The sequence below is a fragment of the Bacillus sp. B1-b2 genome (assembly GCF_009183415.1).
Classification (GTDB): Bacteria; Bacillota; Bacilli; order Bacillales; family Cytobacillaceae; genus Niallia.
Genome location: NZ_WEHU01000036.1, coordinates 1 through 41,707, shown reverse-complemented (window position 1 = coordinate 41,707; position 41,707 = coordinate 1). Strand labels below are relative to the sequence as shown.

General features: G+C 35.9%; 42 protein-coding genes and 3 pseudogenes. 16 read left to right on the top strand and 29 right to left on the bottom strand.

The features are described 5' to 3' along the window. Positions 1-136 precede the first annotated feature (136 nt). Positions 137-601: a hypothetical protein gene (locus F9279_RS22145; protein ID WP_109768765.1), complete on the bottom strand. Its 465-nt coding sequence runs from the start codon at positions 599-601 to the stop codon at positions 137-139. A 280-nt stretch (positions 602-881) separates the two neighbouring features. Further along, positions 882-1,457, bottom strand: coding sequence for a recombinase family protein (locus F9279_RS22140; protein WP_026677826.1), 576 nt, complete (start codon positions 1,455-1,457; stop codon positions 882-884). A 318-nt stretch (positions 1,458-1,775) separates the two neighbouring features. Between F9279_RS22140 and F9279_RS25830 the strand changes: the two genes are divergently transcribed. Further along, positions 1,776-2,600, top strand: coding sequence for a hypothetical protein (locus F9279_RS25830; protein WP_201781405.1), 825 nt, complete (start codon positions 1,776-1,778; stop codon positions 2,598-2,600). After that, positions 2,600-3,538 (top strand): multicopper oxidase family protein, encoded by a 939-nt coding sequence (locus F9279_RS25825; RefSeq protein ID WP_051640978.1) that lies wholly within the window; start codon positions 2,600-2,602, stop codon positions 3,536-3,538. The genes F9279_RS25830 and F9279_RS25825 overlap by 1 nt, the downstream gene beginning before the upstream one ends. Before the next feature lie 227 nt (positions 3,539-3,765). Here F9279_RS25825 and F9279_RS22130 read toward each other — a convergent pair whose 3' ends face one another. After that, on the bottom strand, positions 3,766-4,296 hold the full coding sequence (locus F9279_RS22130) for a DUF6944 family repetitive protein (RefSeq protein ID WP_031538325.1): 531 nt from the start codon (positions 4,294-4,296) through the stop codon (positions 3,766-3,768). Positions 4,297-4,594: 298 nt separating this feature from the next. Next, entirely contained in the window at positions 4,595-5,200 is a 606-nt protein-coding gene (locus F9279_RS22125; RefSeq protein ID WP_031538326.1) for a recombinase family protein, read from the bottom strand. Positions 5,201-5,373: 173 nt separating this feature from the next. Here F9279_RS22125 and F9279_RS22120 point away from each other — a divergent pair, with 173 nt between their 5' ends. Together F9279_RS22120 and F9279_RS22115 are read left to right on the top strand one after the other, a co-directional pair. After that, positions 5,374-5,688, top strand: a complete 315-nt coding sequence (locus tag F9279_RS22120; protein WP_031538327.1) for a helix-turn-helix domain-containing protein — start codon at positions 5,374-5,376, stop codon at positions 5,686-5,688. 183 nt (positions 5,689-5,871) lie between these two features. After that, complete coding sequence (locus tag F9279_RS22115) at positions 5,872-6,156, top strand: hypothetical protein (RefSeq protein WP_031538328.1); 285 nt, start codon at positions 5,872-5,874, stop codon at positions 6,154-6,156. A 137-nt stretch (positions 6,157-6,293) separates the two neighbouring features. Here the strand turns inward: F9279_RS22115 and F9279_RS22110 are convergent, their stop codons facing one another. From F9279_RS22110 to F9279_RS22080, 8 genes are all read right to left on the bottom strand, one after another. Beyond that, entirely contained in the window at positions 6,294-9,242 is a 2,949-nt protein-coding gene (locus tag F9279_RS22110) for a Tn3 family transposase (protein ID WP_031538329.1), read from the bottom strand. Positions 9,243-9,312: 70 nt separating this feature from the next. Next, positions 9,313-9,897: a recombinase family protein gene (locus F9279_RS22105; protein WP_031538330.1), complete on the bottom strand. Its 585-nt coding sequence runs from the start codon at positions 9,895-9,897 to the stop codon at positions 9,313-9,315. Between the two features lie 204 nt (positions 9,898-10,101). After that, positions 10,102-11,439 (bottom strand): glucose-6-phosphate isomerase, encoded by a 1,338-nt coding sequence (locus F9279_RS22100; protein ID WP_031538331.1) that lies wholly within the window; start codon positions 11,437-11,439, stop codon positions 10,102-10,104. Between the two features lie 240 nt (positions 11,440-11,679). Beyond that, entirely contained in the window at positions 11,680-12,171 is a 492-nt protein-coding gene (locus F9279_RS22095; RefSeq protein ID WP_031538332.1) for a hypothetical protein, read from the bottom strand. A 346-nt stretch (positions 12,172-12,517) separates the two neighbouring features. Next, a complete protein-coding gene (gnd, locus tag F9279_RS22090) occupies positions 12,518-13,411 on the bottom strand; it encodes a phosphogluconate dehydrogenase (NAD(+)-dependent, decarboxylating) (protein ID WP_031538333.1) in 894 nt (297 codons plus the stop codon). A 198-nt stretch (positions 13,412-13,609) separates the two neighbouring features. Further along, positions 13,610-15,082 (bottom strand): glucose-6-phosphate dehydrogenase, encoded by a 1,473-nt coding sequence (gene zwf, locus F9279_RS22085; RefSeq protein WP_031538334.1) that lies wholly within the window; start codon positions 15,080-15,082, stop codon positions 13,610-13,612. A 96-nt stretch (positions 15,083-15,178) separates the two neighbouring features. Beyond that, positions 15,179-15,343 (bottom strand): hypothetical protein, encoded by a 165-nt coding sequence (locus tag F9279_RS25390; RefSeq protein ID WP_155986760.1) that lies wholly within the window; start codon positions 15,341-15,343, stop codon positions 15,179-15,181. Between the two features lie 474 nt (positions 15,344-15,817). Continuing rightward, a complete protein-coding gene (locus F9279_RS22080) occupies positions 15,818-16,183 on the bottom strand; it encodes a winged helix-turn-helix transcriptional regulator (protein WP_031538335.1) in 366 nt (121 codons plus the stop codon). 203 nt (positions 16,184-16,386) lie between these two features. Between F9279_RS22080 and hxlA the strand changes: the two genes are divergently transcribed. The 5 genes and pseudogenes from hxlA to F9279_RS22055 all read left to right on the top strand — a co-directional run bounded on the left by hxlA (position 16,387) and on the right by F9279_RS22055 (position 23,030). Then, positions 16,387-17,019, top strand: coding sequence for a 3-hexulose-6-phosphate synthase (hxlA, locus tag F9279_RS22075; RefSeq protein WP_031538336.1), 633 nt, complete (start codon positions 16,387-16,389; stop codon positions 17,017-17,019). Positions 17,020-17,027: 8 nt separating this feature from the next. Further along, positions 17,028-17,585 carry a 6-phospho-3-hexuloisomerase gene (hxlB, locus tag F9279_RS22070; protein WP_031538337.1) on the top strand — a complete coding sequence of 186 codons (558 nt, stop codon included), beginning with the start codon at positions 17,028-17,030 and terminating at the stop codon, positions 17,583-17,585. 358 nt (positions 17,586-17,943) lie between these two features. Further along, positions 17,944-18,930, top strand: a complete 987-nt coding sequence (locus F9279_RS22065; RefSeq protein WP_031538338.1) for a Gfo/Idh/MocA family protein — start codon at positions 17,944-17,946, stop codon at positions 18,928-18,930. An 856-nt stretch (positions 18,931-19,786) separates the two neighbouring features. Continuing rightward, a pseudogene (locus tag F9279_RS22060) lies at positions 19,787-22,235 on the top strand (Tn3 family transposase); the annotation flags it as partial. Positions 22,236-22,589: 354 nt separating this feature from the next. Further along, positions 22,590-23,030, top strand: a complete 441-nt coding sequence (locus F9279_RS22055) for an Hsp20/alpha crystallin family protein (protein WP_031538339.1) — start codon at positions 22,590-22,592, stop codon at positions 23,028-23,030. Positions 23,031-23,186: 156 nt separating this feature from the next. Here F9279_RS22055 and F9279_RS22045 read toward each other — a convergent pair whose 3' ends face one another. Together F9279_RS22045 and F9279_RS22040 are read right to left on the bottom strand one after the other, a co-directional pair. Next, the gene (locus tag F9279_RS22045; RefSeq protein ID WP_226793823.1) at positions 23,187-24,983 is read right to left on the bottom strand and encodes an IS1182 family transposase; all 1,797 of its coding nucleotides are present in this window, start codon (positions 24,981-24,983) and stop codon (positions 23,187-23,189) included. Positions 24,984-25,239: 256 nt separating this feature from the next. Continuing rightward, positions 25,240-25,386, bottom strand: coding sequence for a hypothetical protein (locus F9279_RS22040; protein WP_371474231.1), 147 nt, complete (start codon positions 25,384-25,386; stop codon positions 25,240-25,242). Between the two features lie 94 nt (positions 25,387-25,480). Between F9279_RS22040 and F9279_RS22035 the strand changes: the two are divergent. After that, positions 25,481-25,615: pseudogene (locus F9279_RS22035) on the top strand (transposase domain-containing protein); the annotation flags it as partial. Here F9279_RS22035 and F9279_RS25820 read toward each other — a convergent pair. Beyond that, a complete protein-coding gene (locus F9279_RS25820) occupies positions 25,572-25,904 on the bottom strand; it encodes a DnaB-like helicase N-terminal domain-containing protein (protein WP_031538341.1) in 333 nt (110 codons plus the stop codon). The pseudogene F9279_RS22035 and the gene F9279_RS25820 sit on opposite strands and share 44 nt — an antisense overlap. A gap of 738 nt (positions 25,905-26,642) precedes the next feature. On the opposite strand from F9279_RS25820, the gene F9279_RS22025 reads away from it, so the two are divergent. The 4 genes and pseudogenes from F9279_RS22025 to F9279_RS25815 all read left to right on the top strand — a co-directional run bounded on the left by F9279_RS22025 (position 26,643) and on the right by F9279_RS25815 (position 28,635). Beyond that, the gene (locus tag F9279_RS22025) at positions 26,643-26,852 is read left to right on the top strand and encodes a YuzF family protein (RefSeq protein WP_031538343.1); all 210 of its coding nucleotides are present in this window, start codon (positions 26,643-26,645) and stop codon (positions 26,850-26,852) included. Between the two features lie 24 nt (positions 26,853-26,876). Further along, on the top strand, positions 26,877-27,767 hold the full coding sequence (locus F9279_RS22020; RefSeq protein ID WP_031538344.1) for a manganese catalase family protein: 891 nt from the start codon (positions 26,877-26,879) through the stop codon (positions 27,765-27,767). Positions 27,768-27,785: 18 nt separating this feature from the next. After that, positions 27,786-28,043 (top strand): annotated as a pseudogene (locus tag F9279_RS22015) (cell wall hydrolase); the annotation flags it as partial. Positions 28,044-28,083: 40 nt separating this feature from the next. Then, the gene (locus F9279_RS25815; RefSeq protein ID WP_081836660.1) at positions 28,084-28,635 is read left to right on the top strand and encodes a DUF3888 domain-containing protein; all 552 of its coding nucleotides are present in this window, start codon (positions 28,084-28,086) and stop codon (positions 28,633-28,635) included. 253 nt (positions 28,636-28,888) lie between these two features. Here F9279_RS25815 and F9279_RS22005 read toward each other — a convergent pair whose 3' ends face one another. The 10 genes from F9279_RS22005 to F9279_RS21960 all read right to left on the bottom strand — a co-directional run bounded on the left by F9279_RS22005 (position 28,889) and on the right by F9279_RS21960 (position 34,905). Further along, on the bottom strand, positions 28,889-29,143 hold the full coding sequence (locus F9279_RS22005; RefSeq protein ID WP_223254541.1) for a YetF domain-containing protein: 255 nt from the start codon (positions 29,141-29,143) through the stop codon (positions 28,889-28,891). 113 nt (positions 29,144-29,256) lie between these two features. Continuing rightward, on the bottom strand, positions 29,257-29,694 hold the full coding sequence (locus F9279_RS22000) for a hypothetical protein (RefSeq protein ID WP_031538346.1): 438 nt from the start codon (positions 29,692-29,694) through the stop codon (positions 29,257-29,259). 381 nt (positions 29,695-30,075) lie between these two features. Continuing rightward, positions 30,076-30,576, bottom strand: a complete 501-nt coding sequence (locus tag F9279_RS21995; protein WP_319020785.1) for a YitT family protein — start codon at positions 30,574-30,576, stop codon at positions 30,076-30,078. A 623-nt stretch (positions 30,577-31,199) separates the two neighbouring features. Further along, on the bottom strand, positions 31,200-32,060 hold the full coding sequence (locus tag F9279_RS21990; protein ID WP_031538347.1) for a DUF421 domain-containing protein: 861 nt from the start codon (positions 32,058-32,060) through the stop codon (positions 31,200-31,202). A gap of 28 nt (positions 32,061-32,088) precedes the next feature. Next, positions 32,089-32,295 (bottom strand): DUF1657 domain-containing protein, encoded by a 207-nt coding sequence (locus F9279_RS21985; RefSeq protein WP_031538348.1) that lies wholly within the window; start codon positions 32,293-32,295, stop codon positions 32,089-32,091. A gap of 11 nt (positions 32,296-32,306) precedes the next feature. Continuing rightward, positions 32,307-32,657, bottom strand: coding sequence for a stage V sporulation protein AE (gene spoVAE, locus F9279_RS21980; RefSeq protein ID WP_031538349.1), 351 nt, complete (start codon positions 32,655-32,657; stop codon positions 32,307-32,309). A gap of 1 nt (position 32,658) precedes the next feature. Next, positions 32,659-33,672, bottom strand: a complete 1,014-nt coding sequence (gene spoVAD / locus F9279_RS21975; protein ID WP_031538350.1) for a stage V sporulation protein AD — start codon at positions 33,670-33,672, stop codon at positions 32,659-32,661. Continuing rightward, positions 33,672-34,151 (bottom strand): stage V sporulation protein AC, encoded by a 480-nt coding sequence (gene spoVAC / locus F9279_RS21970; RefSeq protein ID WP_017695333.1) that lies wholly within the window; start codon positions 34,149-34,151, stop codon positions 33,672-33,674. The genes spoVAD and spoVAC overlap by 1 nt, the downstream gene beginning before the upstream one ends. Before the next feature lie 17 nt (positions 34,152-34,168). After that, positions 34,169-34,624, bottom strand: a complete 456-nt coding sequence (locus F9279_RS21965) for a YhcN/YlaJ family sporulation lipoprotein (protein WP_031538351.1) — start codon at positions 34,622-34,624, stop codon at positions 34,169-34,171. A gap of 74 nt (positions 34,625-34,698) precedes the next feature. After that, positions 34,699-34,905, bottom strand: a complete 207-nt coding sequence (locus F9279_RS21960) for a DUF1657 domain-containing protein (RefSeq protein ID WP_017695330.1) — start codon at positions 34,903-34,905, stop codon at positions 34,699-34,701. Between the two features lie 287 nt (positions 34,906-35,192). Between F9279_RS21960 and F9279_RS25385 the strand changes: the two genes are divergently transcribed. Both F9279_RS25385 and F9279_RS21955 read left to right on the top strand, forming a co-directional pair. Then, positions 35,193-35,366 (top strand): hypothetical protein, encoded by a 174-nt coding sequence (locus tag F9279_RS25385; protein WP_162837599.1) that lies wholly within the window; start codon positions 35,193-35,195, stop codon positions 35,364-35,366. 141 nt (positions 35,367-35,507) lie between these two features. Next, entirely contained in the window at positions 35,508-38,504 is a 2,997-nt protein-coding gene (locus F9279_RS21955; protein WP_031538352.1) for a Tn3 family transposase, read from the top strand. A 178-nt stretch (positions 38,505-38,682) separates the two neighbouring features. Here the strand turns inward: F9279_RS21955 and F9279_RS21950 are convergent, their stop codons facing one another. From F9279_RS21950 to F9279_RS21940, 4 genes are all read right to left on the bottom strand, one after another. After that, positions 38,683-39,144: a DUF421 domain-containing protein gene (locus F9279_RS21950; protein WP_226793820.1), complete on the bottom strand. Its 462-nt coding sequence runs from the start codon at positions 39,142-39,144 to the stop codon at positions 38,683-38,685. A gap of 29 nt (positions 39,145-39,173) precedes the next feature. Next, positions 39,174-40,754 (bottom strand): recombinase family protein, encoded by a 1,581-nt coding sequence (locus F9279_RS21945; protein WP_031540295.1) that lies wholly within the window; start codon positions 40,752-40,754, stop codon positions 39,174-39,176. Between the two features lie 250 nt (positions 40,755-41,004). Then, the gene (locus F9279_RS25380) at positions 41,005-41,151 is read right to left on the bottom strand and encodes a hypothetical protein (protein WP_155986800.1); all 147 of its coding nucleotides are present in this window, start codon (positions 41,149-41,151) and stop codon (positions 41,005-41,007) included. 114 nt (positions 41,152-41,265) lie between these two features. Continuing rightward, entirely contained in the window at positions 41,266-41,577 is a 312-nt protein-coding gene (locus F9279_RS21940) for a hypothetical protein (RefSeq protein ID WP_031540297.1), read from the bottom strand. Positions 41,578-41,707: the final 130 nt, after the last annotated feature.

The window sequence follows — 41,707 nt, the reverse complement described above, 5'->3', positions numbered from 1 at the left end:
AATTGTTTAGATACCTTTTCTTATGAGACACCCAAAATAATTTTGTAATTAGTTTATTTTGTCACAGGAATTTAAACGTTGGAAATGGATCGAAAAACAAAAATGGAGGTCCGTTTTACATTTATTCCATTTAAACCTAAAATCTTACATAATTCTGCTGTAGCTGACTAAGTATATTTGATGTTAAAAAGACTCCAACAGGGGGCAAGGTACCACTAATTACGGGATATCCGGTAAGAGCTCTATCGGTTGTAGCAATCCATGTTCCGTATTCGCCTGCTTGTAAAGAAGGAGGTTTCATAATAAATCGTCCATTTAAAATAAAATGTCGAATTCTAATTGTAGCATCATCAATGATAGTTAATGTACCGGAGAACATAGCATAAGGTGAATCAAATCTTATCTGTTTAGTATTCTCATCCCAATATCCACTAATAGGAATAGGTGTACCACGAAAATTAACCGTACCAATTACCCTGTTATCTGTAATAGAGTTAATGTTGAGTACGCCCCAAACGATTGGTTTACCAGCTATAGCAGCATGGATACCCCATACTGATGGGAATGGAATACTAACCATTGTTTGCTGTGCAGTTTGCAATACTAATCTCCCCCTAAATTTAAAGTTTATGTTCTGAAGAATAAAGGATTAGATATCTTATTTACTACCCTATATAAAGGACCAATCCAGTATATGCACCACAAGCTGAATATGTTTACTTTTAACGGTTAGAAGCTCATCCTTTCGTTGAAAAATGCAGCTCATTCAAAAAATAGTTGTTAACTTTTAAGAAATCACTCGTGATGGAATCAAAAATCACGTGACAAAAAGTTATTTATTCAACTATATGGCCTTTTCTGGAATATGGGGTAAGGAAGGACTATTTGTTCTCTTCTGATAGCTTTCTATATAATGAAGCTCTAGACACATTTGTAATTTCGCAAATTTGATTTACAGTCATATTTCCTTCTTTATATAGCTTAACTGCATAATTCATTCCTGCGTGATTTTTATGATATTTCTTTAACCGACCTTTAAACTTTCCTTCTTTCTTAGCCAACTCAATCCCTTCACGTTGTCGCATACGAATAAGATCTCGCTCTAATTGGTTAACACCAGCCATTACTGTAATTAAGAATTGGCTGTATGGATTATCATCTGATAAATCTAGCCATGTATCTTTTAGTGATTTTAAGCTTGCTTTTTTTTTCCGTATGTTATCGATTAATTCAAATAGGTCTTGTGTGCTACGAGTAATTCGAGTTAAGTCTGTAACATAAATGATGTCATCTTCCTGTAGATCCTCTAACATTTTTTGAAGTTGCTCGCGATCCTTTGTTGCTCCAGAAACTTTTTCTTCGTATATAATATCCATTCCAATTTCATTTAGCTGCTCAAATTGCCTTGAAGGATTTTGGCTGGTCGAACTAACACGTATATAACCGATTTTCCGCAAAATATCACCTCGTTTTTGAGACAAGTCTTATGAGACGCTCTTAACTATGATTGTCACTTTAGACGTTATTTTGCACCAATTTTAATCGCTATTTTGCATTATAAGTAATAAAAAAGTTATCTTAAAATGATAGCTGATAAGTTAAAATAAAGTTCTTCAACTTAAAATTAAGTGGTTAAAACAACAGTTATGATATTCCATTAAAGGGCCAGATTGTTGAGGAACGTTTTCAAGTAAATAGATTATTCTAGTATGAATATACGCATGAAATGCTCCTTTCCTGCATATACCGTAGTGATATGAAGAGGAGAGGATGAAATGGTACAACCTTTAGATCCTAAAAGGATTCCTAAATTCGTAAATCAACTCGTTATCCCACCGGTATATATGCCTACTATTCTTAGACAGCCAATATCTGGTGAAGTGATCGGGCATGCGTATAAAATTGAAGCAAGTGAATTCCAGCAGCAAATCTTACCGCCTGGATTCGGTACCACGAAAGTTTTTGGTTACAGTGGTATGATACAGGACCCGTACACGGGAAGAGCGGTTTACTATAAAAGTGCTCCAGGTTCCACATTTGAAGCCATTCGAGGAATTCCTGTACATGTTCAATGGATAAACAACATTACTGGTCCCCATTTTCTTCCGGTTGATCCGACACTCGATTGGGCAAATCCAAATTCCATGTCAGTTCCTCTACCACCATTTCCATCATTTCCACCAGGATTTCCCCTAGCACAGCAACCAGTACCTATTGTCCCTCATTTGCACGGAGGAGAGCATCCATCTTATTTTGACGGTTATCCTGATGCTTGGTTTACTGCAGATGGAAGGACCGGTATGGCTTTCATAACTAATACCTATACATTCCCCAATGTACAACAGCCTACAGCTCTTTGGTATCATGACCATACCATGGGAATGACTCGATTGAATAATTACGCCGGGCTTACAGGGTTCTATTTGCTCCGTGATATGAATGACCCCATTGTCCCGTTTCTTCCTAGTAGAGAAAATGAGATTCCACTCAACATTCAGGACCGATCTTTTAATACTGATGGTTCTCTTTTCTATGATCATATGGGGGCTAACCCAAGTATTCATCCTTATGTGGTACCAGAGTTTTTGGAAACACGATAATGGTGAATGGTAAGGTGTGGCCGAACCTTAATGTCAAACCTCAACAATACCGTTTTCGTGTTCTGAATGGTTCAAATGCTCGTTTTTATCGTTTACAGCTTTCCAATAAACAGAAATTTATCCAGATTGGCACCGATGGAGGTTATTTACCTCAAGCTGTAGAACTTTCCTCACTTTTGATTTCACCGGCAGAACGAGCAGATATCCTTATTGATTTCTCTACTTTAGCTCCTGGTACAACCGTTATTTTAACGAATACTGCTAACGCCCCGTTCCCTGATGGAACACCGGCAGACCCACAAACTGTTGGTCAAATTATGCAATTTACAGTCATAAATGAAACTGTCTTACCGCCAAAGAAATTGCCACCTGTTCTTAACAGCATTCCTCAATTAAAGCCAACAAAAACGAGAACTTTGACTTTATTCGAACTGGAGGGTCCTAATGGTCCCTTGAAAGTTACGTTAGATGGCCAACTGTGGGGTAATCCCGTTTCTGAGCTGCCTCAGGCAGGAACGACAGAAGATTGGCAAGTTGTTAACCTTACCGATGACACCCATCCAATCCATCTTCATCTCGTTCAGTTCCTGCTCGTTAGCCGCCAGAAATTCCATTCTGACGCTTATTTGAAAGACTGGATGCAACTAAATCAAACGACGCCTCCTAGCACCCCACCTTATTTTGTTAAGCCTAAGACACCACCAATAGACGCATATTTACAAGGTCAACCTATTGCACCTCCACTCAATGAGAAAGGGTGGAAGGATACCATACAAATGAATGCGGGAGAAGTGACAACGATAAGAGTTCGGTTTACTTCCCAGGATGGCAGTCCCTTTCCATTCGACCCTAGCCTTGGGCCTGGATATGTATGGCATTGCCATATGCTTGAACACGAGGATAATGAAATGATGAGACCGTTAAAGGTATTGCCTTAAAGATCTAAAAAAATAAACATGGTCAAAATAAATTTTGTTCTTTGGCAAAGTAAGGTGAACTCGAAATATAAGTTATTCCGCTAGCTTACCAAAAGTAATTCCTGTAACTATTTAAGTAATAAATACCCAAAAAGGAGATAGAACTAGATTCGATATCCATATTTTATCTCCTTTATTATCCAAGCTAAATACGCTTTTCCATTACAATGTAAACTATATATTCAAAATTACTTACTTTGGCCTAAAGCTGAAATGATGGAACCGATGGCTTGGATCCAACTTCCGACCACATTCAGTTCTTGCCCCTCCCTGTTCCTTAGTTCGTTGATACCTGAAAGTGCTTGTAATGCATTACCAATTGCTTGTAGAAGGTTTCCATATATGCTGTAAAGCTCTTTTACAGTAGGTTCACGGCCTAGAGCATCAGCAAGAGATACTCCACCACCAACTGCTTGAAGTAAATTTCCTTTTATGTTTAATTCCTTTTTTGTTTTTTCGCTAAAATTTATTAATATCCCTACAATGACCGTTGAATTTCCTATTGCCTGAATTTCGTTGCCTATCTTTTCAAGGGTAAAGTTTTTTTCACTATCTGCTACTAATGAATTTCCGGTTGCTTGTAATACATTTCCCCATAGATTTAAATCTCCAAGCAGAGTATCGGAAATATTTTTGGAAGGTGTAGCTCCGATAGCTGAAAGGGTTGTTCCAATCGCTTGGACCCAAGAACCAAACGTTGCTTTCAGTTCATTATCCATAACTTGAACACCTTCTTTTAATTATTGTAAACATTTATAGGTTGCTTTGTTACAGATGTATCCAAAATTAGATAAATGGCAAAAAAAATAGTTTGTTGTAGGGAGAAAAATTTGGGGGTGTTTATGTATAGAAGTTAAGTTATTCAGCAATCGGGCGCTTTTCATGAGTAAAAAAAGCCTAATTTCTCACTTACAACACCGAGAAATTAGGCTTTTTTTATATTTGAATTTCCTTAATGTTGTAAATCCGCATTTCCTGACGCTACTACTATTAAATAGTTTAAGAACCCGTAGATTTCTATTCTGCGAGCTCCTTTTTAATCCTATAAACAGTTGATCGAGTAATGGCATTTTTTTCTGCGATTTGCTTAATTGGGGTTCCGGATTTCAACATTCTTACGACTTCTTGATAGACTAATCGCTTTTGTGGATTCTTTGCATTAGGTGAATAAAGTAACGGACGCCCTTTGTAAACTCCTTTTTCTTTGGCAATTTTTATACCTTGGGCTTGACGACGTTTACTTTCTGTCCGTTCCATTTCTGCAACCATCGCCAAAATCTGAACAATCAAATCTTTCATAAATCGGTCCAACAAGGGGTTTCCAATAGCTTCAGCTAAGATAGGCATACTCGTCACGATCAAACCTGCATTTTTATTTTTTAAAGTAGTAACCGTTTCAATAATCTCATTGTAGTTCCTTCCTAGTCGATCAATTGCTTCAACCATGAAATAATCTCCTTCACGAACAAAATCAAGAGCTTTTTGGAATTGCTCTCGATTATTTACTGCAGCACCAGATTTCTTCTCTGTAAATATTTTTTCTGCGCCAAAACTTTTCAAGTTTTCAATTTGCCGTTCCAAATTTTGATCTTCAGTAGAAACTCTAGCATAAGCAACTTTCATTTCGTAATTTTCTCCTTTTACAAATCTATTTAATAGACACCCTAATCATACACTTAAAACCTAATCTTAACAATAATGCTTAAGTGGTTGTTTAAGGTTTACCCTAAATAGACATTGAATAAAAAATATGAAACAATGGACAGGAATCCAAAAAAAGGGAGTGACAAAAGACAATGCAAAAAATAAATTCTTTAACTCAATGTACAGAAATACAACTAGAGGAAGCACACAGAAAATATTTAATTATCTATCCATATTTACAAAAGCCAAAATATTTAGAAAAGATTAGCGTTGAGGAAAACATTTCAATTCGCACTTTGCGTTATTGGATTCAGAAATATCAAGAACTAGGTTTAAGAGGACTGGTTCGAATGAAAAGAACTGATAAGAGCAAAGTGAAAGTTGACCTAGCAATCCAAGACCAAGTAAAAAAATATTCTTGTCCAACAAAGGTATTTCAATTACTTCCATTTACCGAAGAACACTAGCTTGGTGTGAAGATAATGATTTACAATCTCTACGAACTACGCAATTAATTGCTAATTGAAATTCCTTTATTTTTCTATTTTATTCAAGGTAAGTAATATTCAAAGGAAATGTATTACTACAGAACCTAAAGCATAGGTTTAATGTAAACCTTTCTAACAATGTCAGATAAAGGGGGCAATTATATGAATAATACCAATTCAAAGTCAGAACAAAGTGATCAATCGCCAATAAGTTCTAGCCTTAGACTTGCCCTAATAACTGCTATTCTTACTACTATTGAAGAAGGCATTGCAACTATAGAAGCGATAACAGTTATAGATGAGGAAATCATTAATTCAGAAAAAGAAAAACAAGATCAAAAAGAATTAGATGAAAAGTTTGAAAAGATGCAGCAGCAAATTGACAAATTAACAACTGAATTAACAAAAGTAACAAAAAAGGAAATGGGAACAAACAGAAAGCAGTAGGTTTTTATCACAAGATAGCAAGGAGTACTAATAATCAAATTATTAAAGGGGTACGACCGAGATACATGTAAAAAAGGGTCATAGTATGGTATTGTTTACCATTTATAACCCTTTCTTGCTCTTTACTTTCTTATATACTATACAGGAATATCTCCCTCGATTGGTTGTGGAATATTTTCTAAATCGATCATATAGTCTCCGAAACGTTTTATATGCCTAGTCAGATAAGGGCTAAGCATGACAATATCTTCTTTTGAAAATACATAGCCTTCTTTAGAAAGTTCCCACAAAATAAGTGTTATATCACATACATTTTGGAATATTACTGCGTTGGCAACTAAATCATTATATTTAATTCGCTTTTCTTGTTCTTCTGGATCATTTTCTGAAATGATCCCATCGCCACCAAAAAATAGCCATTTGGAAAAGCCGTTATATGCTTCGACTTTGTTTGTACTAGCACCAATTTGCTCTCTTAGTTTTATATCAGAAATATATTTAAGCAAAAATACAGTTCTTACAATCCTTCCTAATTCCCTAAAAGCTTGATATAATCGGTTTTTTCTACTATAGTTACTTAGTTTTCTAAGTAGTGTAGAGGGTAATATTTTACCAGCTTTTATAGAAAGAACCACTTGGAGCAGATCTTGCCAGTGTGTTTCAATTAGGTCCCAGTCAACGGTATCACTAAACAACTGATCAATGTGGTGATATTTTGTGTCCTTATCAGCCCTGTAAAATTTTAAATCCTTCCAATTTCGAATACGAGGCATTAAATTAATCCCCAATAAATGTGCAAGTGCAAAAACAGGCGTTGATTGACCTTGCGTATCAGCATGTAACGTATCGGGCTGAATGTCTGATTTATTTTTCAGCAAACCATCAATAATATAAACTGCTTCCCAAACTCCACATGGAATGAAGTGACTAAAGAGTGCAATATAAGTATCTGAAACATGATGATATGCAATCCCCCCATAACCTCCGTATCGAATGTGGTATTCAGAGATTAAGTTTTCTTCGTAGAGATCAAATTTTGTTCCATCTGCAGCAGCCGTTTTTCCATCACCCCATAGTCTAGGCAAACTAAATTGATTGTATTGATTTAAAATATTACGAATAGCTTCGTCTATTTTAGATGCATTAATATGTCGCCGATTTACAAATGAAATCATGTGTGGGGTTACTGCTTTTTTCATGTGCTTAGAAGTCTGTGTTGGTCCTAAATTACATCCGTATCCAAAAGAAGTAATGATATAACGTTCCATTGCATTTTCAAGCTTAGGATCTGAACCAGATAATGGTCCAAAATGCCGTGTCCAATTTGTCCAATGTTCTACATTACAAAGAATATCTAAGACATTTCGTTCAGGTAAACGTTGAGAAATAACTACCTCTAACGCCTTACTTGTCTGAGGTTGTTCTTTTCTCATTATTTTTCTCAACGTTGGTTCTCCATTTTCATTAATGATTACCTGGCCGTTATCAGGGTAGTTTAAATCTACTTTTTGTGCAGTATCTCCTAGCCAGAGCTTTAATTGTTGAACAAAATCCCCTGAATTTGAAGAAAAGCCAAGTTCCTTACAGTATTCATCTACCATAGGTTTACACTCATCCCAAGAAAGGAGCTGTTCACGGTAATCAGCAAAATTCTCTGATCCTTTTACACAAAGGTCTCCCGTTTTTAAATCGCTTGCAAGATAGGAAAAAATACAGATTTCAAGGTGTTTACGATGGATTAAGTTATTTTCTTTAGGTACATAAATCGTTTTTTTCCACTGTTCACTAGCAAATGAAAGATCCAAATCTATTTGTAGATTTTCAATTTTTCGGTTCTCATTATCACGTAAAAATTGTAAAGCTTCTAAAAGTGATTGATCCTGTGTGGTTGAATTAATTTCAATCATACTAATCAATCTAAAAAGAGTTTTCCTGTGGCTTTTATAGAACTTCCATAAAAGAGGAAGGTAGTTATTGCCATTATATGATGAAATTGATTCACAATCTTCTTTTAATGCGTCGATACCACCTCTTCTCCCTAATAACTCCCTTATTTTCTGACCAGTCAAGGTATCGTTCTCATTTATACTTGTGGCATTTAAGACTTCCGCCAAAACAGATATAAGATTTTCAGTTTTTGATCTATGTTTTTCTCGAAGAAGTTCTAGCTCCTCTTTGCCTTTGTTATGTATAGTTCTGACTCTTTTGAGAAACATCTCTACCAAACTATCTATAGCTGAAATTTTTGAGCGATAAATCATACAAAGTAGCAGCATATATCTTTTAGCTAAATTAAAGTCTTTTAATTCTGATGCATCAAGCGCTTTTGCTTCTAAAGCGAAGTGTTTAATTTTTAAATTTGGAATATCCTCTAGTAAGCTATCAATTTCTTCTATAAAATCAGTTAACAGAAGTAACCTATTTTGTATTTCTTTCATATGCGAAAGTGTTGCGCTTTTTGGAATTTCTTTTAATAAGTTATATTCAGAAGTCCGATTATCATTTTTAGTAACTAGTAATTGATCTAATTTTCGCTCAATTTCAGGAGTCAATTTTGAAAATACTGAATTAAATAACTGGTGATTCACTAATGTTCTTATACGACGAGCCAATCGATCTAATGTACTAAAAGCAGGTAATTCACACCTTTCTTTTATTAATATTTCAATGGATACGTTGATAAGATCGGCTGGATTGTCCATTACCTGTGTAGCCTTATAAATTGAAGTAGTTGCAATATGTAAGGCTTCTTTTCCATAAGGACGTACATTGAGGTAATCTCTAATTGCTTTTTGATGTCGGTAAATTGATTTACTATTGTAATTCGGTTCAACACTAGCAGAGAGATTCAAACAGGTCCGAATATGAATCATGATCTCTACAGGAATATCTTTCGGTAGAGGAAAGTAACCAAGTCGTTGGAAAGACTTTAACATAACTAATAGACTTAGAACTGAAACAGGTCCTCTAGCAACTTTATGCGCAAATTGGTTTTCTTCAGGTGTAGGGGAGTAAACATCACGAAGTTCTTTTGAAGTAGGACGTTTTTTAAATCTTGGATAAGCCGTACGTTCTATAGATGCCAAATTACCAACTCCATTCAAATTAAGTTGGGGGTGGTGACAGAGTAGCTGCCCTAGTCCGTCACATAATTCCCTAAAAATATAAGAGATTTTTAATTTGCTTCTCTAGTTTTCTTTTATTAATCGCTCGATATAATGATCCCTGTGAAAGTCCTGTACCTTCTACAATTTCTTTTACCGAGTATTCTTTACTGTCATACATCCTCAAGGCTATTTCAATTTTCCCTTGATCCACTTTAGGCCTTCCTAGTTTTTTTCCTCTTCTTTTACTCGCTTCTAACCCTTCTTTAACTCTTTCTACAATTAAATTTCTTTCTAACTCTGCGATGACACACATCATTTGAAACATGGCTTTTCCTGTTGATGTTCTTGTATCCATGTTCTCCTTAATAGAAACGAACTTTACACCAGTATCCTCGAATTGCTGAATAATAGAAAGAATATCAAGTGTTTTTCTCCCTAAGCGTGAAATACTTTCTACTACAACGGTATCACCTTTCCTTATTACATCTAGCAATGAGTTAAGTCCATCTCTATCCTTTGTAGTCCCAGTAAATTTCTCTTGAACCATTTTTTCACAGCCGTACTCAGAAAGTAATATAATTTGTCGGTCTAAATTTTGGTCAACTGTCGAAACTCGAGCATAACCGATTATCATAAAGAAGCCTCCTGCACAATTTAATAATCTAATTGTACAAGAGACATCATTTTTGTAAAAGTATTTGGTAAAACTTTTGGTAATTATTTTTGGTAACCTATAAAATTAGTAAAATCAAGCATCAGTATTTCTCATAAATATTGTTACAAAAAATATGGTTTTTGGTAACAATCTTTTTATTAATACAAAACCAATCAGATATAATTATTTTGATAAACGCTCCATGAGAGTAGCTTTTTCTGCTTCAAAACCAGGTTTGTCAAGTAAAGCAAACATATTCTTCTTGTATGCTTCGACTCCAGGCTGGTCAAATGGGTTAACTCCTAATAGATGGCCACTAATCCCACATGCCTTCTCAAAAAAGTAAACCATCTCACCGTAAGTGTATTCATTCATTTCATCCAGTTCAATCACGAGATTAGGTACTTCTCCATCTATATGGGCCATAAGGGTACCCTGAAATGCACTTTTGTTGACTTCATCCATCGTCTTACCTGCCAGGAAGTTTAATCCATCAATATTTTCTGGATCCTCCTGAATAGTCACTTCAATTCGAGGTTTCTTAATCTGTAAAACCGTTTCTAAAAGGTTTCGTCGACCTTCTTGTACATATTGCCCCATGGAATGCAAATCCGTTGAAAAATCAACGGAAGCAGGGAATAGCCCCTTTTGATCTTTTCCTTCACTTTCCCCAAACAGCTGCTTCCACCATTCCGATACGTAGTGAAGGGAGGGCTCATAGTTAACAAGCACTTCAATTGCTTTTCCCTTATTGTAGAGTACATTTCGGACCGCAGCATACTGATAGCTCTCATTTGTCAATAAATCAGGATTGTTGTATTTACGGGCTGCTGCTGCTGCCCCTTCCATCATATGATCAATATCAAGTCCTGCTACGGCAATTGGTAAGAGACCAACTGCTGTTAGCACAGAATACCTTCCACCAACATCATCCGGAATAACGAACGTTTCATATCCTTCTTCGTCCGCAAGCTTTTTTAATGCGCCTTTTTTCTGATCTGTAGTAGCAAAAATACGTTTTCTCGCCTCTTCTTTTCCGTATTTTTTCTCCATATAGTCACGGAAAATACGGAAAGCAAGGGCTGGCTCTGTCGTTGTTCCTGATTTAGAAATGACGTTAACAGAGATATCTTTCCCCTCTAATAGTTCAAATAAATGAGATATATAAGTAGAACTGATATTCTGACCGGCAAAATAAACATGTGTCTTATTGTTCATCTGGTTATGAAAGCTATGGGACAGAGATTCTATAGCCGATCTTGCCCCCAGGTACGAACCACCAATACCAATTACAACCATTGCGTCTGAATGTTTCTTGATTCTTTCAGCAGCTTGTTTAATTCTTTCAAATTCACTCTTATCATAGTTTAGTGGCAAATCGACCCAACCAAGATAATCAGAGCCGGGGCCTGTTTTTTCATGTAGCATTTTATGAGCCACTTTTACAAATTCACTTAGATTATCTACTTCACTCTTTTTCATAAATGCTAATGCATTGGAGTAATCAAACGAAATAGTCATACATTACTTCCCCTTTCAATCAAATTTAGCTTAGCTGCTTCAATCGGAGATCCTTCTCCGTAAAAAAGATCTCTCGGCATAGTAAAACGTTTCATGTTAGTGCATTCTCCTTTTCTACAGTATATAAGGGAAGTTTTTAAAAACACATTTAAACTCCCCCTTTTCAATTTTGAAAAATCCTTAGTGGGACCGTGTAATTATCAATAGCGTACATTAAAAGATAGTTAGTATTAAGAAAACTCAATGGTCCCTCTCTACATCGGCACTTAGTATGTCTTCTGTTTTGATTTCAAGTAATATTTCCAAGAATCTTATCGTTCCTAATACTTTTCGAGTGTCTCCCTCATTTTGAACATTCTCCATTTTCTTTTGTTGGATCAGTTCACTTATTACTTGCTTGAAAGCATTGGTTTTTATAAGCCATTCTCCAACCAGTAGCTTAGTTGAGTCTCTCTCGTGTTCGGTTTTGACAGCAAATAAACTTTCGGTATCTGTCTCTCTTAACGTGATTGAATTAAAATCTTCGCTCATTTGAATCCGAAAATAATTCCTTTCACTATCATAGTATTTTCCGTCCCTTAGAAGAAAATACTCTATCCCTAATACTATTTCATAAAAGGGCTCATTATCTGATGGAGAATGGAGTTCTTTTACTTCGATATTCTTCACCATGTCTAAATAGGTTTCTAAACCATATTGTGTGTTAATGATTTTTGCATCCAATACGTTCATGATGTCACACCTCAATATTGTTTTATTTTTTTGGCTCTGTTAAACTTGTCTGTTGGCTCCAGGTGCTCGCTTTCCGCGGGCGAGCCGGGAGCCTCCTCGGCGCTGTGCGGCTGCGGGGTCTCCCTTGTCCTGTTTTTCCCACAGGACGTTGAATCATCATCCGTGAATAGGCACCGCACGAGAAAATGTGAATGCATTTTCGAGGAGTCTCGCTCCTTCCGCTTCAATCAACATAGTTAGCACTATCAACGACTTAAGTAAATCTACCAATTTTTGGGATATACCAAACTAAAAATCCAATGAATTTCCGGCTCATTTTAACGAAAGACATATACAGCAGATGACTTTATGATTTTTCCACAGCATGTCCGCCAAATTCATTACGAAGGGAAGCTACCACTTTACCTGTAAATGTATCATTGTCTAATGAACGGTAACGCATTAGTAAAGACATAGCGATAACAGGGGTAGCTGTTTGAAGATCCAAAGCGGTTTCAACTGTCCATTTCCCTTCCCCAGAAGAATGCATAATGCCCTTAATTTCATCTAATTTTGCATCTTTAGAAAATGCGCGTTCTGTCAATTCCATGAGCCATGAGCGGATGACAGAACCGTTATTCCACACCCGTGCCACTTTTTCATAGTCAAAATCGAAATCGCTTTTTTCCAGGACTTCGAATCCTTCACCAATGGCGGCCATCATTCCGTATTCTATTCCATTGTGGACCATTTTTAAGAAGTGGCCACTACCAGATTTCCCAGCATATAAATACCCATTATCTACAGCTGTATCTCTAAAAATCGGCTCGACAATGCTCCATGCTTCAGGATCTCCACCAATCATATAACAAGCACCATAGCGAGCACCTTCCATCCCCCCAGAAGTACCGGCATCCATAAAGCTCACTCCAACTTTCTTCAACTGTTCGTAACGACGAATGGATTCCTTATAATGCGAATTACCAGCTTCAATGACGATATCTCCTTCACTTAGAAATGGTGTGATTTCACTAATAACTGAATCAACGACGGAGTGTGGGACCATTATCCAAACAACTCGTGGCTTTTCTAATGATTGAACAAGATCTTGTAAACTGGATGCTCCTTCAACTCCATATTTTTTAATTTCTTCAATAGTATTTGTATTTAGATCAAACGCCATTACACGGTGTTTATTGTCAATTAAGTTTTTTCCTAAGTTCATACCCATTTTCCCTAATCCAATTAATCCTACTTTCACTTGAGTTTCCTCCTTTAAATTACAAAAAATAGCGTGTATTATTATGCTACCCATTTGTTGTTCTTCATGGTCTCCTTATGGAACCATAAGGATTCAACAAATACTTTAAGTTCCTTGGGTAAATCGCGTAACAATTATCTGTCAAATCCAACCTCGGTTTGCTCTCTTCATACCAATAGCCTTCCAGGGAGGTGCGGATTAAACTCCCCCCCTGGTTTCCCACCATTTAAAACCATCCTCCTCCAATAATTGCGAAGCAGCTTGTGGCCCCATCGAACCGGCTTGATATAGGTGGAGTGGAAGGGCATTTTCCTCAAACGCCTCTAAAACGGGCTGTACCCATTTCCAAGATAATTCAACTTCGTCCCAATGAGCAAAGAAGGTAGAGTCCCCACGCAGAGCATCGAATATTAAGAGTTCATAAGCTTCTGGTATGTCTTTTGTACTTGCTGAGAAGTCAACAATTATCGGCTCCAAATTTCCATTTGTTAAATTTTTGCTATTTAATTGCATCGACACACCCTCATTTGGACTTACTTTGATAACTAATAGATTGGGTTCTGCAAATTGATTCTCGTTAGTATACACATTTTTCGTTGGATTCTTGAATTCAATCACAATCCGCGTCGACTTTTCCTTCATTCTTTTTCCTGTCCGGATATAAAATGGCACCCCATCCCAGAATGAACTATCAATCCATAAACGAGCAGCCACAAATGTATCGTTTGTGGAAGAAGCATTCACTCCAGGTTCTTCTAAATATCCGACTACAGGTTTACCCTTTATTTCCCCCGGTCCATATTGACCACGAACAACGTGGATACCTACAGTATCTTTCTGTACAGGCCGAAGAGAGTCCATAACTTTTCTTTTCACTGTACGGATATCGTTCGTGCTCATCTGTTTTGGCTGATGCATGGCCGTCATCATCAACAGCTGCATCATATGATTTTGGACCATATCACGAATAGCCCCTGCTTTTTCATAATAACTAGCTCTCTCTTCTACACCAACCGTTTCACTAGCCGTTATTTGCACATTGGCAATATACCGATTGTTCCATAGTGATTGCAGCACAGGGTTGGCAAATTCTAAAGCTTCAAGGTTTTGAACCATCGGTTTTCCAAGATAATGGTCAATCCTGAAAATTTCGTCTTCTTCAAAAGCTTTGCTTAGTTTTTCATTTAAATCTTGAGCAGATTTTAAATCACGCCCAAATGGTTTTTCGATCATTAATCGTTTCCATCCTTTTGTCGAGCCTAATCCACTCTCCTTGATGTTCAAAGCAATTACATCAAAGAATTCAGGAGCAACAGAAAGATAAAACATTCGATTCTCTTCAATACTCTGGTCTTTTTCATTTTGTTGAACGACTTCAACTAACTTCTTATACCCTTCAGCATTCGTGAAATCTAACTGGCAATAACGAAATGCCTTTACAAACTCTTGTTTTTCGGATTTATCATTTATCAAGTGTCTAGAAAAAGTGTATAGCGAGTCTGTTACATGGTTTTGAAAATCAACATCAGACATTTCGTCTATTCCTACACCAATGATCAAAAAAGAATCTGGTAATTTTTGATTCAAATATAAATTAAACAAGGCAGGGTAGATTTTTCGCTTAGCTAAATCCCCAGTTGCCCCAAATAAGACAAACGTCATAGAATCCACTTTTCATTCCTCCACTTTTTCAAAGCATTTTCAAATAGAAAAATGTCTGATTTTCTTCGTTTTCCCTACAAAACAACAAGGATTTTCGCTATTGCGTTATCCTACTTTTGGATGTAAGTTTCGTTTATTTCTCCCAGCTTGTCCGGTAATAATGATATCTCTTAATTGAGAATGTCCACATTTTGGACAGGTTTCATTATTTATGGTGATGATTAGACATCTTTCACAAACTTTTCGCTGCTTAGTTTTGAACCTTTCCATGCGGATCTCTCCTTTCGTAAAAAGCAACAACATGTATAAATTATTAAATGAAGTTTCACTTCATCTCACCATGCTTGTAGCAGTATTCCCTTAAGGTTTGGTAGTATTCTTTAAGCTCGCTATTACTTGAGCAAAATCAGTATATTACGTATGTTATATTTTTGAAAGTACGCACTTTATTAACATATAGATACATTGGTATAACATAGTGTTAAAAATAATACTATAAACTTGAATCCAATACCAAGAGTGAAAAGCCAAGGACAGCGATTATACAAGATTCGCTGCCCTTGGCTTTTTAGTAACTGATTCTTTTATTAAATGTTGTGTTTAAATGTTGTGTTTTTTCAACCTTTTAAATACGTAGAGATATAAAAAAACACGGACAGCATCTTTATTAAGATAGCTAACCGTGGTTTGTTAGTATATGAACTTTTTTACACTTTTTCGAACCCCTAGGAGAAACACTTTTTTCTACTGAATAGACGATTTGTTTTCTGTTTCTTTTTCCAATACATTCTCAATATAATCTTTACCCCAGTCATACATAGCATCCAGAATAGGCATCAGACTTCTTCCATACTCAGTGAGTGAGTATTCAACTTTTGGTGGAACGACAGGATAGACTTCACGATGAACAATCAAATGGTCTTCAAGTTCGCGCAATTGATTAACAAGCATTCTTTGAGTGATACCCGGCATGAGGGCCTTTAGTTCACCAAAACGTTTGGTTCCTTCTTTTCCTAGATGCCACAATACCAACATTTTCCATTTTCCACCAATAATCGAAAGAGTCAATTCTTTTTCACAATTAAACACTTTTTCCCCAAGATTCGGCATTCATTTCACCTCCAACCCTTATTATGTCCCATAGTATACTTTTTGTTACTATATGATAAAAAAGTGCATACTTTTAATTTAGTAACATACCCAGTATACTGAGTATCATACCGTTAGTAAATAGCTATCAATTGGATACAATAACACTGTGCAAAAGAAAGCTATACGGCACAATATACTATTATATAAGGAGCGAGTAATAAATGAAATTACAATTAGCATTAGATCTTGTAGATATTCCAGGAGCCATTGAATTGGTGAAAGAAGTAGAAAATCATATAGATGTTGTAGAAATCGGCACGCCGGTTGTGATTAATGAAGGCCTTAAAGCAGTAAAGGAAGTGAAAGCTGCCTTCCCTAACTTAACTGTATTAGCTGACCTTAAAATCATGGATGCAGCTGGATATGAAGTTAGCCAAGCATCTGCAGCAGGCGCTGACATCATCACCATTCTTGGTACAGCTGAAGACGAGTCCATTAAAGGTGCTGTAGAAGAAGCAAAAAAACAAGGTAAACAAATCCTTGCTGATATGATCGCAGTTAAAGACATTGAAGGTCGTGCGAAAGAACTGGATGAACTAGGAGTAGATTATATCTGCGTTCACACAGGTTATGACCTTCAAGCTGTAGGAAAAAATTCTTTCGAAGACCTTGCAACCATTAAGAGCGTTGTAAAAAATGCGAAAACTGCTATTGCAGGCGGAATCAAATTAGAAACACTTCCAGATGTGATTAAAGTACAACCAGATCTTGTCATCGTAGGTGGCGGTATCACAAGCAAAGACGATAAAAAAGCAGTTGCAGCTAAAATGCAAGAATTAATTAAACAAGGTTAATTATAACTATGAAAACTACTCAATATTTAGCTGAAGTCGTTCAAGAATTAAGTCGGACAGTCGACTTAATCTCTGACGAAGAAGCAGAGAAGTTGGTTAATAAGATTCTGGAATCCAAAAAAATCTTTGTTGCAGGTGCGGGCAGATCTGGATTTATGGGCAAATCTTTCGTGATGAGAATGATGCACATGGGGATCGATGCTTATGTAGTCGGTGAAACTGTAACAGCAAATTTAGAAAAAGGTGATTTGTTGATCATCGGTTCAGGTTCAGGTGAAACGAAAACCTTGGTTTCAATCGCTGAAAAAGCAAAAAGTTTAGGTGGGACGGTCGCAGCTGTAACGATTTCCCCTGACTCCACGATTGGAAAATTAGCTGATATTATCATTAAATTGCCTGGATCACCGAAAGATCAATCTGAAAGTGAATACAAGACCATACAACCAATGGGGTCACTTTTTGAGCAAACGATGTTATTATTTTATGATGCATTGATCTTGCGTTTTATGGAAAAAAAAGGCTTAGACTCTACTAAAATGTACGGCAAACATGCCAATCTCGAATAGAGTACACTTTAAAAAATATGGAAACATCGTAAAGACCGCATTTATTTCTTTTATGAATTGCGGTCTTTACTGCATATTACAAATAACACAGTCCATACAGGAAAGAAAAAATAGCCTCTGATTCAGTCCCTTCTATGGCCGGATCAGAGATCATTATTGGGTGGGGCACAGCCAAGAATTTAGCCATCACTCACAGTATGAGCCCTATTTGGGTTATCACCAATATTTCACTGGTAGGCCCCATGTCTATATAAGTTTTTTTATGGGAAAATAAAATCCTATTGGCGATGAAAAACGCTTCATAAGTGTAGTAAACAAAACTCTTCGTTTTATAAAACAAAGGAATGAGGTTGAATAAATGGTTCGATTCGGCGTAATCGGTACTAATTGGATTACAGAAAGATTACTTGAAGCAGCAAATGATGTAGAAGATTTTAAACTAACTGCTGTTTATTCTCGCACGATTAGTAGAGCAGAAGAATTTGCAAGTAAATATGGAGTAACAAAAATATTTACAAACCTAAAAGAAATGGCAGTTAGTCAAGAAATTGACGCGGTGTACATTGCTACTCCCAATTCATATCACGCAGAACAAGCTATTTTATTTTTGCAAAATGGCAAACATGTGTTATGTGAAAAGCCACTGGCTGTTAATGCAACCGAAGTAGCGAGGATGATTCAAGCCTCAAAAGATCATAACGCCCTATTAATGGAAGCAATGAAATCAACATTACTTCCAAACTTCAAGGTCATTCAAGATAATTTACATAAAATTGGTCCTATCCGTAGATACTTTGCAAGCTATTGTCAGTATTCATCTCGTTATGATAAATACAAAGAAGGAATTGTCCTTAATGCCTTCAATCCAGAGTTTGCGAACGGTTCATTAATGGACCTTGGTGTCTATTGTTTGTATCCACTTATTACATTATTTGGTGAACCAAAAGAAGTGAAGGCAACTGGCATTATGCTTGATTCGGGTGTGGATGGTGAAGGTAGCGTCATCTTAAAATATGATGATAAAGATGCGATTGTGATGTATTCCAAAATAACGAACTCTTATTTACCAAGCGAAATTCAAGGCGAAAAAGGAAGTATCATGATTGATAAGATTCATACGGCTGAAAAAGTAGAAATTCACTACACTGACGGCACGGTTGAACAATTAACAGTCGACCAATCTCATCCAGCTATGTATTACGAAGTGAAAGAATTTATTGAATTAATCAACCGAGGAAAAACAGAGTCTGATACTAACTCATATAAAAATTCATACACCACGATACAAGTGTTGGATAAAGTGAGAGATGAAATAGGTCTTGTATATCAAAGTGATCATAAGTGAAAAAACACAAAAACCCCTACAGCGACTTGTATTATTCTCTTGAGAAATTACGAATCTGGCCTGTTTGTCGAAGAATAAAAGAAATCGTTTTAGAACTTACCTAAACTATTTTGCATCCATTCTTTTTTATAAGAGCATTATAGCATTTTCTACCCGGCTAACAAATTTTAAAGGACTTTTGCTTATTATGCAAAGGTTCAATGCTCATTTTTTAAGATGTGTTTCTTCTTTAATTTGTGATTTAGTTTAAGTATTCCTTAATAGGAGTAGCAACAATGACACTACCCCTATTAGGATCCTACCAACAACCGCACTTTTCTGACCCCACCCTACCCTACAGAGTAAAAAGGGTTGTAAATGTAAAAAAAATCCATGCTATGACCCTTTTTTACAAGTACCTCGGTCGTACCCCTTAAAGGTGCATTTACACAAGCTTCAGCCGACGAACAAAATTATGCAGTTTGATTTTTATATTTTATGAATGATCATTAATTTTGTAGAAGCCGGCAATCTCGTCGGTTTTTTTACTGAACATTTTGTGTCCGAAGCGCCGCCGATCAGTAGCGCTTCTTGTGTCTACTACGCATTATTTCTTGTTATGTATAATGAAAAATCTATTCAACAAATCGGGCGAAATAGTGGAAGAACTCTTTGTTTTTAAACGACTTTATTGTTATTTATTTTGAGATAAATGGGTACAGGATGAAGAAAGTTAAACAACTATTTTTTAACACCGTTCTACATTTAGAACGGTGTTATCTGTGTTTAAAGTATTAAGATTCAACAACTTGATTGTAAATGAACAGATGTGCAAAATAGCACTTAAAATAAGCGCAAATTACCTCCTAAAGTGACAGCAAGGGCAATGGCTGAAAAGAAACTGTTTAATACTGTTAGTCAATCTCTTACAAATGAACAAAAAGGAAAGCTTGAAGAGATCATTACTTCGCAGCATCCATCCGAATCCAATAAAACGATATTGGGTTGGTTAAAGGAACCGCCGGGTCATCCTTCACCCGAAACATTTCTAAAAGTAATAGAACGACTCGAATACATACGAGGAATGGAATTAGAAACGGTACAAATTAGTCATTTGCATCGCAATCGCCTGTTACAACTATCTCGCTTAGGCTCAAGATATGAGCCATATGCATTCCGTGACTTTCAAGAAAATAAGCGATATTCGATATTAACCGTCTATTTATTACATCTTACTCAAGAGTTAACGGATAAAGCTTTTGAAATTCATGATAGACAAATACTTAGTCTGTTATCAAAAGGCCGTAAGGCTCAAGAGGAAATTCAGAAACAAAACGGTAAAAAGCTGAATGAGAAAGTTATACACTTTACGAACATCGGACAAGCTTTAATCAAAGCAAAAAAGGAAAAATTAGACGTTTTTGAGGTTTTAGAATCCGTTATCGAATGGAATTCTTTTGTCTCTTCGGTCGAAGAAGCTCAGGAGCTTGCACGCCCTGCCGACTATGATTATTTAGACTTACTGCAAAAACGATTTTATTCACTTAGAAAATATACGCCAACGCTATTAAGGGTATTGGAATTTCATTCTACAAAAGCAAATGAACCACTTTTACAAGCTGTTGAGATTATCCGTGGAATGAACGAATCCGGAAAGCGAAAAGTGCCTAATGACTCACCTGTGGATTTTATTTCAAAACGTTGGAAAAAGCATTTATACGAGGATGATGGTACAACAATCAATCGTCATTACTATGAAATGGCTGTTTTAACAGAACTTCGGGAGCATGTTAGGGCAGGAGATGTTTCCATTGTTGGCAGCAGACAATATAGAGACTTTGAAGAATATTTGTTTTCAGAAGATACATGGAATCAAACGAAGGAGAATACAAGATTATCAGTTAGTTTATCATTCGAGGATTATATGACGGAGAGAACCAGCAGCCTAAAGGTTAAAGTGGTTAGCTACCAATTCCAACAAGTTAGACGGGGTTTCTCTTGAAAAAGGAAAGCTGTCAATTGCACGCTTAGAAAAAGATGTTCCAGAAGAAGCAAAAAAATTTAGTGCAAGCCTGTATCAGATGCTACCAAGAATAAAATTAACCGATTTACTGATGGATATTGCTTATATAACAGGATTTCATGAGCAATTTATTCATGCTTCCAATAATCGAAAACCGGATAAAGAAGAAACAATTATTATTATGGCTGCTCTTTTAGGAATGGGAATGAATATTGGTTTAAGCAAAATGGCTGAAGCAACACCCGGACTTACATATAAGCAATTGGCCAATGTATCACAATGGCGCATGTATGAAGATGCAATGAATAAAGCCCAAGCCGTATTAGTAAATTTTCATCACAAATTGCAATTGTCTTCTTATTGGGGAGACGGTACAACATCCTCGTCCGATGGTATGAGAATGCAGATAGGCGTTTCATCGCTACATGCAGATGCAAACCCACATTATGGAACTAGAAAAGGAGCCACCATCTATCGTTTTACAAGTGATCAATTTTCTTCTTATTACACAAAGATTATTCATACTAATTCAATGGATGCGATTCATGTTTTGGATGGTTTGTTACACCATGAGACGGATCTAAATATAGTAGAGCATTATACAGACACGGCTGGTTACACAGACCAAATATTCGGACTGACCCATTTATTAGGATTTAAATTTGCTCCAAGAATACGAGATTTATCAGACTCGAAATTATTTACAATAGATAAGGCAAGTGAGTATCCAAAATTAGAAGTCATTTTACGTGGACAAATAAATACAAAGGTCATTAAAGAGAATTATGAGGATGTTTTGCGATTAGCTCATTCTATAAGGGAAGGAACAGTTTCAGCATCCCTTATTATGGGGAAATTAGGTTCTTATTCAAGACAAAACAGCTTGGCTACAGCCTTACGTGAGATGGGCCGAATAGAAAAAACGATCTTTATTTTGAATTATATTTCGGATGAATCATTAAGAAGAAAAATACAAAAAGGATTGAATAAAGGAGAAGCCATGAATGGACTGGCAAGAGCTATTTTCTTCGGAAAACAAGGCGAGCTTAGGGAACGAACCATACAGCATCAATTGCAAAGGGCCAGTGCCTTAAACATCATTATCAATGCCATCAGTATCTGGAATACTTTACATCTAACAAAGGCAGTTGAATATCAAAAACGGTCAGGTAGTTTTAATGAAGAATTATTGCACCATATGTCACCTCTAGGTTGGGAACATATTAATTTACTTGGAGAATACCATTTTAATTCGGAGAAAATGGTCTCGTTAGATTCTTTAAGACCATTGAAACTTTCTTAACGTTGTTAAAACTGGGGGAATCGTCTTGAAAATGGGCTTAGCGTTGTAAATTCGCATTTTCCTGACGCTACCCCCAAATGAGGATTTATATAAAGAAGTAACGTTCGCTGCATTGTCTTCAATAACAGCTAAAGGAGGCTTTCTCGAGTTAGAATCCCATCTTGGGTCTAAAGAAAGGTCACAGCTTTTTGGATATGAGGTTAAAACTAATGACACTGAGGAGAGCTAATTAGGCTCTCCTTTTTCTGTAATAGGATGCTTTTCTAAAACTGACTCAGCTTATCCCTTAAATGAATAATTACATAGTAAATGGGAAAAATATATTTGTTAAAAATAACTAAGGAGATGATACAAATGGCATTAATACCTTATGATCCATTTAGACAATTAACTAACATTAGGAGAGATTTTGACAGATTATTCAATGATTTCCCTTTTCATTTAGACAATGAAATGAATCAATTGGGGAATATAAGAGTGGATGTTCATGAAACAGATAAAGAGGTAGTAGCAACTTGTGACATTCCAGGCTTACAGAGTAAAGAAGATGTAAACATTGATATTGAAAATAATGTATTGAGAATTAGTGGCTCAATTAACAGAACTAATGAGATTAAAGAAGAGAATATGCATAGGAGAGAAAGATACACAGGTAGCTTTCACAGAGCTATTACACTACCAACTCCTGTTTCTGAGGAAGGTATAAAGGCTTCTTATAAGGATGGTGTACTAGAAGTTATCATGCCTAAACAAACTCAAACAAATAAAAAGAGAATTGATGTGGATTTCCATTAAAAATGAGCAGTTTGCTACCTGTTATGAAAGAGTTTGGCAGGGATTACTTACAGGAAATTGCTGAGGAACAACCTGACCTAGTTGATTTGCTAATTTTAAGCTGCCATTTACCTCAGGCAAAGAAAAAAATTATTTTAAATGAGCTGACTAATAATATTAAAAATTCCTACCAGGGGCTGTCCGAAAAGTCCCTAAAATAAGGCAAGAGGAGAAAAAGGCTCGTTTTTCTCCTCTTGCTTTTCTATTCTGTTGTTTTATTTTTGAAAGTAGCTGGCGGATGCCCGCTACTTTCAATAGGTTGTGGGCCAATGCCACAATCCCAAACTCGGCATGAACCTTATCGAGCCCCCGCAACGAAAACCTGCGGAACGACCGATTGCCCTTAATATGACCAAACGCACTTTCTACTTCGATTTTCCGTCGAGCGTAGATTGCGGTCTTCTCTTCACATTCAAGGGCTGTTTTCGCTTTGGTTTTCATTTCTTCAAAAATCGTATTCCAGTGAATTTGCCGATTTCCCTTGGCTTTTGTGCACTGGGCCTTCAAGGGACAATCTGTACAGTCTTCGCATTCATAGATTTTGAAACTTTGTTCATAACCGTAGCGATTTTTTTTGGTTTGATATTTTTTAAAGAGAACCTTCCTTCCATTTGGGCAAATAAAATAATCGTCTTGTTCCATATAAGTCCAGTTTTTAGCGTTTTTGATATCATTTTTGAATTTACGTGTTTGTTCATGGAGGTAGGAACCATAAGGAATAAGAAAATCAAAACGTAGCTCTTTTTCTTCTCCTACCGCATAAACATAATTTTCTTCGCTTCCGTAACCTGCATCGGCAATGACGGTTTTAGGCATCGGTAATGATGTAGAGGCGAGCTTTTCCATATGTGGAATAAAACAACGTGTGTCAGTTGGGCGTTGATGAATCGAGTAGAATAGGATAAATTGATTTTCTGTCCCCATTTGAACATTGTATCCTGGTTTTAGCTGACCGTTTTTCATAGGATCTTCTTTCATTCGCATAAAGGTGCCATCTTTGTCCGTTTTTGAATAACTGTTTCGTTCGCCAAAGATTTCGTTCTGTTCCTTATATTTGGCAAGTCGCTCGATGAAATCCTGTCGGATTAACTTCACTGACTTCTTTAATGTACTACGTTCTTTTCGCTTTTCTTTACGGATGTGTGTACAAGATTCTATTTCGATTTCCTCTGTTAACGTTTCTACTTTCTCCTCGAGTTTCTCCGCTACACTTTCTAGAGTAGGTATCGTGTGGTCTTCGTTGAGAAGAACTTCTCCTTGGATCATACCAGCTTCCAATTGGGTTAGTTCCTGAATATGTTGAAGGGTTTCTTGAATTTTTTCTTTTAATTTAGCTTCAAATTTCTCGGTTGATTTCTTCCATACAAAAGTATACTTATTGGCATTGGCCTCGATTTTGGTCCCATCCAAAAAGTAGTTTTCCATTGTGATGTAGTTTTCTTCTATTAGTTTTAGAATCATCACTTCAAATAGCTCGTCTATCAAAACATTCAACCGTACTCCTCTAAACTCATTAATGGTACGGAAATCAGGTTGTTGCATCGCAGCTAGCCACATCGCTGGGATGTTTTCTGTAATCAGCTTTTCGATCCCACGGCAAGAATAAATTTTTTGAGAATAGCCAAATAGAATGATTTTAAGCATCATTTTAGGATGATAAGAGCTTCGTCCTCCACCTTTATAATGGGAGAATAGAATTTTGTCCGAAACAGCCTCTACCATTTCATCTATCACACGGGCCACATGATGAGCTGGAATGAAGGATTCTAAATCAAAAATTGCTTGGATTTGACGGTTGTTGTAAGGTTTGAACGTTGGGGATAATTGCCTTTTATTGTTTTTTTTCTCCATCTCATTCCCTTCTAGAACTGGAAGTAATGTCATTTGCGTGTTATAATTTTCAGTAGTAATCATTTGATTGCACAAAAAAATCATCCTTTCTTTTAATGTTGTGTGGTAACTTCATTTTACTAAAAAGGATGTTTTTTTTGTGCATTTTTTTAGAAAAAAGATAAAAAAAGGGGTCCGAAAAATTAGCTTTTACTCACTTTTCGGACAACCCCTTTTCTTTTGTAAGCCCAAACTATAAAAAATAAGCATACCTTAACCGTACGCATCATAAATCACCGTATATCATGATTTTTTTAATCAGATATACGGTGATTTCATTTTATCTGCCACATTCTGCTTGAATCATTTTTGACCAAGGCATATATTGATTTAAAATTTCCGAATGTGGATAGATATCAAGATTCGGAAAATCTGTCAGTAACTTCAAGAGATAACGATAGAAATCCACTCCGTTTGCTTTTGCCATTTCTGCGATACTTAAACAGATGGCGTTGGCTTTTGCACCAACTTCACTGACGGAAAAGAGCCAGTTTTTTCTTTTATGTGTTTAAGTACATAAAAGGAAAAACTGGATTTTTGCAAACACTCCGAAAGGAGCGAAGGCTAGTGCTGTGACTTATAGTATTGTAGAAACAGCCAAAGAAAATGGGCTTAATCCTTATCAATACTTGATGTACATTTTCGAGAAGCTTCCCAATGAGATGCGAGTAATGAGAACGCCATTGATCGGATTTTTAAAGCCTGATTTTCTACTTCTGTCAAAAATGTCTCGTCATATTCAAATTCCTGTACCTCCGATAAATATCTTATATTTTTTGCTGCTTCAATTCCTCGCCTACGCAAGGATTTCGATTTTACCAAATCACAATAATAAATGGTATTCGCTGTAGTTGGTACTGAGCCAGCTAATTGAGTAAGATAGGTTACGCCGCCCACATCCTCCAGTATCCCTTTTTGATTTAGTTGTTCGGAAACAGTGACCACATCAATATCTTTATAGCCACCCTTTATACTCTTTAATTCTGGTTTTAATTCTTCCTCTGGAATAAGTAATGATAAGGTTTTGAATAGTTTGTCATCACCTTTGTTGCTTAACTCTGCTGCTAATTTATTTACATACCAATTAGGTGCTCCTGTCGCAATTAATCATATCGGCACATGTTTCAACAGATTTTTCAAAGCGATAAATAAATACAACTTCAATATATCTTTGTCCATCTTTCGAGTGCGGCTTAATGACTTCTAATTTTTGAAATAGGCCCGAGATTTACTGGTGTTCCATATAATTATAAATTGTTATACACAACTTCCAGTAGCTTGATAATATTGTCTTGACGTTGAAACAGTTCGTCCTGACGTTGAAATAGTTTGTCAAGAGTTTTCGTTATACTTTGAATGGCATTACCTGTGCCATAAAGTTTATTCTTGAACTCTACAAGCCCTTGCTTTATCTTTTCAATTTTATTGTCAATTACATCGGCGTATGCGAGCCATAGTATAAATTCGTACATAAAAGGATTAGATTAGTCATTCCTAGGTCCAGTTTAAAAAATTAGGTATTGCTAGGCCTAGTTTCGTATTGCAAAAAATGTGCTATTGCCGTTTATTATTTTCAGGATAGTATTTAACAACAAGAGTCAAATTGAACAGTTGTTTTTCAGTCTTTTTTCATATCGAGAAACATATACTCAGTAAGAATGACTTTAGAATAGGAGGATCTAAATGACAAACAACAACCTGTTAAGCTTTTATGATCCATATGTTTATCAGACATTAACAACCATTGTTGGTAAAATTGTTACTGTTCAAACCATAAGAGGTAGCGTTCGTGGCTCCTTGAAAAATGTATTGCCAGATCACATTGTTGTCGAATCTAACGGAACTCCCTTTTTTATTCGTACCCAGCAAATTATTTGGGTTTTTCCTGGTTAACAAAAAGGAAGTGGAGGGGAAATAATGTTTAAAAGAATAAATAAATTGGCAATTGAACTTCCTATACCCGCACACGGCGATATGAATGCTGCAGCAGCAGTACAAGAACTCTTGGGTGGCAAGTTTGGGGAGATGTCTACCTTAAATAACTATATGTTTCAGTCTTTTAACTTCAGAAATAAAAAAAAGCTAAAACCATTCTATGAGTTAGTGGCAAGCATTACAGCAGAAGAATTTGGTCATGTAGAACTTGTTTCTAATACGATTAATTTGTTATCGGTAGGTAATACTTTTCCAGGGAATCCGGATATCACTCCACTTCAAAATGGGAAGGATGCGAGAAACACCCACCATTTTATTTCTACAGCTCAAACGGCTATACCAGGTGATTCAATGGGAAGACCTTGGACTGGTGATAATGTTTTTAATAGTGGAAATCTGGTTTTAGATTTAACACATAACTTTTTTCTAGAGATTGGTGCACGTACACATAAAATGAGAGTTTATGAGATGACTGATAACCCAGTTGCTAGAACCATGATTGGGTATTTACTTGTTCGTGGAGGAACACATATCCTCGCCTATGCGAAAGCAATCGAAATTGCTACAGGGGTAGACTTGACGAAAATGCTTCCAGTTCCAAATCTTGATAACTCAAAATTTGATTATGCCAGACCGTTCATAGAAAAAGGCTTAAGCAATGTGCTATTCACATGGAGCGAAACAGAATACAGGGATATCGGAATGATTTGGAAAGGAACAAATCCGGAAAATGGGCAACCACTTGAAGTGAAAATTGGTACTCCTGAAGGCGGACCAATTCCAAACTTAGAGGAGTTACCTGAAGAATTTGCTCCTGGTATTACTAGGGACGATTATGAATTAATCAAAAAACGTCTAATGGAAAATTTATAATAGATTTTTTGTAGGAAAGTTTTTCAACGACCTGGAGGATTTGAAGCAACTATAAGAGGATATTTTTACCAAGAAGCTAGAGAAACAGAAATTAGGTTAGCAAGGAGACTAATTAAAGGAGAACGATTTCATCCAGCGACATACTCATTATGGTTCTTTAAACCAGAAGGTAGTTGCCCTGCACAATGGTATAATCAATGGAATGCTGGGCGCTATAAATCACACTGTTTTTACTCTCCTACAGAATCATCCTGCCCCGATGTTTATCGAACATAATAGGTTAATATATAATCTTTAAATAAATTTACACTTACAAATGAACAAGTTATGTATGGGGGTACCCCTTAATAAAAAAGAAATCCTTAATGCCACAAAAACATTTTATGGAAAACCAAAGCTTTTCTATCATGATGGAGGAATTATTGATATTACCCAAAATATACGGGATGATTATTATGATGTAACGGTCCAAATTACTACGTTTGAAGGAGCACATAATCCACCATATGGATTTGATACAATCACTTTAAGGATTCAAAGTTTCGAAGTGATAAACTATGAACACAAAGATGTATCGAATATCGGAAAGATACCATTGAATACACTAAAAACATCAACCTACTTAACTACACAGCACTTGATTAATGGGGAAAGCAATTTTGGCTTGGAGGTATTGATATTTCCAAGCCCATTTCTTATTTATCAATCTGGCACTCAACTTCTGTTCCATCTAGAAAAGTTACAATCACTTTTTCCTCTTTATACACCGTCATCTTTTCTACTAGTTTTAAGAATAAATTCATATAGAAAAGCAGGGCCTGACCCCCAGTGCGCTAACGCTTTAGTACGATGGGGGTCAGGCCCTTAATTCCCAAAACTATTTTACTTTCTGTATTTCTTTTTCTGTGATGTAATCGTCTACAGGATTGGTAGCTTCATATAGGGGTAGCGTCAGGAAAATGCGGATTTACAACGTTAAGGATATCAAAATATAAAAAGTCTAATTTCTCGGTGTTATAAGTGAAAAATTAGGCTTTAGTTACTTCATTAAAGCGCTTGATTGTTGAAGACTAAAGTTTATATTCATCAAGAAAATTGATGTGCTCTTATCCTAACAAATTTTATTTAGGACTTACATGTATGCCTTCACTCTCTCGCCAATCTGCATAGAGTATACGCTTTACATTATTATATCCATTAGTAGTTAATTGGTTATCTAACCACTGTTGATCAAATCCGAGTTCATGTAAATTATCCCATAAAATTTCCCCATCTATAATTAACGATGTTGGGACGTCTACTGGACTTTCTGGAAGATTGAGATCTTGCTTGTCTGGTTTTTGATACTTGGAATTTAATAATAGTGTTGTGTAAATAACTATTTATAAAGAGTAAAAAATGAACAAACGCCAACACCTTGAACTTAGGGTTTGGCGTTTTCTCTATACGAATTACAAATAGGCCATTGACCCCTCTCTATTTGGGATGGCTAGACTTCCATTTTATAGTCTAATAAAATTTTCCTTAAATCCTGTCTCGGTATTTCCAAATTAATTGTCACCTGTATAAGTTCGTCCTCTTTATCACTTTCCCGATCCGACAATTCGATTTCGCGATCAGATTGAGTGGACAACTCCACACCTTCCCTCACATCGGAATTAACGTCTTCTTTACCACTTATTGATTCTCCATACAACATTTCCCACTGTTCATATAAGTTTTTTGCTGTGTGATATTCATCAAGATCAGCTTCTGTATCTATCTGTAATTTTTCTTTCAACCCACGACATGACTCTTCCCATTCCTCTAAGGTCTTCAAATCAAATAATTTTGAAAACCTTGGTTTCATTCTTTCCCAATGCAAATAAATGTTATCACACCATTCCAGCAACTCTTCACGATATTGTATTTCTTCTACTTCTTCCATTCCTCTTCATCTCCCGACCATAATTTTCATCCATAATATTCAAAAAACAATCGACATGTTTAAAAATACAAATAGGTAAATTTCGTTAATGCTTCTGGTTATGAAAAGGTAAGTGGCCCCCGGTAATTGATAATAGACTTATCAAAAGTAAATTATTCAAAATGACACAAACCTTTTATTAAAGCATCCTTGTTAATGATTTTTACCTATTTGATATTAACAATTTCATCATATGCTCCGCGATTGTCCAATGACTAGACAGTTGCCTAATTGTTATTAATTGGAATTACTTGGTCAATAATCATTGCTTTTAAAATTCCAAGTGCAAAGGCTTGTAGTTATTCCACCAGATGAAATAGTTATAGCCGAAAGAAAGAAAGTTTATGTTGAAACGAATAAACCCCCAAGACAAATAACAAAAACAGCCATAATGAGAATGATGATCCCAACATTAATTTTAATGAATTCAGAAAAGTACTGGGCTAATAAATCTGTTCCACCTGTGCTTGTCTCGAAGCGAAGCATAAGACCAATGCCAAAACCAATGAATACACCACCTGTAAATGAACTAAGAATTGGTGAAAATTTTATAGGAACTTGATTAACGTTATGAAAAAGGTCAATAAAAAATGATGATAAAAGCATACCGTGCAAACTATTAAAAAAATATGAACGATACTTAAACCAAGCTAGAGCAAAAATGGGGATGCTCAATACCATTATCGTGAACCCGGCGTTTGTATTTAATAAATAACTAATAATTAAACCTAGGCCAATAATTCCGCCATCTAAAACTTTGTTTGGTAATAAAAAAGTATTTATTCCCAACGCTATTGACATGCTGCCTACAAGAATAGCAACTGCTTTCAAAAAATATGGCATTTATTAAGAACTCTCCTGTCTAAATGGACGTGTTCTATGTATATGCCCAAAACGTTAGCATTATAGACAACTTTTACTTCACTGAATATAACTTCTGAAGTGCAAGTAGACGCAACATAAGCGCAAAAAAACGATAACTAATAACCCTAGCCCTTGTAGGTCAAGTAACCCTGTTTAAAGGAAAATGTCTATTAATGATACAAAAAACTACCCGAGGTGAGGCAGTTTTTGCAGATAGACATTAAATTTATTCAATTATAATATATGTTTTTTGCAATATAGGTGCATTCCCAGTTTACTCCCCTTTATTTTACACTAGGCGATAACATAAATACGATTTTGATACTTCTGCTCTTTCCCTACTAACGAATAGGTATCACGACTTCCTTCTAGAGTATTTACATCATTTGTAGCAGAATATTTAGTTGAAAAAATTTCCTAGCGTTTTTAAATTTAACGGCTGAAGAAAAACTTTCTATATATACATATACCCGAATCAATTTAAAAAAAATATTTTTCCAAAGATTTTATTTTCAAGATTCGACTTAATGATATTATATAAAAAAATGGTACTACTTTTTTGTTATGTGTCTTAAGATCATCCAAGATAGCGAAATAAACCATTATCCTTTTAAAATAGGCATCATTTTAACAATAGCTTCTTGTAGTTTTTCACTATTTTTACTATACATTTGCTTAGCTTCTTTTGATTCGGTTCCAAGAGCAAATAGTTCTAAGTCTGCTTGACATTTTTTCAAGGTTGAAAGAATTAAGGGTCTTTCTTGTGGGGGTGCGACTTGTAATTTATCGTCAAACAGATCAATCGTTAACTCTCCGTAAGAATTAATCTGTCCGAGAAATACATTTTCAACCGTAACCCCTAATTTTTCTAACTCAGTGTGTAGCCAAGCTCGATTTCGTCCAATTGTAGCTAGCGGTTCGTCAAATAAGACACCATCCATAATGACAGTCTGTGGTTCTTTAATGGAAGGAACAAATAAGTTTAAATCTTTTGCTGTTAATGGTTGGTTCTCTTTTTTCAACATAACGGATAAATCTCCTGTTGCCTCTAGCACTGCAAATTCTACATCAGACACCTGAAAGACATCCTTTCTGCGAAGTAGTTCTAACAGTTCATCTGTTGTATATCTTTCCTTTTTTAAATTATCTTCCATGATTTTACCATCTTTGATAAATACAGTTGATTTCCCTTCTATAAAATTGCGAAAACCTTTACTTCTTAATGAAATTAAACCAGCAAAAAAGGGAATAGCAGCAAAAATGAAGATTCCAATAATTCCATGAAATATACTTCGTTCAAGTCCCATAGCTACTTCTGCACCAATACTTCCAATAGAAATACCAGTGACATATTCAAAGAAAGTTAGTTCAGAAATTTGCTTTTTCCCTAACCATTTTGTGATTAAAAATAAAACAGCAACAAATAATGCTGAGCGTACAGCTATATCTAACCATTCAGGCACCGCTTATACCCCCTGTAAATATAGTTTTCTAGAAACCTTTGTACTGAAATTCCTCTCCTTCTAGTTCTCCTACTCTTTTTTTTAAATCTTTTGTTACTTCGTGTACGACCATCATAACCTCATGCAAAGTTCTTTTCGATTCATCATCAAAAGTCCGTAAGGCTAAACTTGAGAGACTTGCTTCTACTCCCTTTAGACTGGCAAAACACTGTTTAACATCTGATCCTACTGTCATCCTAAGTCTCCTTATCCTTTTGGTTTAAAAAGTAAAGCTCCTATCATGCCGAAAACAATGGCTGCTGAAATACCGGAACTAGTTACTTCAAAAATTCCTGTCAGTACACCAACTAACCCATGTTTTTCTGCTTCCTGCATCGCACCATGAACAAGCGAATTCCCAAAACTTGTAATCGGAACGGTGGCCCCTGCCCCAGCAAAATCAATCAACGGTTCATATAAACCAAACCCATCTAAAATTGCCCCCACTACTACAAGGGTACTTAACGTATGTCCCGGTGTAAGTTTAAAAACATCAAACATTATCTGCCCAATCACACAAATCAAACCACCTACTGTGAATGCCCAAAAATAGGTCATATCATTGTTCACCTCCATATTCAATCGATACCGCATGTGCAATACAAGGAATCGTTTCATTTTGCTGAAAAGAAAGAGGAGATAATAAAGCACCTGTTGCAACGACTAACATTCTTTTGAATTCACCTTTTTTCATCCGGTTTAACAGATGACCATAAACTACCGTTGCTGAGCATCCTGCTCCACTTGCTCCTGCAAGAACCGGTTGCCCCTCCCTATAAATCATAAGGCCACAATCTTGGTATTGCTCTTTACGAATAGGAATTCCATGCTCTTTAAATAGATCCAAAGAAACTTCATGCCCAATTTTCCCAAGGTCTCCTGTAACAATTAAGTCATAATAAGACGGATCGACGTTTCGTTCTTTTAAATGCGCTTCAATGGTATCAACTGCAGCAGGAGCCATAGCCCCTCCCATATTAAAAGGATCGGTTAGACCCATATCAATTACACGACCTATTGTGGCAGAAGTGACACGAGGCCCATCCCCAGAATCACTTAAAAGGGCTACACCGGCGCCAGTAACTGTCCATTGTGCCGTAGGAGGTTTTTGTCCACCATACTCTGTAGGATACCGAAATTGTTTTTCAACAGCTGTATCATGACTGGAAGCTCCTGTTAACAAATATTTAGCCCCTTTTGTATTAACGATATAAGCACCTAGAGCCAATCCTTCCATAGACGTAGAGCAGGCACCGAATAAACCAAAATACGGAGATCCAATTGTTCGACTGGCAAAACTTGTCGGAGTTATCTGGTTGATCAGATCCCCAGCTAGGATAAATTGAACTTGATCTTTTTGGATGCCCCCTTTTTCCATGGCTTTTTGACAGGCTTCTTCAAAAAGGACTTTATGTGCCTTTTCATAGGAATCCTGTCCAAGCCATAAATCAGCATGAAGGAGATCGAAATCTTCTGCGATCGCTCCGTTTGCTTCAAATGGTCCTCCAACTGTTCCAGTAGAAAGTATCACAGGTTTGTGTTCAAAGATCCATGTACGATGACCTGCAAGCATTATAAACCACCCCACTGGATTAAAATGGTCTTGATGAGGGCAATGACAAAAGCAGAAAAAACACCAAATAAAATAACCGCCCCTGCTAATTTAAACATGTTGCCGCCTACGCCCAGTACAAATCCTTCGGAACGATGCTCAATGGCAGGTGATATGACCGCATTGCCAAAACCAGTTACGGGTACAGCTGTTCCAGCCCCTCCAAATTGGGCCATTCGATCATATACACCAAAACCAGTAAGAAGCATCGTAATAAAAATTAACGTACCCACTGTCGGATTTCCGGCCGTTTGCTCAGTAAAATCAAAAAAATAAATGTAAAAGTCAGAAATACACTGACCGATCAGACAGATAAGTCCACCAGTTATAAAGGCCTTTATACAATTTTTAACAACCGGTCTTTTAATCTCTCGTTGTTTTTGCAATTTTTGGTATTCCTGTTGCACAGGAGTGAGTTGTTTCTTTTGATTATTAGACATAACTCGTTCCTTTCTCTTTATGTTTGTTCCTTCATAAGACTTTTCAGTTTATTTAAATCCTTTTTTAAGTTTTTCTCATTCGTATCGTTTTTTTTCAGTCTCTGTTCTATGTTTTCAAGTTCCCAGAACATTTTTTTATCACTCGAAACAAATACTTTATGATCGGGATACATTTTTTTTAAGTCAGATTTAACTGACTTCTCGATATTTTTTAATCGGAAACGGTTGAAATTTCCGACTTTTATCGCTACTAAAAGCTCATTATCTGTATTCACAGCCTTTACATCCGAAATTTCTTCCTTAGTGATAATCTTTTCTTTAGCATGATTGGCAACAGATTGATCAATTGGTTTACTTGTATGTACTTGTGAAATACTCAAATCATTATTATTATCTAACTGATTTTGGTTCCCGTTACACCCTGAACCCATTCCGATAAGGATTAAAATGAAAAATAATATTTTCACTTTCATGAAATCACCTCCATGTTTTACCAGTATAGGGATGCAAAAGGTTGGCCTTTCAACCAACCTTTTCGCCATACTCATTATTGTTGTTTGTATTGAGGTTCTTCTTGTTCGATTTGTTGAACACGTGGTTCAACATTATCAATAACGGATTGGGTTTGTGTAGCAGCATCTTGATAAAGTTTCTTAGCTTGTTGATTATCCGTACTGAGAGCAAATGTTTCAAAGCTAGCTTGAGCGCTTTTTAATCCAGCTAAAGCTGTTTTAACGTCATTTATGACTGTCATGAATAACACCTCCTATGATTTGACAGTAATATGGTGCTAAATAAAATATAAATTTATTCATTTATTTTTAAAATTTAAATATGAAATATTTTAAGGTTTTTGGTAAATCAAGCTTTTTTAAAAAAGTGATTAAAGTTCAGTTGATTTATTCATGGGTTACTGTGAGTTTTAGTCCAAACATAGACATATATGCTTTTTGTTTTGGAAATGGAGTAATAGTTGCAGGTTTGTGTTATTAAATTATTTAACATAAGAAAGTGGAAAATTATCAAAGGAGAATAGGAAGTATGTATAAAGATTATAGTGAAATGGTTTTAGGACCAAAACCACGAGCTAGACAAAAGAATTTTTTTGGAAGTTTAGAGGATAGTTTTAAAAATCCTATTATACATAAGGAAATTCATCGCGATAAAGTTTATGTTCCCTTAGATCTAAGTAGGGTTTGGGACAGGATACATTAAAATAAGCATTTTCATTTGTATAGCAACTTCTAGGCTTAGTGACAGGGTTGCTGCTCTAGACCGCAAAGTAGAGTTTTCACCCTCTATTCAATAGATTACACTCAAAATAGTGATTATTCTAATGTTAGGGGAAGGATATTTATGAAACGAAATTGGAATGAAGATGAGCTGCTAGAACATTTTGTAGTAGTATCAATTGAAAGAAAACTGATTGGTAATAAAACAGGGGCAAGTCGTTTAGGATTTGCAGTATTATTAAAGTACTTTCAACAAGAGGCTAGATTTCCTTCTAAGAAACAAGATATTCCCAAAGTGGTAGTTGAATTTATAGCACAGCAATTGGGGTTATCTTCAGTGCTCTTTGTGGAATATCGTTGGGGCGCAGATGAAAGAAACTTTACTTATTATCGAAAACAAATTCGAGAATTCTTCGGTTTTCGAGAACTTACAGCAAAAGATAACGAACTTTTGACAGAGTGGTTACACGGTCAAGTTCAATTTACTCATGATATCGACTACTTAAAAAATCAGGCATATAGCTTATTTCGTAAGTGGAAAGTCGAACCTCCTTCGATTGGAAGCTTGAATCGGATGATTGATTCTGCCATTGACACTTTTGAAAAGAATTTATATCAATCGACTTATCATCAGCTGTCTCCTAGGACTTGTTCTCGATTAGATGCATTACTGGAATCTCATGCGGATGAGGAATCGGAAGAAGGTTTTGAAGAAGAGTTTCATGAGAAAGTGGAATCTGACATTTTAACTTTTCGGCACCTTTTATCTTCTCCTCGTAAACCAAGTGTAAGCACCATGGAAATGGAAGTTAAAAAACTATTAGCGATCAAGCATCTACACATTCCTCCAGGATTATTTCATCATTTGACTCCGAAATTAGTAAAGAAATATCGACTTCGTGCAGCTACGGAGACCTTAACGGAATTGCGTGCACACCCAGCACCCATTCGTTATACTCTACTTGCCATCTTATTTTCGCATCGTCATGGGGAAGTCATTGATTATTTAGCTGATTTATTGGATGAAATTACGCTTAAGTTCGGAAATAAGGCCAAGAATACAACCCGAAAAGAAGCAGTAAAGGAATTAGAAAGAATCCAAGGGAAAAATAAACATATTGTCAACTTATTAAAAGCGACGGTAGATCATCCAGAAGGCGTTATTCAAGATACTCTATTCCCTATTGTCAGTCCTTCCACGATTCAAGATATTATAAAAGATATGACAAAAAATAATCGGGAATACAAAGAAAAAATCTATACAAAGATGCATGCCTCTTATCGCGGATATTATCGACATGCTTTCTCTAATATTTTAATGAATCTTACCTTTCGGTCCAACAATAAATTTCATCAACCTGTGATTGAAGCCATTCAACTCATTCGAGAATATGGAGAAAGTGGGCAACGTTTTTTCGCTGCTGGAGATGAAGTGCCTATTGAAGGCGTAATTCAGCCCAAATGGAAAGATGTCATTATCGAGATAGACAGCAAAGGCATAGAGAGAGTGAATCGAATCAATTATGAAATTGCAGTGATCCAATCGCTTCGTACTCGTCTTCGTTGTAAAGAAATTTGGATTGAGGGTGCTGATCGATATCGAAACCCAGATGAAGATCTCCCCCAAGATTTTGAAGAGCACAAGGAAGAATATTTTCAAGCACTGAAAGCACCACTTGATGTAGAGCCTTTTATCGAAGATATTATACAGTTGATGAAAGATAAGCTCCAATTACTAAATCAAGGGTTAGAGGTTCAAAGTAACGAACAAGTCGCGATTACTACTAGAAATAACAAGGGGTGGATTCGAGTCACTCCACTTGAAAAGCAAATTGAACCCCCACATGTGATGAGGATTAAACAGGAGATTAAGAATCGTTGGTCTGATATCAACCTATTGGATTTATTAAAAGAAACAGATTTTCATACGGAGTTTACCCAGCATTTTAAGACCACTGCTGATAGCGAGATTTTAGATCGAGAAACCATCCAACGACGGCTTCTTCTCAGTTTATTTGGATTAGGAACGAATACAGGTTTGAAAGCTGTTTCTGCTGGAAACCACCTAGATGGTTATCGGGAGCTTCGGTATATCCGTCAAAAATTTATTCATAAAGATCATTTACGAAAAGCCAATGCAGAGGTTACCAATCATATTATCTACCATCGGCAGAAAGAAGTATGGGGAGAAGCTACTACTGCATGTGCTTCCGATTCAAAACATTTTGGATCTTGGGATCAGAACCTCCTTTCCGAATGGCATCCTCGTTATAAGAGGCAGGGGGTTATGATTTATTGGCATACGGATCGAAAATCGGCATGTATTTATTCTCAGCTTAAGTCCTGTCTCTCTTCCGAAGTGGCCGCGATGATAGAAGGGGTCCTTCGTCACTGCACAGATATGAAAATCGATCGAAATTATGTCGATACACACGGACAAAGTGTGGTTGCTTTTGCTTTTTGTCATCTGCTTGGTTTTAAGCTGATGCCACGTTTCAAAAATATAGGTTCTCAAAAGTTATATCGTCCAGAAGCTGGCATGAATGATGAATATCCTCACCTGCAACCGGTTTTAAGTAGACCAATTAACTGGGATCTTATTGGACAACAGTATGAACAAATCATTAAGTATGCAACTGCTCTACGTTTGGGTACTGCTTCTGCCGAATCCATATTAAAGCGATTTACTAGGGATACAAAACATCCAACATATCTAGCTTTATGTGAATTAGGGAAAGCGATTAAAACGATCTTTTTATGTGATTATTTACACTATGAAGAGATTCGCAGGGAGATCCATGAAGGATTAAATACAGTGGAACAATGGAACTCGGTGAACACCTATATTTTTTATGGAAAAAATAGTGAAATTCGTTCCAATTCTATAGAAGATCATGAGGTGTCTGCCTTATCACTTCAATTGCTGCAAAATTGCTTAGTCTATATGAATACCTTAATGGTACAAGAAGTACTTTATGACAACAACCAATATTGGTTGGAGAAAATGACTCCAGAAGATTTTAGGGGATTAACACCTTTATTTTATCATCATGTCAATCCATACGGAACTTTTGAACTCAATATGAATCAGCGAATACCTATTAAGTTGAAAGTGTCGTAGTTTTGATCATTTTGATCGGTGACAAAAACCAGCTAATATCCCGTCAAGATATTAGCTGGTCTTTTGTAATGAACACTTAGATGCGGAAAGAGCGCAATCCTTACTCCAGAAAAGCGCCCGTTGAAGACTAAAGTTTATATTCACCAAGAAAATTGATATGCTCTTATCCTAACAAATTTTATTTAGGACTTACATGTATGCCTTCACTCTCTCGCCAATCTGCGTAGAGTATACGCTTTACATTATCATATCCATTGGTAGTTAATTGGTTATCTAACCACTGTTGATCAAATCCGAGTTCATGTAAATTATCCCATAAAATTTCCCCATCTATAATTAACGATGTTGGGAGGTCTACTGGACTTTCTGGAAGATTGAGATCTTGCTTGTCTGGTTTTTGATACTTGGATTTTAGTAATAAACTTAATTGCCCATTAGCTTCCAATATACCGTATTTGACTTCGCGAACTGAAAAGACATTATTTTGACGGAGTATACTCAATACTTGATTTACATCCAATTTGTTCTTTGTAAGTAACTTTCTGTCCATAACACCATCTCGAATGATTATGTTAGGATTGCCTAATAAGAGAGAACGTGTCGATTTATTTTTTAGAGTCATAAACTCTATTCCCAACATAAGAAACGTCCACAATCCGATGGCGTTATTTATGATACGGTTCTGCGTCCTTCATTATTTGGTAAAGCATTCTTTAAAGACAAAGCACTGTCTTCTAAAAACCAGAAGACAATGCGCTTTATTTCCTTTCTGTTTGATTCAACTTCAATTTTCTTAATAAGTGATTTTATTAAGATTTTCTTATTTTCATTGCTTGCACCAGTAAATAAAGCGTTGAAGTTTTCTAGGGCCTCTTTTACAATCTTTTCATCAACAGAGTAGGATGAAGTAACTTTACCGTACTTTTCTTCTAAATCGCTGACAATACCCTGTAATCGATCTACTTCATCCTCAATTTTCCCAGATAACCTTCCGTATGCTTTTGCAGTAATTTCTTTATTGCGATATTCTTCGTCAATAGCGTCCAATTCCTTCTCTTTTACTCTCAATTCCTTTTTATAAGCAACTATTTGCTCTTGAAGTTTGTCTGTATCTGTATGTTTTTCTTTATTTATTTTATCGATAATGTCATTTACGATTCCAGATTTAGAGATTAGACCATTAATATAAGATAAAACTTGTTCTTCGATCAGTTCTTTCTTAACTAAATTGGAGCGGCAGACATCTTTACCCTTTGTATGATAGTTTTGACACATGTAATAAAAATGATATCCTGAACCATTTCTTTTCTTTGACTTACTCATAACAGTTCCAGCCCCGCAGGTGGGACAACGTAATATCCCTGAAAGTATAAACTCACTCTTAATATTTTTGGTATTTGTAGAAGCGTCTCTGTTTACCTTATTAACTTCTTGTACCCTATTCCATAAACCTAATTCGATTATTGCCTCATGTACACCTTCGGCACTGATTGGATCTGTCTTCCCACTTCTCCGTTTCTTTTCCCACTCTCTATGAGTTCCCCAATTTAATTGACCAATATAAGTTCTATTTTCCAAAATTGTTTTTACAGCATTTATACTAAAACTGTTATTTTTCTTAGATTTTTTTCCCTCACTATTTAGTACATTTGTAATCGCTTTGTACCCATAGCCGTTTGCCCTTAATTGAAAAATCTGTTTAACTATTTCACATTCTTCCTCATTAATTACTAAACTTTTCTCTACTACATCGTATCCTAAAATGATACCACCGTTCCACATACCTGATTTTGCACGTTTTTCCATGCCACTTGACACACGCTCTATAATTAGTGACCTTTCATACTCAGCAAAAGTACCTAGCATAGAAATAAACATATAACCGTTGGCATTACTACTATCTATATCACAAGTAGATACTAATAGTTTCATATTTCTTGGATGGAGTTCATTATCAATTAAATCTAAAACATCCCTGTTCTTCCTTGAGATCCGGTCCACTTTCCATACTAAAATCGCATCAAAATCACCATTTCTCATATCAGAAAATAACCTTTGAATTTCAGGTCTGTTGAAATTTTTACCTGAATAGCCACCATCAGTGTACACACCTACTATTTTATACCCTTTCCTTTCGGCATATGCCCTTAACTCATCTTCTTGCCCTTCCAATGAAAAACCTGTTCTTTTTTGCTCCTCAGTACTCACCCTTTTGTAAATCACAACTCTTAATTTTTTATTGTTTTCCATATATATCTCTCCCCTCATTCAAATCACTTTTACTTACAAAATTATTCATAGTATCGTTACCATAAGATTTAATAACTTGACATCGTATCTTTTTCATAATTTCAACGGGATTTGTTTTTTTCTATTTTTCTTCATATCCAATCCTCATATAAATTACAGGTTTCTTTTTTGAATTTTTCACTTATGATATCCCCCTTTAAGATTTGGGCAAGCAGCAGCTTGCCCATGTTCACATTGAATTATAGCGTCGTTACTTTACTTCTTTTTTAGATAATGAATAATTTAAAATAAGTTCCGCAAGAACTGATACTAGTTCTCTTTTTTTCAATTCTTCTTCACTAGGAATATGAAACTTTTCCTTATCACTTTTCAATTCTTTTGTTGTTTTCTTGTCCATTATAGATTCCTCCCTTTTTCAGGAAGGGTTATAGTGTGAAGTAAATATTATAGAGACACCCTCCTACTGTTAATATTGAAATTGATTATAGTTGCTTATAGAAACTAATTAACCTTACCCCTCAGAAACCATATCGGGAAAATATTTGTCTATTAATTCGTATTCTGAACGTTTTTCTAGCCAGTTGTATGTTTGAAGTGAATTTAGAAGAATAATAGTTTCTATTCCCCAAGTATTTCTACCATCTGTTTCACTGTAGCAAGTAAGTGGTCCACCCTCTACATGTAAAAAGAACTGTCCTATTTTAGTTACATATAGATCTTCATAGATATGATTAAAGTCACCTCTTGTAAGCCCATTACTATACTCAGCAATTAGTGTCGCTGTTTCTGTATTATAAATTTTTTTATTGATTATTTTTTTCATTAAACCATCTCCTCGTATAGTAAGTTTATAGTCCTCTTTCGAGGTAATTTCCAATTAAAATATTGTTCTTTGATAATTCTATAGATGTTAGTTCAGATAGTGGGGGGCTAGCCCCCCACTATCTGAAAAA

Bases quoted from the DNA above. Each gene is read 5' to 3' on its own strand.
- F9279_RS25830 (WP_201781405.1), top strand. From the start codon at position 1,776: ATGGTACAACCTTTAGATCCTAAAAGGATTCCTAAATTCGTAAATCAA.
- F9279_RS25825 (WP_051640978.1), top strand. From the start codon at position 2,600: ATGGTGAATGGTAAGGTGTGGCCGAACCTTAATGTCAAACCTCAACAA.
- F9279_RS22130 (WP_031538325.1), bottom strand. From the start codon at position 4,296: ATGGATAATGAACTGAAAGCAACGTTTGGTTCTTGGGTCCAAGCGATT.
- F9279_RS22125 (WP_031538326.1), bottom strand. From the start codon at position 5,200: ATGAAAGTTGCTTATGCTAGAGTTTCTACTGAAGATCAAAATTTGGAA.
- F9279_RS22120 (WP_031538327.1), top strand. From the start codon at position 5,374: ATGCAAAAAATAAATTCTTTAACTCAATGTACAGAAATACAACTAGAG.
- F9279_RS22115 (WP_031538328.1), top strand. From the start codon at position 5,872: ATGAATAATACCAATTCAAAGTCAGAACAAAGTGATCAATCGCCAATA.
- F9279_RS22105 (WP_031538330.1), bottom strand. From the start codon at position 9,897: ATGATAATCGGTTATGCTCGAGTTTCGACAGTTGACCAAAATTTAGAC.
- F9279_RS22100 (WP_031538331.1), bottom strand. From the start codon at position 11,439: ATGACTATTTCGTTTGATTACTCCAATGCATTAGCATTTATGAAAAAG.
- F9279_RS22095 (WP_031538332.1), bottom strand. From the start codon at position 12,171: ATGAACGTATTGGATGCAAAAATCATTAACACACAATATGGTTTAGAA.
- F9279_RS25390 (WP_155986760.1), bottom strand. From the start codon at position 15,343: ATGGAAAGGTTCAAAACTAAGCAGCGAAAAGTTTGTGAAAGATGTCTA.
- F9279_RS22080 (WP_031538335.1), bottom strand. From the start codon at position 16,183: ATGCCGAATCTTGGGGAAAAAGTGTTTAATTGTGAAAAAGAATTGACT.
- hxlA (WP_031538336.1), top strand. From the start codon at position 16,387: ATGAAATTACAATTAGCATTAGATCTTGTAGATATTCCAGGAGCCATT.
- hxlB (WP_031538337.1), top strand. From the start codon at position 17,028: ATGAAAACTACTCAATATTTAGCTGAAGTCGTTCAAGAATTAAGTCGG.
- F9279_RS22065 (WP_031538338.1), top strand. From the start codon at position 17,944: ATGGTTCGATTCGGCGTAATCGGTACTAATTGGATTACAGAAAGATTA.
- F9279_RS22055 (WP_031538339.1), top strand. From the start codon at position 22,590: ATGGCATTAATACCTTATGATCCATTTAGACAATTAACTAACATTAGG.
- F9279_RS22045 (WP_226793823.1), bottom strand. From the start codon at position 24,983: ATGATTACTACTGAAAATTATAACACGCAAATGACATTACTTCCAGTT.
- F9279_RS22040 (WP_371474231.1), bottom strand. From the start codon at position 25,386: ATGGCAAAAGCAAACGGAGTGGATTTCTATCGTTATCTCTTGAAGTTA.
- F9279_RS22025 (WP_031538343.1), top strand. From the start codon at position 26,643: ATGACAAACAACAACCTGTTAAGCTTTTATGATCCATATGTTTATCAG.
- F9279_RS22020 (WP_031538344.1), top strand. From the start codon at position 26,877: ATGTTTAAAAGAATAAATAAATTGGCAATTGAACTTCCTATACCCGCA.
- F9279_RS25815 (WP_081836660.1), top strand. From the start codon at position 28,084: ATGAACAAGTTATGTATGGGGGTACCCCTTAATAAAAAAGAAATCCTT.
- F9279_RS22000 (WP_031538346.1), bottom strand. From the start codon at position 29,694: ATGGAAGAAGTAGAAGAAATACAATATCGTGAAGAGTTGCTGGAATGG.
- F9279_RS21995 (WP_319020785.1), bottom strand. From the start codon at position 30,576: ATGCCATATTTTTTGAAAGCAGTTGCTATTCTTGTAGGCAGCATGTCA.
- F9279_RS21985 (WP_031538348.1), bottom strand. From the start codon at position 32,295: ATGACAGTAGGATCAGATGTTAAACAGTGTTTTGCCAGTCTAAAGGGA.
- spoVAE (WP_031538349.1), bottom strand. From the start codon at position 32,657: ATGACCTATTTTTGGGCATTCACAGTAGGTGGTTTGATTTGTGTGATT.
- spoVAD (WP_031538350.1), bottom strand. From the start codon at position 33,672: ATGCTTGCAGGTCATCGTACATGGATCTTTGAACACAAACCTGTGATA.
- spoVAC (WP_017695333.1), bottom strand. From the start codon at position 34,151: ATGTCTAATAATCAAAAGAAACAACTCACTCCTGTGCAACAGGAATAC.
- F9279_RS21965 (WP_031538351.1), bottom strand. From the start codon at position 34,624: ATGAAAGTGAAAATATTATTTTTCATTTTAATCCTTATCGGAATGGGT.
- F9279_RS21960 (WP_017695330.1), bottom strand. From the start codon at position 34,905: ATGACAGTCATAAATGACGTTAAAACAGCTTTAGCTGGATTAAAAAGC.
- F9279_RS25385 (WP_162837599.1), top strand. From the start codon at position 35,193: ATGTATAAAGATTATAGTGAAATGGTTTTAGGACCAAAACCACGAGCT.
- F9279_RS21955 (WP_031538352.1), top strand. From the start codon at position 35,508: ATGAAACGAAATTGGAATGAAGATGAGCTGCTAGAACATTTTGTAGTA.
- F9279_RS21950 (WP_226793820.1), bottom strand. From the start codon at position 39,144: ATGTTGGGAATAGAGTTTATGACTCTAAAAAATAAATCGACACGTTCT.
- F9279_RS21945 (WP_031540295.1), bottom strand. From the start codon at position 40,754: ATGGAAAACAATAAAAAATTAAGAGTTGTGATTTACAAAAGGGTGAGT.
- F9279_RS25380 (WP_155986800.1), bottom strand. From the start codon at position 41,151: ATGGACAAGAAAACAACAAAAGAATTGAAAAGTGATAAGGAAAAGTTT.
- F9279_RS21940 (WP_031540297.1), bottom strand. From the start codon at position 41,577: ATGAAAAAAATAATCAATAAAAAAATTTATAATACAGAAACAGCGACA.